At 67.5% G+C, this 55785-nt stretch carries 42 protein-coding genes and 2 tRNA genes; 27 read left to right on the top strand and 17 right to left on the bottom strand.

The window, feature by feature from the left end; all coding sequences use genetic code 11:
- Positions 1-154 precede the first annotated feature (154 nt).
- Entirely contained in the window at positions 155-2458 is a 2304-nt protein-coding gene (locus ABIB29_RS18965) for a prolyl oligopeptidase family serine peptidase (RefSeq protein WP_354174464.1), read from the bottom strand.
- A gap of 119 nt (positions 2459-2577) precedes the next feature.
- Here ABIB29_RS18965 and ABIB29_RS18960 point away from each other — a divergent pair, with 119 nt between their 5' ends.
- Complete coding sequence (locus tag ABIB29_RS18960) at positions 2578-4563, top strand: FAD/NAD(P)-binding protein (RefSeq protein ID WP_354174463.1); 1986 nt, start codon at positions 2578-2580, stop codon at positions 4561-4563.
- A gap of 176 nt (positions 4564-4739) precedes the next feature.
- On the opposite strand, the gene ABIB29_RS18955 is transcribed toward ABIB29_RS18960, so the two are convergent.
- The 3 genes from ABIB29_RS18955 to ABIB29_RS18945 all read right to left on the bottom strand — a co-directional run bounded on the left by ABIB29_RS18955 (position 4740) and on the right by ABIB29_RS18945 (position 10793).
- Positions 4740-9308 carry an ExeM/NucH family extracellular endonuclease gene (locus ABIB29_RS18955; RefSeq protein ID WP_354174462.1) on the bottom strand — a complete coding sequence of 1523 codons (4569 nt, stop codon included), beginning with the start codon at positions 9306-9308 and terminating at the stop codon, positions 4740-4742.
- Between the two features lie 397 nt (positions 9309-9705).
- Entirely contained in the window at positions 9706-10515 is an 810-nt protein-coding gene (locus ABIB29_RS18950; protein ID WP_354174460.1) for a VOC family protein, read from the bottom strand.
- A gap of 190 nt (positions 10516-10705) precedes the next feature.
- Positions 10706-10793: transfer RNA gene (locus ABIB29_RS18945), tRNA-Ser, on the bottom strand.
- A 171-nt stretch (positions 10794-10964) separates the two neighbouring features.
- Between ABIB29_RS18945 and ABIB29_RS18940 the strand changes: the two genes are divergently transcribed.
- The 7 genes from ABIB29_RS18940 to ABIB29_RS18910 all read left to right on the top strand — a co-directional run bounded on the left by ABIB29_RS18940 (position 10965) and on the right by ABIB29_RS18910 (position 17587).
- Positions 10965-11948 carry an NAD(P)H-quinone oxidoreductase gene (locus ABIB29_RS18940; protein WP_354174458.1) on the top strand — a complete coding sequence of 328 codons (984 nt, stop codon included), beginning with the start codon at positions 10965-10967 and terminating at the stop codon, positions 11946-11948.
- A 130-nt stretch (positions 11949-12078) separates the two neighbouring features.
- Complete coding sequence (locus ABIB29_RS18935) at positions 12079-12615, top strand: PadR family transcriptional regulator (RefSeq protein ID WP_354174456.1); 537 nt, start codon at positions 12079-12081, stop codon at positions 12613-12615.
- A gap of 199 nt (positions 12616-12814) precedes the next feature.
- Positions 12815-15115 (top strand): carbon starvation CstA family protein, encoded by a 2301-nt coding sequence (locus ABIB29_RS18930; RefSeq protein WP_502915655.1) that lies wholly within the window; start codon positions 12815-12817, stop codon positions 15113-15115.
- Positions 15116-15128: 13 nt separating this feature from the next.
- The gene (locus ABIB29_RS18925) at positions 15129-15320 is read left to right on the top strand and encodes a YbdD/YjiX family protein (RefSeq protein ID WP_354174454.1); all 192 of its coding nucleotides are present in this window, start codon (positions 15129-15131) and stop codon (positions 15318-15320) included.
- Between the two features lie 159 nt (positions 15321-15479).
- Positions 15480-16172 carry a bacterial proteasome activator family protein gene (locus ABIB29_RS18920; RefSeq protein ID WP_354174452.1) on the top strand — a complete coding sequence of 231 codons (693 nt, stop codon included), beginning with the start codon at positions 15480-15482 and terminating at the stop codon, positions 16170-16172.
- Positions 16173-16179: 7 nt separating this feature from the next.
- The gene (locus ABIB29_RS18915; RefSeq protein WP_354174450.1) at positions 16180-16635 is read left to right on the top strand and encodes a hypothetical protein; all 456 of its coding nucleotides are present in this window, start codon (positions 16180-16182) and stop codon (positions 16633-16635) included.
- Positions 16636-16741: 106 nt separating this feature from the next.
- On the top strand, positions 16742-17587 hold the full coding sequence (locus tag ABIB29_RS18910) for an aldo/keto reductase (protein WP_354174448.1): 846 nt from the start codon (positions 16742-16744) through the stop codon (positions 17585-17587).
- Between the two features lie 106 nt (positions 17588-17693).
- Here the strand turns inward: ABIB29_RS18910 and ABIB29_RS18905 are convergent, their stop codons facing one another.
- Both ABIB29_RS18905 and ABIB29_RS18900 read right to left on the bottom strand, forming a co-directional pair.
- A complete protein-coding gene (locus ABIB29_RS18905) occupies positions 17694-17873 on the bottom strand; it encodes a hypothetical protein (protein WP_354174447.1) in 180 nt (59 codons plus the stop codon).
- A 39-nt stretch (positions 17874-17912) separates the two neighbouring features.
- The gene (locus tag ABIB29_RS18900) at positions 17913-18896 is read right to left on the bottom strand and encodes a hypothetical protein (protein ID WP_354174445.1); all 984 of its coding nucleotides are present in this window, start codon (positions 18894-18896) and stop codon (positions 17913-17915) included.
- A 70-nt stretch (positions 18897-18966) separates the two neighbouring features.
- On the opposite strand from ABIB29_RS18900, the gene ABIB29_RS18895 reads away from it, so the two are divergent.
- Together ABIB29_RS18895 and ABIB29_RS18890 are read left to right on the top strand one after the other, a co-directional pair.
- Positions 18967-19440 carry a hypothetical protein gene (locus ABIB29_RS18895; RefSeq protein ID WP_354174443.1) on the top strand — a complete coding sequence of 158 codons (474 nt, stop codon included), beginning with the start codon at positions 18967-18969 and terminating at the stop codon, positions 19438-19440.
- Positions 19437-22331 carry a cation-translocating P-type ATPase gene (locus ABIB29_RS18890; RefSeq protein WP_354174441.1) on the top strand — a complete coding sequence of 965 codons (2895 nt, stop codon included), beginning with the start codon at positions 19437-19439 and terminating at the stop codon, positions 22329-22331. Before ABIB29_RS18895 ends, ABIB29_RS18890 begins: the two co-directional genes overlap by 4 nt.
- Before the next feature lie 34 nt (positions 22332-22365).
- Here ABIB29_RS18890 and ABIB29_RS18885 read toward each other — a convergent pair whose 3' ends face one another.
- The 6 genes from ABIB29_RS18885 to tmk form a co-directional block, all read right to left on the bottom strand.
- Complete coding sequence (locus ABIB29_RS18885) at positions 22366-23565, bottom strand: MFS transporter (RefSeq protein ID WP_354174439.1); 1200 nt, start codon at positions 23563-23565, stop codon at positions 22366-22368.
- A gap of 219 nt (positions 23566-23784) precedes the next feature.
- Entirely contained in the window at positions 23785-24795 is a 1011-nt protein-coding gene (locus ABIB29_RS18880; RefSeq protein WP_354174437.1) for a glycoside hydrolase family 16 protein, read from the bottom strand.
- A 249-nt stretch (positions 24796-25044) separates the two neighbouring features.
- A tRNA-Thr gene (locus ABIB29_RS18875) sits at positions 25045-25117 on the bottom strand.
- A 94-nt stretch (positions 25118-25211) separates the two neighbouring features.
- Positions 25212-26777, bottom strand: coding sequence for an alpha/beta hydrolase (locus ABIB29_RS18870; RefSeq protein WP_354174434.1), 1566 nt, complete (start codon positions 26775-26777; stop codon positions 25212-25214).
- A gap of 114 nt (positions 26778-26891) precedes the next feature.
- Positions 26892-28034: a DNA polymerase III subunit delta' gene (locus ABIB29_RS18865; protein WP_354174432.1), complete on the bottom strand. Its 1143-nt coding sequence runs from the start codon at positions 28032-28034 to the stop codon at positions 26892-26894.
- Entirely contained in the window at positions 28031-28687 is a 657-nt protein-coding gene (gene tmk / locus ABIB29_RS18860; RefSeq protein WP_354174431.1) for a dTMP kinase, read from the bottom strand. The genes ABIB29_RS18865 and tmk overlap by 4 nt, the downstream gene beginning before the upstream one ends.
- Positions 28688-28774: 87 nt before the next feature.
- On the opposite strand from tmk, the gene ABIB29_RS18855 reads away from it, so the two are divergent.
- Positions 28775-29971: a trans-sulfuration enzyme family protein gene (locus ABIB29_RS18855; RefSeq protein WP_354174429.1), complete on the top strand. Its 1197-nt coding sequence runs from the start codon at positions 28775-28777 to the stop codon at positions 29969-29971.
- 9 nt (positions 29972-29980) lie between these two features.
- Positions 29981-30337 carry a DUF2516 family protein gene (locus ABIB29_RS18850; protein ID WP_354174427.1) on the top strand — a complete coding sequence of 119 codons (357 nt, stop codon included), beginning with the start codon at positions 29981-29983 and terminating at the stop codon, positions 30335-30337.
- 32 nt (positions 30338-30369) lie between these two features.
- On the opposite strand, the gene ABIB29_RS18845 is transcribed toward ABIB29_RS18850, so the two are convergent.
- Complete coding sequence (locus ABIB29_RS18845; RefSeq protein ID WP_502915656.1) at positions 30370-31224, bottom strand: class I SAM-dependent methyltransferase; 855 nt, start codon at positions 31222-31224, stop codon at positions 30370-30372.
- 198 nt (positions 31225-31422) lie between these two features.
- Between ABIB29_RS18845 and ABIB29_RS18840 the strand changes: the two genes are divergently transcribed.
- Positions 31423-32169 carry a phosphoglyceromutase gene (locus ABIB29_RS18840; RefSeq protein ID WP_354174425.1) on the top strand — a complete coding sequence of 249 codons (747 nt, stop codon included), beginning with the start codon at positions 31423-31425 and terminating at the stop codon, positions 32167-32169.
- Between the two features lie 126 nt (positions 32170-32295).
- On the opposite strand, the gene phoU is transcribed toward ABIB29_RS18840, so the two are convergent.
- Positions 32296-32958, bottom strand: a complete 663-nt coding sequence (gene phoU, locus ABIB29_RS18835; protein WP_354174423.1) for a phosphate signaling complex protein PhoU — start codon at positions 32956-32958, stop codon at positions 32296-32298.
- A gap of 207 nt (positions 32959-33165) precedes the next feature.
- Between phoU and ABIB29_RS18830 the strand changes: the two genes are divergently transcribed.
- Together ABIB29_RS18830 and ABIB29_RS18825 are read left to right on the top strand one after the other, a co-directional pair.
- Entirely contained in the window at positions 33166-34422 is a 1257-nt protein-coding gene (locus ABIB29_RS18830; protein ID WP_354174468.1) for a sensor histidine kinase, read from the top strand.
- Entirely contained in the window at positions 34419-35099 is a 681-nt protein-coding gene (locus ABIB29_RS18825; protein WP_354174422.1) for a response regulator, read from the top strand. Before ABIB29_RS18830 ends, ABIB29_RS18825 begins: the two co-directional genes overlap by 4 nt.
- A 99-nt stretch (positions 35100-35198) precedes the next feature.
- Here ABIB29_RS18825 and ABIB29_RS18820 read toward each other — a convergent pair whose 3' ends face one another.
- Positions 35199-35735: a hypothetical protein gene (locus ABIB29_RS18820; protein WP_354174466.1), complete on the bottom strand. Its 537-nt coding sequence runs from the start codon at positions 35733-35735 to the stop codon at positions 35199-35201.
- A 316-nt stretch (positions 35736-36051) separates the two neighbouring features.
- Between ABIB29_RS18820 and ABIB29_RS18815 the strand changes: the two genes are divergently transcribed.
- The 6 genes from ABIB29_RS18815 (at position 36052) to rlmB (ending at position 41074) form a co-directional block, all read left to right on the top strand.
- The gene (locus tag ABIB29_RS18815) at positions 36052-36534 is read left to right on the top strand and encodes a CarD family transcriptional regulator (protein ID WP_024367191.1); all 483 of its coding nucleotides are present in this window, start codon (positions 36052-36054) and stop codon (positions 36532-36534) included.
- A 177-nt stretch (positions 36535-36711) separates the two neighbouring features.
- On the top strand, positions 36712-37542 hold the full coding sequence (ispD, locus tag ABIB29_RS18810; RefSeq protein WP_354174420.1) for a 2-C-methyl-D-erythritol 4-phosphate cytidylyltransferase: 831 nt from the start codon (positions 36712-36714) through the stop codon (positions 37540-37542).
- Between the two features lie 2 nt (positions 37543-37544).
- The gene (gene ispF / locus ABIB29_RS18805) at positions 37545-38081 is read left to right on the top strand and encodes a 2-C-methyl-D-erythritol 2,4-cyclodiphosphate synthase (RefSeq protein ID WP_354174418.1); all 537 of its coding nucleotides are present in this window, start codon (positions 37545-37547) and stop codon (positions 38079-38081) included.
- 41 nt (positions 38082-38122) lie between these two features.
- Positions 38123-38452: a hypothetical protein gene (locus ABIB29_RS18800; RefSeq protein WP_354174417.1), complete on the top strand. Its 330-nt coding sequence runs from the start codon at positions 38123-38125 to the stop codon at positions 38450-38452.
- Between the two features lie 55 nt (positions 38453-38507).
- Positions 38508-39965 (top strand): cysteine--tRNA ligase, encoded by a 1458-nt coding sequence (gene cysS / locus ABIB29_RS18795; RefSeq protein ID WP_354174416.1) that lies wholly within the window; start codon positions 38508-38510, stop codon positions 39963-39965.
- A gap of 122 nt (positions 39966-40087) precedes the next feature.
- Positions 40088-41074: a 23S rRNA (guanosine(2251)-2'-O)-methyltransferase RlmB gene (gene rlmB, locus ABIB29_RS18790; protein WP_354174414.1), complete on the top strand. Its 987-nt coding sequence runs from the start codon at positions 40088-40090 to the stop codon at positions 41072-41074.
- Between the two features lie 75 nt (positions 41075-41149).
- Here rlmB and ABIB29_RS18785 read toward each other — a convergent pair whose 3' ends face one another.
- Complete coding sequence (locus ABIB29_RS18785; protein ID WP_354174412.1) at positions 41150-41953, bottom strand: carbon-nitrogen hydrolase family protein; 804 nt, start codon at positions 41951-41953, stop codon at positions 41150-41152.
- 116 nt (positions 41954-42069) lie between these two features.
- Between ABIB29_RS18785 and glgX the strand changes: the two genes are divergently transcribed.
- From glgX to ABIB29_RS18770, 3 genes are read left to right on the top strand one after another with little or no spacing between them, the layout of a single operon-like run.
- Entirely contained in the window at positions 42070-44184 is a 2115-nt protein-coding gene (gene glgX / locus ABIB29_RS18780) for a glycogen debranching protein GlgX (RefSeq protein WP_354174410.1), read from the top strand.
- A gap of 34 nt (positions 44185-44218) precedes the next feature.
- Positions 44219-44665 carry a guanyl-specific ribonuclease gene (locus ABIB29_RS18775; RefSeq protein WP_354174408.1) on the top strand — a complete coding sequence of 149 codons (447 nt, stop codon included), beginning with the start codon at positions 44219-44221 and terminating at the stop codon, positions 44663-44665.
- Between the two features lie 7 nt (positions 44666-44672).
- A complete protein-coding gene (locus ABIB29_RS18770) occupies positions 44673-45029 on the top strand; it encodes a barstar family protein (RefSeq protein WP_354174406.1) in 357 nt (118 codons plus the stop codon).
- A gap of 79 nt (positions 45030-45108) precedes the next feature.
- Here the strand turns inward: ABIB29_RS18770 and glgP are convergent, their stop codons facing one another.
- Positions 45109-47727 (bottom strand): alpha-glucan family phosphorylase, encoded by a 2619-nt coding sequence (glgP, locus tag ABIB29_RS18765; RefSeq protein WP_354174404.1) that lies wholly within the window; start codon positions 47725-47727, stop codon positions 45109-45111.
- A 140-nt stretch (positions 47728-47867) separates the two neighbouring features.
- Here glgP and ABIB29_RS18760 point away from each other — a divergent pair, with 140 nt between their 5' ends.
- From ABIB29_RS18760 to ABIB29_RS18750, 3 genes are read left to right on the top strand one after another with little or no spacing between them, the layout of a single operon-like run.
- Positions 47868-49940 carry an alpha-1,4-glucan--maltose-1-phosphate maltosyltransferase gene (locus tag ABIB29_RS18760; protein ID WP_354174403.1) on the top strand — a complete coding sequence of 691 codons (2073 nt, stop codon included), beginning with the start codon at positions 47868-47870 and terminating at the stop codon, positions 49938-49940.
- A gap of 5 nt (positions 49941-49945) precedes the next feature.
- Positions 49946-51742, top strand: a complete 1797-nt coding sequence (treS, locus tag ABIB29_RS18755; protein WP_354174401.1) for a maltose alpha-D-glucosyltransferase — start codon at positions 49946-49948, stop codon at positions 51740-51742.
- Between the two features lies 1 nt (position 51743).
- On the top strand, positions 51744-55457 hold the full coding sequence (locus ABIB29_RS18750; protein ID WP_354174399.1) for a 1,4-alpha-glucan branching enzyme: 3714 nt from the start codon (positions 51744-51746) through the stop codon (positions 55455-55457).
- The last annotated feature ends 328 nt before the right edge of the window (positions 55458-55785 follow it).

The following is a 55785-nucleotide window of genomic DNA, read 5'->3' as shown; positions in this document are numbered from 1 at the left end:
ACCGACACCATTGTTTAAAACCCCCCCACCCAGGCACCCGCACCGGGGCCACGCCTGTCAAACCCGCCCCCGGGGGGCACATTTGCCCCCCCCCCGGGGCCGCGGTATGGGCGCAAAGTGACCCCGCGTGGCTATGCCGGGGGAGTGCCCGAGGTCAGGCGCTCCGGCCCGCCAGGGCCCGCCAGAGGAAGTGCTGGCTGCGGCTTTGCAGCGCCGCGGCCTGCCGGTTGTCCGAGGCGCCCGCGTGCCCGCCTTCCAGGGCCTCGTGGAACCAGACGTTGGGGATGCCCATCGCCTGCATGCGGGCGGCCATCTTGCGCGCCTGGACCGGTCCCACGCGGTCGTCCGAGGTGGCCGTCCAGATGAACGTCTCCGGGTAGTCCACCCCGTCCCGGAGCAGGTGGTATGGGGAGAACGTCCTGATGAAGTCCCACTGTTCGGGAACGTCCGGATCGCCGTACTCGGCAATCCAGGAGTACCCGGCGGACAGCTTGGTGTAGCGGCGCATGTCCAGCAGCGGCACCCCGCAGGAGACCGCCCCGAAGAGGTCCGGATACCGGGTGAGCATGTTCCCCACCAGCAGGCCGCCGTTGGATCCGCCGACGCAGCCGAGCCGCTCGCGGGAGGTCACGCCGCGGGAGATCAGGTCGGCCGCCACGGCAGCGAAATCCTCGTAGGCCCGGTGCCGCTTGTCCTGCAGCGCCGCGCGGTGCCACGAGGGGCCGTATTCGCCGCCGCCGCGGATGTTCGCCACGACGTAGACCCCGCCACGGGTGTGCGGGGCATCCCCCTCGTGCCCGGCGGATTCCTGGGTGCGGCGTTCCAGCCAGGCACGGCCGACCGCGCCGCTGTAGGCGGGGGTCCGGGAGATCTCGAAGCCGCCGTAGCCGGACAGCTGCGTGGGGTTCTGGCCGTCCAGCACGAGGCCCTTGGATGCCACCTGGAAATACGGCACCCGGGTGCCGTCCTGGGACACGGCAAAGTGCTGCTGGACCTCATAGGCGTCTTCGTTGAAGAACGACGGCGAGGACCGGATCACCTCGTGCGTGCTGTCCACGCCGCCCCGGGCGGTGCGCGTCAGGGTGCCGCGGGTCAGGGTGCTCGGGGTGGTGAAACCGGTGGCCACGAGCCAGAAGTCGTTCCCGGCGCCGGGGGCCTCTCCCTCGGCCGGCGGTGCGGCGCCGTCGGTACCGTCATCGTCCGAGTCGTCGTCCGAGCCGATGGCGGTGTCCTCGTCGTCGACGGCGTAGGCGTTGACATCGTGCAGCGGCGGGCAGGCGTCCAGCACCGTGGAAGCCCAGGCGGTGTCCGTCCCGGGTTGCCGCGGATCGAGGACCCGGATCTCCGAGGAGACGTCGCGGAGCAGGTTCAGCAGCAGGAAGTCCCGCGTCCAGCTCCAGGACTGCAGGGAGGTGTGCTCATCCGGGGTGAACAGCACGGACAGCTCCCGGCTGCCGGCCAGGAAATCCTCGAAGCCGGCAGCGAGCAGGGATCCTGCCGGGTGGGTCACCGCGCCGACGGTCCAGTCCTTTTGCGGCCGGAACAGCAGCCATTCGCGGTGCGCACTGAGGTTGACGTCCAGGGGGACATCGAGCTGCACCCACCGGCCGTCGCGCAGCACCGAGGTGGTTTTCTCGAAGAAACTGATCCAGTCCACGGCAAAGGTCCGCTCGTAACCCGGGGTGGAATCATGCGCCACGAGGGCCATCATGTGGTCCTCGGGGATGTCGAACAGCCGCTCCGCCGTGGACAGAGATCCGCCGCGGCGCAGCTTGACGCCGGTCCGGGCGTAGGAGGACGTGGTGGCGGGCAGTCCCTCGGCGGTGGAGGAGACCAGCAGGGTGTCCGGGTCGAGCCAGGAGGCGTTGCCTTTCGCGGTCGGCAGGTCGAAGCCGCCGGCGGCGGGGTCCACGAAGCTGCGGGACTCGACGTCGAACTCGCGGTAGCGGTTTGCGTCGCCGCCGTCGGGGGAGAGTGCCAGCAGCGCCCGCCGGTGCGGCTCGCCGGCGGCCGGGCGCAGGAAATTGGCGCCGTGGAAGACCCACTCCTCGCCTTCCTCCGCGGCCAGCGCGTCCACATCCAGCAGGACGTCCCACTCCGGGGCCCCGCCGCGGTAGCTGTCCCAGCTCGTCCGGCGCCACAGGCCCTTCGGGTTCTCCCGGTCCTTCCAGAAGTTGTAGTACCAGCCGCCGTGCTTGCCCACCATCGCGATCCGGTCGGTGGAGTCCAGCACCTCCAGGATGCTGCCCTCCAGCGCCGTGTACTCGGCATCCTCCAGCAGCTCCTCGGTGCGGGCGTTCTGCTCCCGGACCCAAGCCAGTTGTTCCTCGCCGTAGATCTCCTCGAGCCAGATGTTCTCGTCAACGGGGTCGGGCGCGGTTCCCATTGCGGTGTCCGCGGGGGCGCTCGCGGCGGGACGGTCGGACGCGGGCGGGGGAGCAGCTTCAGCGGTGGTCATTTTTCCATCCAAGCAACTTCGGTGCGCCAGTAGCAAGTCAAGCCGTAGCCCGGCGGAACCCGTCCAGGGTCCCTCACCCGGGTCCGGGCTGCGGGCCAGTAGCGGATACGCTGGATGCCGTGGGCATATCGCAGAGCATCCGGACGGCAGTGATTGGCGCCGGTCCCCGGGGCACCAGCGCACTGGAGCGGCTGCTGGCCAACTGGGTGCCTGCCGGACCGGACGACACCCTGCACATCGACGTTATCGACCCGTATCCGGCGGGGCCGGGACACGTCTGGCAGCCCGGCCAGTCCCGGCTCTACCTGATGAACACGCAGTCGTTCTACCCCACCGTCATTCCCGAGGATCCCGACCTCGCACGGCCGCTCGCCGGCCACACCTTCGACCGCTGGCGTGAACTGCAGCGGGAACAGCCCCACCCCTGCCTCTCGGCCGAGGAACGTGCCGAACTCTCAAGGCTGGGTGCGGCGGATTTCCCCAGCCGGGCCCTGTACGGGCGCTACCTGCGCTCCACCTTGGAAGAACTGCTGTCCCGCCTCCCCGCCGGCGCCACGGTGGAATTCCACGACACGACGGCGACCTCCGTCCGCCATGCTGCCGCGCCCCGAGCCGGGGAGGCCGCGGACAACCGGGTGGGGTTCGACGTCGGACTGGCCGACGGCGCGGTCCTCACCGTCGATTCCGTGGTCCTGGCCCTCGGCCACCTGGAATCGCGGCTCAACCCCGAACAACGCGAACTCCAGGCGGCGGCGCAGGACCTCGGGCTGCTGTACCTGCCTCCGGCGGCTCCGGCTGACGTCGACTGGGCGCAGGTGCCGGCGGTCAAACCGGTTCTGGTGCGCGGCATGGGCCTGAACTTCTTCGACGCCATGGGCCAGCTGACCGAAGGCCGCGGCGGGCGGTTCCTGCCCGGCGAAAACGGCGGACTCCGCTACCTTCCCTCGGGCCGCGAACCGCTCATCATCGCAGCGTCCCGCCGCGGCACCCCGTACCGGGCCAAGGCGACCCTGGCCGGCTACTATCCCGACGCCGTGACGTTGAGGTACTGCACCGAAAGAGCTCTGGCGAAATTCGCGGAAACGGGAATCCGGCCCGCCTTCGACCATGACCTCTGGCCGCTCCTGCACCGCGACGCCCTCTGGGCCTACTACTCGACGCTGGCGCGCTCGCAGCCGGGCGCCATCGTGACGGACCCGAAGGAGTTCCTGCAGGCGCTGGAGGAGGCCCTCCGTCCGCACGCGCACTCGGCCGCGAAATGGGACGATGTGGTGGACTCCGTGCTGGAGATCCACGTCCGCCCCGCCCACCGCCTCAACCTGCTGGGACTCGCGGCGCCGCTGGCCGGGAGGTCGTTCGGATCCCGGGCGGAACTCGACAACGCCGTCGTCGATTATCTCCTCGATGACGCCAGGCGTTCCGCGCTGGGCGAGGACGACCCGGTGAAGATGACCATCGGCGCCCTGCACCACGGCCGGGCGGTGCTGAAGACCGCCGTCGCGGACGGCGGCATCACCGATGAATCCTGGGTCGCGGGCCTCCGCGGCTGGTTCGAATCCTTCGTCGAAGGCCTGGCCAGCGGTCCGCCGGCGCTGCGGGCCGAACAGCTCGCGGCCCTGGTCAGTGCCGGCGTCGTCCGGTTCGTCGGCCCGGACCCGAAGTTCGGAGTGGACCGCAAGGCGGGGACGTTCACGGCGGTCTCGCCCTGGGTGGGGAACGGCGCGGAAGACGGTCGGGGGGAGGTGGTGCAGGCCGTGGCCATGATCGAGGCGCTGGCGCCGGCCAACATGGTCACGGTCAACGAATCGCCCCTGCTGGAGCAGCTGCTCGCCGAAGGCCTCGTCCGCCCGCGGCTCATGATGACGGTGGAAGGGGCGCCCGTGCCGACGTCCGGGCTGGACGTGGCGCCGCATCCCTACCGGCCGCTGGGCGCCAACGGCTCGGTGACCGAAGGCCTGTATGTCATGGGCCTGCAGCTGTCCGCGGTGCAGTGGGGCACTGCCATCGCGGCCGAGGCCCGGCAGCAGAGCGGACCCGTGTACCGCAGCGGCCAGCGCACCCTGCGGGACGCCGACGAGATTGCCCGGGCCATCCTCGGACGCTAGCCCCCCGAAAAATGAGCATGCCCTCCTGCCGGGCCCACGAAAAATGAGCATGCCCTCCTGCCGGGCCCACGAAAAATGAGCATGCCCTCCGTCCGGGCTGAGCAATGGACATATGGGCTATATGTCCATTGCTGCAGCCCGGGGGAGGGCATGCTCACTGGTGCGGGGCTACGAAGCTAGCCCTTGAGGCAGTGGCGGTAGGCGGCCATTGCCTTGCCGTAGTTCACCTGGCCCACGAGGTCCGCGGACTTCTTGGGCTTGACCGGCGCGGTGCACGTCGGCGGGGCCGGGACGCTGGCTGCGACCAGGACGGCCGTCTTCACCACGGTGCCGGATTCGACGGCGGTGAGCACCAGGGTGCCCGTGCCGGCTGCTGCTCCGGCGGGAACCTTCACATCCACCGTGGCGGCGCCGGCGGAGACCGGTACCGAGCCCAGGTCCGTGACGGTGCCGTTCGCATCCGTGAACTCGGCGCGCAGCGAGGTGTTCACCGGGCTGCCCAGCGAGGCGAGGTCCAGCTTGGAGACGGCCAGGGTGATGGCCTCCCCACCCTTGACCTCGGCGGCGGTGGTGTTCACCACGGCAACGGAGCGGCGTGCGAAGTCCGGCGAGACCGGGCTCTGTGCCTGCAGGTACTTGATCCACGCGTCGCGGTCCACGAGTCCGGAGTCCTTGGTGTTGGTGCCGGACTTGAAGATGCGGAAGTTGTCGCCGCCCGTTGCCAGGAAGCTGAACGTTCCGATCCGGTAGGACTGCGCCGGGTCGATCAGCGCGCCGTTGACCCGGATCGAGGTGATCCGGTCACCGGCGGCGCGGGCGGCGTCGTAGGTGTAGTTGACGTTCTTGGACAGGCCGAGCTGCTGGTAGGCGCGGCTGGGAACCGTGCCGTCCGGGTTGGTCTGCCACTGCTGCTCCAGGAGCGTCTTGAACTGCTCGCCGGTCAGCGAGGTGGTCCACAGGTTGTTCACGAACGGCAGGACCGCGTTGGCCTCGGCGTAGGTGACGGTCCCGTCCGGGGCGTAGTACAGCTCGTTGCGCAGGCCGCCCGGGTTGACGACGCCGATCTCGGCGCCGCCGAGTTCCGGGGTCTTGAGTGAATCCACCAGGGAGTCCGCGACCAGGTTGCCCAGGGTGGACTCGCTGCCACGGTCATCGCGCGTTGCCGGGGTGGTGGCGGTGGCAGGCGTGAACGCGGTGGTGATATCCGCGGTCACCGAGCCGACCGGCTGGTTGCCGACCACTGCTGCGTCGGCCAGCGCCTTGTCAACGAGGGTCTTGACGGCGGCGACCCGCGGGTAGGCGGCCACGAGGTCGGCTGCCGGCTGGTCAGCCGAGGTGGTGCGCTTGACGTTGCCGGCCGTGTAGCCGGTGACCGCCATGGTTGCCGTGTCGATGGTCAGCCGGATCTGGCCGATGAACTCGCCGTAGTTGCCGGTCTGGACGATCGGGCGGGTCTTGCCCCCAACACCGGGGACCGGGGCATCCCAGGAGTACTGCTTGTGGGTGTGGCCGTTGAAGATCGCGGCAACATCCGGGGTGACCTCGGTGACCATCCTGGCGAAGGGGCCGCCGGCGGCGACTTCCTGCTCCAGGGTGGAGCCTTCGGGCACACCGGAACCGGCGCCGTCGTGGTTTGCCACGATGATCACGTCGGCAAGGTTGTCCGCCTTGATCTTCGCGGCGGCGCGGTTGATGGCGTCGACGGGATCGCCGAACTCAAGGTAGGCGATGCCGGCAGGAGTGACCAGCGACGGCGTCTCCTGCGTGACCGTGCCGATCACGGCGACCTTGACGCCGTTCATGTCGAGCACGGTGTACTCCGGCAGGACCGGCTCGGTGGTGCCCTTCTTGTAGACGTTGGCGCCCAGGTAGGGGAACGTGGCGTTGCTGCCGCCCGCGATGACGCGGTCGCGCAGGTCCGCCCAGCCGCCGTCGAACTCGTGGTTGCCCACGGCCGAGGTCCGCAGCTCAAGGGCGTTCAGCACGTCAATGGTGGGCTGGTCCTGGGCAACGGCCGAGGCGAACAGTGACGCGCCGATGTTGTCGCCGGCGGAGAGGAATGCGGTGGCGCCGGGGGCAGCCGCGGCCCGCAGCTTCTCGATGGTGCCCGCAAAGAACACGGTGTTCGAATCGATACGGCCGTGGAAATCGTTGATGCCAAGGAAGTTCAACTCGACGCTGGCGGGAATGGCTGTGCCGGCTTTCAGGTCCAGCCCCACCACCACCGGATCGTGGTCGCTCGCCCGGAACTGGTCCGGAGCGTAGTAGTCGGTCACGTTGTTGTTGTAGCGGCTGTACTCCAGGGCCACGGACTCCACGGAGTTGATGTTCCAGATGTCAGCGCCGGTGACGATGGCGTTGGCGCCCGGTGAGGCGAGGATGTGGTCCAGTGAGCCCACCAGGCCACCGAAGAGGTAGGAGTGCTTGGCGGAGCCATCGGCGTTCCGGGCCTTTTCGTCCTGGTTGACGTAACCCGCGGCCGTGAAGACGTTGATCGGGTCTTCCTTGGCGTAGGCGTTGAAGTCGCCGATCAGGAAGACCTTGTCGGTGCCCTTGGCAGTCTGCAGCTCGTTGGAAAACGCGAGGAGGGACCGGGCCTGTGCGGTGCGGGCGAGGTTCGAGGCACCCTGGCCCTTGTCGGTGTCCTCCGGAGTGGCGGCTGAGCCCTTGGACTTGAAGTGGTTGGCGATCGCGATGAACTTCTTGTCATCGGCGGCGCCGACCGGCTTGAAGACCTGGGCCAGCGGCTTGCGGGCATTCGCGAACGCCACAGTGTCGTTGTGGATGATCGACTCGCCCACCGGCTCCGCTGCGGACTTCTTGAAGATGAAGGCGGTGCGGATCATGTCCTCGTCGGCCAGCGGGGGTGCGTTGGCGGGCGTGCGGACGTAGTCCCAGATCCCCGGTGTGGCGATGTTCAGGGCATCGACCAGCTTGGCCAGGGCGTCGTCACGGTTCTTGCCGAACTGCGCTGAGTTCTCGATCTCCATGAGGGACACGACGTCGGCGCCGGACTTGGTGATGGCGGCGACGATCTTGTCCTGCTGGCGCTGGAGGTTCTCGGCGTTGGCCGCGCCGCGGGCGTCGCAGCCGCCGCGGACGGTGATCGGGTTGCCGGCGCGGTCCGTGTAGTAGGTGCACCCGGTGAGTTGATCGCCCGTGGTGGGGAAGTAGTTGAGCACGTTGAACGAGGCAATCTTGAGGTTGCCTCCCACAGCCGCCGGAGCCTCCGTGCGGGTGGTCGCGCCGAAGCTGACGGGCTGGACGGCCTCCGCGTTGGCGGGGGTCAGGTGGGTCAGCGGCTGGAACTTCCAGGAGCCGTTCGCGTAGTTGAGCACAACGTTGGTCTTGAAGCTCACCGGTGCGCCCACGCGGACGGGGTCCGCCGTGGTCAGGTACGGCAGTTCCAGCGCCTTGGTTCCGGCGTCCTTGAGGAAGTTGGTGGTGGCGCCGTCGTCGAGCTTGATGCCGCGGGCGGCATTGGCGGCGACGGTGGCGGTGTATTCGGCCGAGCCGTACGGCGCGACGGCGGTGGGCTGCTCCAGCGCGGTGGTGCCTCCGGCCAGGCCGATTTCGCCGTACTGGTTCAGCGAGTAGTTGTCAGTGACCGTTACGGGCCCCTGCGGGGTGAGCAGCATGCCTTCGAGCGCTTCGCGGAGGGCTTCCTCGGCGGGGAGGGCAAAGCCAGTGGCCTTGACCTCGGGAGCCGCCTCGGTCAGCTTTTTCAAGTCCGCCGCAGCGGCAACCGTCATCTGGGTCATGCCGAAGTATTCGCTGACGGTGCCTGTCACCTCGACGTAATCGCCGATCTGCACGGAATCGGCCGTGGCGGCCGAGAAGACGAAGAGGGCGTCCGACGCCGTGTGGTTCGCCGGGCCCAGGTCGCCGCCGGTGCCGGGGGTCTGGATGTAGTAGCCGGCGAAGCCTCCGGTGGGGAACGTCGCGGTGACCTTGCCGCGGGTGATGACCGAGGTTCCGACGAGCGGGCTCGCGACGCCGTCGCCCTGGATTTCGGCGATGGTCCTGGCGGCGGGGGGAGTGACGGGGCCGGGATCGACAGGGGGATCGACCGGGGTGGCTGCACCGTTCGGGGCCTTGGGGGTGATCGTGGCGTTCAGGGTGAAGTCCGCGGAGTTGTTGTTGCTGTCAACGCCGTTGCTGCGGTTCAGGCTCTTGACGTCGCCGGTGCCCGACGGCGCTTTGGCCGCCAAAGTTTCGAAGGTCAGCGAGCTGCCGTAACCGAGGAGATCGGCCACGTTGGCCGGTTCCACGACGGACCCGGTGGCGAGGTCTGTGACAGCGGTTGCCTGCTTCGCCAGCACTATTGTTCCGCCGCCAATGGCAGGGTTGAATCCCGTGGCCGTGGAGTCAGCGGCCGGCAGGTCCAGTCCGGCCGTGCCATTGCTCCCACCCTTGAGCAAGTAGAGGCCGTTAGCCGCAATGGTGCCGGTGAGCGGTACGACGCTGCTCGGGACGCCGGTTCCCGACGCGGAGCGGTACTGGAGGGACCAGCCGTCCAGTGAAACCGGGGCGTCGGAGGTGTTGTGAAGCTCGACGAACTTGTTCTTGAAAGCGGCTCCGGCGCTGCCGCCGCTGAGGTACGCCTCGTTGATGATGACTGGCGAGCTGCCGGCCGCTGCCGGGGTGGCCTCCACGGCGAACGCCGGCACAGCGGCCAGCGGGGCTGCGATGAGCCCCACCGACAGCGCTGTGCCCAGCGCGGTCTTCCAAGGTATGTGTTTCATCCGCTCTAACTCTCATTAGGTGCCCGGGTAGGGCTGGGTGGAAGGTGCCCGCGCGATGCCGCGGACCGCCGGTCGTTGCTCCTGGTCAAGCAGTTCCCGGCACATCAAAACAGGGGTGAATGAACACGGTGTGTCCTGCATGTGCATTCGGCGAGACGTCCCCCAGCGGAACGCGTCACAGCCGTCACGGGACACGAACGGTGCGTCCCGGCAACGGAGGTGGTGAAGCTTCTGACCTGCGTCAGTTCAGTCTGCCCGACGCCCAGGCGGCGGGCATGGCAAAAGAATACCGGCCGGTAACCGCCACTGAAGCGGCTGGCCGGTATTCCCACGGCAGTTTTGCGCAAGGATTTTCCGAAGTTTTTCCGCAGCTTTTCCCGAGGTTCGCCCGGGATGCTCAGGTGCCCTGCGGCCCGGCGTCGGCGCCTGGCTGCGCGGTTTCTGCAACGATTTTGAACAGGGCGCCGGTGGGGTCAGCAAGCGTGGCCAGCCGCCCGAACGGGCTGTCGTCCGGCCCGTCGATCACCTGGGCGCCCATTGACATGGCCTTTTCGATCGCGGCGTCCGTGTCGGACACCGCGAAGTAGACCTGCCAGTTGGACGGGACCCCGGCAGGGAGATAGCCCGAGGCGTCCAGAATGCCGGCCTGGGCAGTGTCCCCGGCTCCCAGCGTGGTGTAGCGGAATTCGGGGGTGTCACTCATGACGTCGGTGTCCCACCCGAACACGTCCTGGTAGAACTTCACCGCGGTGCCATAGTCCGTGGTGTGGAGTTCGTGCCAGGCGGGCGTGCCCGGGTCGGCCGCGAGCCCGTAGCCCTTCATTTCGCCGGGCTGCCACACGCCGATGGATGCCCCGGTGGAATCAGCGATCATCGCCATGCGGCCCTGATCCGGAACGTCCATGGCCTCCAGATAGACCTGTCCGCCGTGGTGGGAAGCAGCCTGCACGGTGGCCGCCGCGTCATCCGAGCGCAGGTACGTGCTCCACATGTCCGGCATGCCCACCATGGCCTCGTCCTTTTGCATCATGCCGGCAACGGGCTTCCCGTTCTTCTCGGCCATGATGTACCCGCCGTACTTCTCCTGGTCGCCCGTCTCGAAGGTCCAGCCAAACAGCTCACCGTAGAACGCCTTGGCCTTGCCGGTATCGGAGGTCATCAGGTCGATCCAGCATGGCGCGCCGTTGGTGTGGTCCGGTGTAGGCATTGTGGGCTCCTTCTCTGCTCTGCGGCCCGGGTCGAGCCGGCAGGCCGACCGATTCATGCGGGTGGTGAAGACACACAGAGACTATTCCCGGGCACCGCCGGTTTCAATGGCTCCGGTTGATTGCCTCCCGCCGGCCCGGCACGCAAAAATGCCCCCGGTTCCGCCATAAGAGGGAACCGGGGGCTATTCGCGGAAGGTAAGAGATTCGAACTCTTGGTACGGGGTTACCGCACACTGGTTTTCAAGACCAGCTCCATCGGCCGCTCGGACAACCTTCCCTAACGAGTAGTGTTTCATAGGCAGTCGGCAGCAACAAAAAACGCGGTTGCGCTCGCGGACAGGGGTAACTCCTCCGCCTACTCTGGGAGAAGGCGCTTCGGATGTCGTGTGCCGCACGCGCGTCCCTGCGAGAAGCTGCAGCAAGATGAGTTAGGAATCGGGAGTTCTCCATGAAGGCTGTCTATATCTCCGAGCCGGGCGGACCCGAGGCCCTGGTGGTCCGCGAGGTCCCGCCCCCGGTGCCCGGCGCCGGAGAGGTGCTGATCGACGTCGTCGCCGCGGGACTCAACCGCGCCGACGTCCAGCAGCGCAAGGGCCACTACCCGCCCCCGCACGGGGCCTCGGAGATTCCCGGGCTGGAAGTCTCGGGCCGGATCGCCGGGTTTGGGCCCGGCGTCGCCAAGCCGTTCTCTGTGGGGGACAAGGTCGTCGCCCTGCTGGCTGGCGGCGGCTACGCCCAGCAGGTGGCCGTTCCGGCCGGGCAGGTCCTGAGGGTCCCTGACGGCATCGACCTCGTCACCGCCGCAGCCCTGCCGGAAGTGGCGGCGACGGTCTACTCCAACCTGATCATGACGGCGCAGCTGCAGCCGGGCGAGACCGTGCTCATCCACGGGGCAACCGGCGGCATCGGCACCATGGCCATCCAGCTCGCCAAAGCCTTCGGAGCCGTTGTCGCCACCACAGCGGGCACCGCGGAGAAAGTCAGCACCGCCAAGGCCTTCCTGGGTGCCGACATCGCGATCAACTACGCCGAGGAGGACTTCCCGGAGAGCCTGCGGGCTCAGAACGGCGGCAAGGGCGCGGACGTTATCCTCGACGTCGTCGGGGCCAAGTACCTTACACAGAACGTGGAGGCGCTGGCGGACTACGGGCGGCTTGTGGTGATTGGCCTGCAGGGCGGGGCCAAGGGTGAACTGGACCTGGGCAAGCTGCTGGGCAAGCGCGCTGCGATCATTGCGACCGCGTTGCGCCCGCGGCCCGTGGAGGAGAAGAGCGTGATCATGGATGCCGTCCGCGACGCTGTCTGGCCGCTGCTGACCGACGGCCGGATCCGGCCGCTGGTGGCAAAGACCTTTCCACTGGAGCAGGTCGTGGCCGCGCACCGGTATTTCGACTCCGGCGACCATGTGGGAAAGATCCTGCTGGTCCTGTAGCAGGTATTCCAGTTATGGCATATCTCGAATTGCTTCGGCATTACAAATGACTGTAATGTAATTCCATACGCGGTATACACGCGTCTTGGGGCGCGTGTATGCTGTCGTCCCGCTACCCTTCGGGAGCATCATGTCCATCCGTCACAGCCTCCTCGCCCTCCTGCGGGACCGGCCGCGCTATGGCTACCAGCTGCGGATCGAATTCGAGGAACGCACCGGATCGTCCTGGCCCCTCAATATCGGGCAGGTCTACACCACCCTTGATCGCCTGGAGCGCGACGGACTTGTCCGCAAGGACGGTGCCGACGGCGAGGGCCACGTCGTTTACACCATCACCCCCGAGGGCCGCACAGAAGTCGGCAACTGGTTCACCTCTCCGGTCCCGCGGACCAGCCCTCCCCGGAATGAACTGGCCATTAAGCTCGCCCTCGGGCTGACTCTTCCCGGCGTCGACGTCGGCGCAGCCATCCAAGCCCAGCGCGCCGTATCCATCCGGGCCCTGCAGGACTACACCAAGGCCCGGCGCGATACGGCATCCCAGTACCGGTCGGCTGACACCGCCCGGCTGCTGGTGCTGGACTCACTCATCTTCCAGACCGAGGCCGAGGTGCGGTGGCTCGACCTCTGCGAGGCCCGGCTCATGCAGCTGGCAGGTCCATCCGCCTGACGTCCGCCCGTGCGGCTACTACCAGCGAGTACCACCCGGCGGTAACGCCCCGCCGTTCGGCGCGCTGGCCCAACCGTTCAACGACTCCGCGGCACCGCCTACCGCAAACCCATACCCATGAATCGCCGTCGTTGGTAGGGTGCCTTGGGGCACATCTGTCGAGTGGATTTGCCCGGTTGGGGTTTCTCAAGGAGGAGACATGGGCACAATGCCGGATGGCACGCCAAAAAACTTACTCGTCGACGACGGCATCACGCCCGATCCGACGCTGCCGCCCACGGCCGTGGACGAGTCCTTGCGCGAAGCCGAAGAGCGCAAATGGACGCCGACCAAGATCGCAATCTGGGCGGCAATCTCCCTGCTGGGCGCCGTGGCATGGTTCATGCTCGCGATTGTCCGCGGTGAAACAGTCAACGCCATCTGGTTCGTGTTCGCCGCAGTGTGTACGTACCTGATCGGCTACCGCTTCTACTCCAAGGTCATCGAGCGCTACCTGCTCAAGCCGAACGACCGCCGGGCCACCCCCGCAGAGTACAAAGCCGACGGCAAGGACTATGTCCGAACGGACCGCAACGTCCTCTTCGGCCACCACTTCGCCGCTATCGCCGGCGCCGGCCCCCTCGTCGGCCCGATCCTCGCTGCCCAGATGGGCTACCTCCCCGGCACCATCTGGATCATCATCGGCGTGGTGTTCGCCGGAGCCGTCCAGGACTACGTTGTGATGTTCTTCTCCATGCGCCGCGGCGGGCGCTCACTGGGCCAGATGGCCCGCGAGGAACTCGGCGTCATCGGCGGCACCGCCGCGCTGATCGCCACCCTGCTGATCATGGTGATCATCGTCGCCATCCTGGCCCTCGTTGTCGTCAACGCCCTGGCCGAGAGCCCGTGGGGCGTCTTCTCCGTCGGCATGACCATCCCGATCGCGCTTTTCATGGGCGTGTACCTGCGCTTCATCCGCCCCGGCAAGATCATGGAAGTCTCGCTGATCGGCTTTGTGCTGCTCATGGCCGCCATCATCGGTGGCGGCGCCGTCGCCGCCACCGAATGGGGCGACGCCCTCTTCACGCTGGACAAGGTCACCATCGCCTGGGCCATCATCATCTACGGCTTCATCGCCGCCATCCTGCCGGTCTGGCTCCTCCTGGCTCCGCGAGACTACCTCTCCACCTTCATGAAGATCGGCGTAATCGTGATGCTGGCCCTGGCCGTCATCGTGGTCCGTCCGGAAATCTCGGTCCCGGCCTTCAGCGAATTCGCCAGCCGAGACAATGGCCCGGTCTTCCCGGGCGCGCTGTTCCCGTTCCTCTTTGTCACCATCGCCTGTGGTGCGCTCTCCGGATTCCACGCACTGATCGCTTCCGGCACCACGCCGAAGCTGATCGAAAAGGAACGCCAGACCCGCTACATCGGGTACGGCGGCATGCTGATGGAGTCCTTCGTGGCCATCATGGCCCTCGTTGCGGCGATCTCCATTGACCGCGGACTCTACTTCGCAATGAACGCACCGGCGGCCCTCACCGGCGGCACCGTGGAAACCGCTGCCGCCTGGGTCAACAGCCTCGGACTGTCCGGCGTCAACATCAGCCCCAACATGCTGGCCGAGACGGCCGCCAACGTCGGCGAAGCCAGCATCGTATCCCGCACCGGCGGCGCCCCGACCCTCGCCGTGGGCCTCGCCCACATCATGCAGCAGTTCATCGGCGGCACCGCCATGATGAGCTTCTGGTACCACTTCGCCATCATGTTTGAGGCGCTGTTCATCCTCACCGCTGTCGACGCCGGCACGCGCGTTGCCCGCTTTATGCTGCAGGACTCGATCGGCAACTTCATCCCGAAGTTCAAGGAGCACTCCTGGCGTCCCGGCGCCTGGCTCGCCACCGCCGTCATGGTCGGTGCCTGGGGCGCCGTGCTGCTGATGGGCGTCACGGACCCGCTGGGCGGCATCAACACGCTGTTCCCGTTGTTCGGCATCGCCAACCAGTTGCTGGCGGCCATCGCCTTGTCAGTCTGCCTCGCCATCGCTGCGAAGAAGGGCTCCTTCAAGTTCCTCTGGATTGTGGCGCTCCCGATGGCCTTCGCAGCCGTCGTGACCATCACGGCGAGCTACCAGAAGATCTTCTCTTCCACCCCGGCAGTCGGCTACTTCGCCAACAACGCCGCCTTCTCCAACGCACTCGAGGAGGGCAAAACCTCCTTCGGCACGGCCAAGACCGTCCAGGCCATGGAAGCCGTGGTCCGCAACACCGCGATCCAGGGCTGGCTCTCGGTCATCTTCGTGGTGCTCAGCATCATCGTCATCACAACGGCCCTGATCGCCACGTCCAGGGCGTTCCGCAACGCCAAGGCCGGCGTGGCGAACACCAGCAATGAGGATCCGGCGCTGCCGGCCCGGGTCTTCGCCCCGGCCGGCCCGGTTCCCACGGCATCCGAGCGGGAGCTTATGGCCAAGTGGAACCAGCTGCCGGCGGACAAACGGGCCGAGAAGGCCGCCCACCATTAATGCGGAGGCACAGATGAACGCTGTAGTTGCAGGCTTTCGGGGGTTCGCCCGGTACCTCGGCAGTGTCATGGGCGCAGATGCCTACACGAAGTACCTGGCACACCATGTCGAAGCCGGCCACGGCTCCCAGCCGATGACCGAGCGGGAGTTCTGGCGGGACCAGACGGACCGTCAGGAAGCCAACCCGCAGGGCCGGTGCTGCTGACCGGTTTCGGCTGGTCAGCGTTGCAGCTGCCGGAGGGCGCCGCCGGGCACACTAGTGTCCGGCGGCGCCCTCGCTGTTTGTTGCGCCGTTCCGTGGGTCCGGGCCGCGGCCCGGCGGCTGGACCGCGCCGCGGCTCCGGCCTCGTGAGAGTATGAAGCCATGAGCGATCCGAACGACACTCAGCCCGACGGCGGGGTCCCCTTCGAGGGCACCACCCTGGAGCCCCGGCCGGCCGGGGCAGACGGAAAAGTTGCCCGCGACCATCCGCTGGGGCCCGGCCAGTCCGGGGCACCGGAGGGACAGGGACGACCTGTCGAGCCCGCGGGGGCACGCCCCAAGTCCAGCCAGCTCCAGGACCTCGTTGACGAACCCGCGAAGGTGATGCGGATCGGCACCATGATGAAGCAGCTCCTGGACGAAGTGAGGTCCGCCCCTCTCGATGACGCGGCGCGGCTCCGGCTGGCAGAGATCCATGAACGCTCCATCAAGGAACTGGAAGACGGCCTCGCGCCGGAACTGGTCGAGGAGCTGGAACGGATCACTCTTCCGTTCCCCGGGGAGGGAACCCCCTCGGACGCGGAACTGCGGATCGCGCAGGCCCAGCTGGTCGGCTGGCTGGAGGGCCTCTTCCACGGCATCCAGACCGCCCTCGCGGCCCAGCATGCCGCCCGGGACCACGCCGTGGCGCAGGCACAGCTCCGCCAGTTGCCTCCCGGAACAGTGATTGCGCCCGGGGTGGTGATCGGCGAGAACGGGGAACCCCAGCGCGCCGCGGCACCCAAGCCCGGCGCGGTTCACCCGCAGCCTGCCGTCCCGGCAGATCCGGACCACGGTCCCGGCCAATACCTGTAAGGGACCCTTGGGATTCTTCAGCGCCGCCCGGCAGGGGCGGAAAGACGACGCCGAACTCGGCAAAGGGCTCTGGCGCCGCGCCCATGACCGGTTCACCCGGGGCCTGGACCGCTATCACCAGGTCCTCGCGGGGGTGGAGGATGACGCCCTCTATGCCGAACTCCTGGAGATCGCCGACGAACTCACGGCGCTCTCCTTGCGGGTCCGGCAGATCTGCGTGGAGGCCCAGCGGCGCGCACCCAGCGAAGGACTCGACATTCCCGGGAGACTGGGAGGAGTCCACCGCGCCCTGTCCACGGCCGGCAACTCCCTGGCGACCACGGCCGAAGCAGCCGCGATGCTCCGGCTCGCCGTCGGCCCTGCCGAGCCCGGCGCGGAGTCGGTCCGGCGCCGCGCCGAATCGGTGCTGGACCAGGTCACCGACGCCGAACGCCGCCTGGCGGAGACGGCCGCACCCGACTGACAGTCCCCGGTTGCCTTGGCGCTGGCCCGAAATTCCCGGTTAAGCGCCTAGCTTAGCTGCGCCCTAAACGCTGGCGGTATGGCGGGTACGTTGGCAGGATAGTTAGATGACTTTTTCACCGGTACTGACTTTCAATGACGGCAACACCATTCCCCAGCTTGGCTATGGAGTGTGGCAGGTTGAAGACGACGTCGCCGAGAAGGTGGTTGTCCAGGCTTTCGAGGCCGGCTTCCGCCACATCGACACCGCCAAGATCTACGGCAATGAAGCGGGGGTGGGACGGGCTATCGAGCGCTCCGGCCTCAAGCCCGAGGAAATCTTCATCACCACCAAGCTGTGGAACGCGGACCAAGGCTACGAGTCCACGCTGAAGGCCTTCGAGGAATCCATGGAACGCCTGGGCCTGGAGACCCTGGACATGTACCTGATCCACTGGATGCAGCCCAAGCAGGACAAGTACGTGGACACCTGGAAGGCTCTGATCGAGCTGCAGAAGCAGGGCCGCGTCAAGACCATTGGTGTCTCCAACTTTACGAAGGAAGGCCTGGAGCGCCTGATCGACGAGACCGGCGTCGTGCCGGCCATCAACCAGATCGAACTGCATCCCTTCTTCAACCAGGCCGAGCTGCGCGAGTTCAACGCCTCCAAGGGCATCCTCACCCAGGCATGGTCGCCGCTGGGCCAGGGCGGGGAGCTGCTGGAGAGTGCCATCATCGGCCAGATCGCGGCCAAGCATAACGCCACTCCGGCGCAGGTCGTCATCGCCTGGCACCTGGCTATCGGCAACGTTGTTATCCCCAAGTCCGTGACCGAATCCCGCATCCGCGAGAACTACGCCGCGCTGGATGTCAGCCTGGACGAGACGGATGTGCAGGCCATCAACGGCATGGACAACTCGGCCGAGGGCGCCGGCCGCATCGGCGCCGACCCGGCAGTCGCCGACTTCGCCTAAGCCAACCCGGCCTCACAGCCGTACGACGCCGCGAGGACCGCAACTGGGCCTTCACCCGATCCGGGTGGGGGCCCATTTTGCGGCCCGGTGCCCCTGCGGAACCCGGCTAAGCGGCCCTCCGCCCTTCCTTCACCGGCACCGCGTCAACGATGGCCCAGCCGTGCTCGTCGGCCACCCGGCGGCTGGCGAAGCGTTCGGCGTCGGAAACGTCGTCGAAGGTCTCGGTGCGGATGCGGCCGCAGTCCGTGTCCAGGTACGTGACTTCAAAGTACTGGTTGGTTTCCATGCATTAAGTGTGGCGCCGGCCTCCGACACTATCCGGTCATCAGTGCGGTGTGTTGCCAAGCCGCAGCACCCGTTCCCGGGCAAGGTCCTCGGTACGGCGCGCCTTGGCCGCTGCCCGTGCTGCCTGCTGCGCCCGGGCTGCGGCCAGTTCGCGCCGCTTCCTGACGGCTTTGAGCTCCTGCTCGCGCGCTGCGAGCTGTTCCCGGAGCGTTCGCACCGCGTCGGCGAGGTCGGTGGCCAGGGCCGTGGCCTCGGACAGCTCCTCTTCCTGCTGCCGGCCTTCCCGGGCGGCCGCTCCAGCGGCATCTTCCGCATCCTTGAGCAGAGCCCGGGCCCGTACCAGCGCGGAGGGAGTGGACCTCCGCGGTTCCTGCCGGACAGCGCGCAACCGGGGCTGCTCCGCCGCTGCACCGGCTGCAGTCCCGGTCCCGGCCGCGGTTCCGGTCCGTACCTCTTCCCGGGGTGCGCCGGGCGTGGGAACCGGTCCGGCCGTGGCGGTAAGCGCCAGGGCGGGCAGCGCCACGGCACCTGAAACGTCCACCACGTCCACACCGTCGGCGGACAACCCCCGGAGCAGGCGGCCGGACTGCACGGCGGCCGCGGCCCCCTGATCTGCTGTCGCCGCGCGTAACGTCGATTCCACCTCCGCCGCGATCGCGCCGCTGATCTTCCGGCCCTGCTGTTCGGCGATCTCCCTTGCTGCCTTGACGGCGGTGGCCAGGAGCCGGCGCCGTTCGTGTCCCAGCCGCCGGAGTTCCGCTGCGTCGAGGGAGGATTGCGCGGCACGCATCGACGTCCCCAGCCCGGCGAGTTCCCGCAGGGTCTCAGGCTGCCGGGCGGCAAGCATGTTCACCGTCCACGCCGCCACGGACGGTTTGGGCAGGGACCGCACCTCTGCGGCGAGGGACCGCTGCTCTTTCGCGGCAGCCGCGTCCTTGGCAGCAGCTGTCCGTGCGGCGACAAAATCGTCGAACGGAAGGGCATAGAGCCGCGCCACGACGTCCGCCAGCCCCTGCTCTCCCATGCAAGAATCATAGAAGCCCGGCCCCGGCGATGCCGCCACCACCGGGCGGTTCGGACGGATAGGGACATACATGACCGACATAGCGGGGCTCCCGGCCCACATCCTGCTCATCCACGCCGTCGTTGTGCTGGCCCCGGTCGCCGGTCTCGCCGCCATCGCTTACGCCGCGGCGCCCCGCTGGCGCGGTTACCTGGCCTGGCCGCTGGGTGTGCTGTCCCTGGGCCTGGTTCCCTTGTCCCTCATCACCGCGGAGGCCGGGGAACAGCTGGAGGAGGCCCGCCCCTCCTCGGCTTTGATCCGGGAGCATGCGGAACAGGGGGACGTGCTGAAGGCCGTTTCTGTGGTGTTCTTTGTCATTGTTGCGGCGACGCTGGTCGCGAGCTACGAGCCCATCGGGCGGCGTTTCGCCTTCCTGGGGAGCCTGCGGACCAACCGCGTTGTCCGGCTGTCGCTGCTGGTCGTCGCGGCGGCAGCCGGTGCCTTCTTCATTTACCAGAGCGTCATTACCGGCCATTCCGGCGCTGCCTCCGTCTGGTCCCCTTGAGCGGACCATCACGAGGCCCCGGCAGTACGCCGCACAGTCTTTCCGATCAGGCCTCCAGCGCCGCGGCGGGCGCCGCCGCCGGCACCTTCCCATGGCACCTCCGCCGCGCCTCCGAGGCCCTGCAGGCCCTCGACGTCAGCCCGGAGACCGGTCTGGACTCGGACGAGGCGGACCGGCGCCTGGGCCTCTACGGCGCCAACGAACTCCGTTCCGCGCCCCCGGTGCCGCTATGGCGAAAGATTGTCCGGCAGTTCCAGGACCCGCTGATCTACCTGCTGCTCGCGGCCATCGCCATCTCGGTCTTTGCCTGGGCGGTGGAAGGCGCCTCCGGCGTGCCGATTGACGCGTTGGTGATCGGGGCCGTGGTCCTCTTCAACGGCGTCCTCGGCTTCGTGCAGGAAAACAAAGCCGAGAGCGCCGTCGCGGCGCTGAGGCTGATGACGGCAGCGAACTCCACGGTGCTGCGGGACGGCCAACTGACAACGGTGCCGTCCTCGGGGTTGGTGCGCGGTGACATCCTGGTCCTCAACGAGGGGGATTCTGTCGGCGCCGACGCCCGGCTGATGACGGCAAGTTCCCTGGGTGTCGCCGAGTCCTCGCTCACCGGAGAAAGCTCGCCCGTCTTCAAGAACCCCCGGGTCCTCAGCGGCGAGGTCCCCCTCGGCGACCGGCTGAACATGGTCTACAAGGGGACCGCCGTGGCGCAGGGCTTGGGTCGCGCGGTGGTGACCGCAACCGCGATGGACACCGAGGTCGGCGCGATTGCCGGCATGCTGGCGGCCGCTGAGGACGCCCCCACCCCGCTGCAGCGCGAAATCGCGGGCGTCAGCAAGTTGCTCGGCATCACCGTGATCGCGATCGCCGTCGTCGTGATGGCCACGATCATCATCGTCAACGGCGTGTCCACGCTGAGCGGGCTTGTCACCGTCCTGCTGCTGGGCGTCTCGCTCGCGGTGGCGGCCGTACCCGAAGGGCTGCCCGCCATCCTGTCCGTGGTGCTCGCCATCGGTGTCCAGAACATGGCCAAACGCAACGCGGTGGTCAAGGAGCTGCACTCGGTGGAAACCCTTGGCTCCGCTTCGGTCATCGCCTCGGACAAGACAGGAACGCTCACCCGCAACGAGATGACCATTTGCAGGATCACCACCGCCTCCGGCCAGGTCGAGCTCACCGGCGTCGGGTACCGGCCGGAGGGCGGTGTGCTCCACAACGGCCACGAAGTTCGTGATCCGGCCCTGCTCCGGGAAGCACACATGGTGCTGGCCGGGGGCTCCTTCGCCAACAACGCGCAGCTCCGGGAGCGCAACGGCGAATGGCAGATCCAGGGCGACCCGACGGAAGCGGCGTTCCTCGTCGCTGCCCGGAAGCTTGCCGGGGTCACAGACAGAATCGGGGAGTTCGACCGGCAAGGCGAGATTCCCTTCACCTCGGAGCGGAAGCTGATGTCCGCGCTGGCACATCACCGGGAGGGCGGCACCCTGTCCCTCGTCACCAAGGGCGCCCCGGATGTCCTGCTGGAACACTGCACCGGACTGCAGCTCGGCGGGGTGGTCGTTCCGATGGACGCGGACCGCCGAGCCCGGGCGCTGGGCGATGTCGAGGAGCTCTCCTCGCAGGCCTTCCGCACGCTCGGCGTGGCCTACCGCCAGTACACCGAGGCGGACCGTCACGAAACGGACGTACTCGACGAGGAAGACGAGAGCACGCTCGTCTACGTCGGCGTCGTCGGAATCCTGGACCCGCCCCGGGCAGAAGCGGCCTCCGCGGTGGCCGAAGCGCGGCGGGCGGGGATCCGCGTCGTGATGATCACCGGCGACCACCCGCTCAGCGCGGCACGGATCGCCGGCGACCTTGGGATCGCCAAGCCGGGGGAGCGGGCGGTCACCGGCGCGGAGCTGGACGAACTGGACGAGGACGGGCTGCGGGCGCTCACCCGGAACAGCTCGGTGTATGCGCGGGTGGCACCGCAGAACAAACTGCAGATCATCACCTCCCTGCAGGCCCAAGGCAATGTGGTCGCGATGACCGGCGACGGCGTCAATGACGCACCGGCGCTGAAAACCGCTGACATCGGCATCGCCATGGGCGTCACGGGCACCGAGGTGACCAAAGAGGCCTCGAACATGATCCTCGGCGACGACAACTTCGCCACGATCGTCTCCGCGGTGCGCCAGGGCCGGGTCATCTTCGAGAACATAGAAAAATTCCTGCGCTACCTGCTGTCCTCGAACATGGGCGAGGTGTTCACGGTCTTCCTTGGCGTCGTGTTTGCCGGCGCCATGGGCCTGGCCGGCGCGAGCCCCGGCGAAGTCGCGGTGCCGTTGCTGGCCACGCAGATCCTGTGGATCAATCTCGTGACCGACTCCGGCCCCGCTCTGGCGATGGGCGTTGACCCGGAAATCGACGACGTCATGGCGCGCCGGCCCCGACAAAGCGGCGACCGGATCCTCGGCACGCGCATGTGGCTGGGTATCCTGAGCATCGGCCTGGTCATGGGCGTTACATCCCTGCTGACCATCGATATCTTCCTGCCCGGCGGGCTGGTCCCCGGCGGCACTGACTCGCTCGATGTCGCACGGACCGCCGGCTTCACCACCCTCGTGTTCGCCCAGCTGTTCAACGCCTTCAACTCCCGTTCGGAGACGACATCGGCCTTCCGCCGGCTCTTCGTGAACAAGTGGCTCTGGGGGTCGGTGCTGCTGGCGGCGGTGCTTCAGGTGGCGGTCGTCGAGTTGCCGTTCCTGCAGCGGGCCTTCGGGACGGCGTCCCTGGACCCCGGCCACTGGGCCGTTTGCGTCGCGATGGCGTCGACCGTGCTGTGGTTCGATGAACTCCGCAAGATCGTCCTTCGGGCGGGCGGGCGACGCCGGGAGGCGCCGTCCCGCGGCTGAGGAACGAGGCCGGTTCCCGGCCCGAGAGCTGGCGCTAGGGCTTGCCGGACCGTCGGAGCGCCATAATCAGCACGGCGAACGCGACCGCCTGCAGGACCGCGACGGCGGTGATCAGCAGCGCACGGGTGTCATAAAGCGCGCCGTACAGCGCCCCTCCAGCCAACGCCCCGGCCCCTTCGAAAGCGGCGAAGACGCCGTATGCCGTGCCCTGGCGCAGTTCCGGGACGAGATCCGCGACCAGCGCCTTGACGGTCGAGTCCTGGATGCCCATGGCGATGCCCCAGGCGAGCACACCACAAAGCGCCAGCCCGATCCCCGGCGCCAGGGCAAGCACCGGCACCGCAACGGTCAGCAGGGGAATGGCCAAAAGAACCCTGCCGCCGGAGCGGTCGTAGATGACGCCGCTGGCGAGGGCGCCCAGGGCCGCCGCCGCCATCGCGCCGGCGTACAGCAGCGCGACCGCCGCCACCGGAACCGCCGCCGCCGTCGTGAGGTGGAACGAAATAACGCCAAAGGCGACCAGCCCCGCGCTCCAGAAGAAAGCGGCGACGGCAAACAGGGCAAAGCTCCCGGTGAACAACGGCACGGGCCGGCCTGCGGCGCCGGGGGACCTCGGGTCGACGGCCTCCTGTACGCCCCAACCGGCTTCGAGCGACGGCGGCTGCCGTGTGCCGGGGCCCGGTACACGGCGGCGCATCCTGAACAGCAGGAACATGGCTGCCGCTGCCGGAACTGACAGCATCGCGAAGGCGGCCGTCAGGTCGCCGCTGGCCGCCAACGCAAAGGCGACCAGGACCGGCCCGAGCAAGGCTCCGACAAGGTCCAGGGACTTGTGCACGGCGAAACCGCGGCCGCGGCCGACGGGCTTGGCGACTCCGGCCAGCAGCACGGTCTTCGCCGGGCTGCGGACGGCTTTCCCGACCCTGTCCCCGATAATCAGCGCAGCGGCTAGAACCAGCCCGGATTCTCCGGCCCAGGACGCGACGGCGAGCAGGGGCACACAGACTGCCGTCAGCGCATATCCGGCCAGCGTAAAGGTCCAGTAGCGGCGGGTCCGGTCCGCCCAGGGCCCGAAAATCAGCCGGAGCCCCTGCGCGGCAGCTTCGGCTCCGCCCGTGACGAGGCCGACGAGCAGCGCGGAGGCGCCCAGCTGGGCGAGCAGGGGACCGGCCAACGGCCGGGCGCCGTCCGAGACGACGTCGGCGGCCAGGCTGACGAGGCCAAAGCCAATCACCGGGCCCCAGACAGTCCGGCGGGTGGCACCGGGCAGGCCGGACCGACCTACCCGCTCCCGGGCTGGCAAGCTTCGGTGGCGACCGCCCATTTCCCAAGAATTGCGGACGCTCGGGGGAAGGACAAGTGGTGCGGAAATCCGCTGCCCGCTAAGGGGTCTTCCAGTTATCCCGGAAAGTCCCAGCGCATGCAGCAGAGCCTTCGGCTTCGGGGACGCCCGTTACTGCCAGGCCCTGACGTAGTCGACCTTCATCTCGGAGGCGGGCCCGTACGCGGTGCTGGCACTGGCCTTGCCAACGTTCAGCACGAGGTACTGGGGGGCGTTGCCGTCGTCGGTGGGGAAGGACTTGACCTTCACCCCGTCGACGTAAACCTCGGAGAGGTTTCCCTTCCGCCACAGGCCGTACGTGTGGTACTCGTTCCCCCAGTTGCCGGCAATGGTGCCCTGGTTGTGGGTTCCGGAGCCCGAGTGGTAGTTCGACGTCAGCTTTCCCTTGAGTACTTCGGCGATGTCGTTCTCGCCGGTGGCCGGCCAGGACTGTCCGGTGGTCCACCATGCAGGCCAGTTGTGCAGCACCGTCCCGTTACCGGGGAAGGAGATGCGGGCCTCGGTGTAGCCGGTCCGGAACTCGTAGCCGGCGGTGGCGGCGTCTTTCGGGTTTGACGACACCAGGCTGCCGGTGCCGGCGTCCGAAAGTTTCAGCGAGAGGTTTCCGCCGCCGACAGAGACGTTGGCCGGGTCGGTCTTGACCTTGTTCATGGTGCCGCCGCCGAACCAGGAACTCGACCATTTGCTGGTATCCAGGGTGGTTCCGTTGAAGTCATCGTTGAAGGTCTGCGACCATGCGCCGGGGACGCCCAGGGGCATCAGCGCGGAGCCGGTCGACGCCGGCACCACCGCCGCGGGTGCGGCAGCCGCTGCGGGAACCACTGCAGCGGCCGGGGCGGGCACAGCAGCCGCTGCGGGCGCCGGCGCTGCCGGGGCAGGCTCGGCTGCCGCTGCGGGAGCCACGGCAGCGGCCGGGGCGGGTGCTTCGGCGGGCGCAGGTGCTGCTTGGAGCGTGCAGGGCGGAACGCCGTCGCTGATCTTGAGCGTGCACTTGTAGGTGCCCGTGGCGGCAGTGGGGGCAGCCGGGGCTGCCCCCGGGGCCGCGACGGCGCCGAGGGACGCCGTGAGGGACAGCACGGCCGCGACGGCCGCACCGGAAAACAAAGTTGTGCGTTTCTTCATGTACTACTCCTGGAGCTCACGCTCTGTTGGTGGCGTCGTCCCGCACAGCGCTGAAGGCGCGTGGCAGGACGGAATACGCCGTTTTTCATGGCCGCACCGAGGATATTCACCGGCGCGCCGGGCTTTCGGCCGTGCACGTCATCCAGGCAGCGAAGTGCCTCCTTGGGCGCCCTGAGGGCAGGCGCCACCCGGGTGGGGGCAAAAAAGATCGGCCCCGGCGACACGCCGGGGCCGATAGATGAAGACCAGAGCTTCCTGCCAGAATCGAACTGGCGACCTTCTCATTACGAGTGAGACGCTCTACCAACTGAGCTAAGGAAGCAACCGCCTGAAATGTCCGGGTGGCCCGGGCGCTTCATGCCAGAGACAACTGTAGTAGAGTCCTCCGGCCCCGGTCAAAATGAGTGTCGAACGCCTCAGCAGACGGTATTGTCCGCCGGGGTCTTCCCGTCGACGAGGTAGCCGTCCACGGCATTGCCGACGCAGTCGTTGGAGCGGCCATACGCTGTGTGGCCCTCGCCCTGCCACGTCAGCAGCGAGGCGTTACCCAGCTGCTTGCGCAGCTCGCTCGCCCATTCCACCGGGGTGGCCGGGTCGCCGGTGGTGCCGATCACCAGGATGTCGGTCGAACCCTTGTAGTCCACCGGTGCCGGGGTCCGGACATTTTGGTACGGCCACTCCTTGCAGTTCGTGCCGCCGTAGGCAAAGTACTTTCCGAAGGTGGGCGAATCCAGCCGGAGCTGCTGGTCGTCGGCACGCATGCCCGCGGTGTCCGTGACCATCGGGTAGTCCAGGCAGTTGATGGCGCTGAAGGCAAAGGTGCTGTTCGACGAATAGCTGCCGTCGGGTTCACGTTCGGCATTGAAGTCGGCCAGCCTCAGGAACGGCGAAGCGTCATTCTTCAGGGCCGCACCGAGGGCCTGCGTGAGCAACGGCCAGTTGTCGTCGTTGTACAGCGGGACGATCATGCCGGTGACCAGGGTGGACGCCGAGACCGTCCTGCCGTCCTTGGCGCGCATGGGGTTCGCCTCCACGGCGGCGATCAGGTCCCGGATCTGCTGGATCCCGTTGTCGACCCCGCCGCTGAGCGGGCAGCCGTCGGACTGGAGGCAGTTTTCCACGTAGGCGCGGAGGGCTTTTTCGAAGGCTTTGGCCTGCCCGCTGGTGAGTTCCTCATAGCTGAGGGACGGGTCCATCGCGCCGTCCAGGACCATCGCGCCGACGTTGTCAGGGAACAGCGAGGCGTAGGTCGACCCGAGGAACGTCCCGTAGGAGAACCCCATGTAGTTCAGCTTCGTGTCGTTCAGGGCAGCCCGCAGGATGTCGAGGTCCTTGGCGGAGCTCTCGGTGTCGACCTTGCCGAGGACGGGCCCGGTCTTCTCCTCGCACTTGGCGGCGATCACCTGGTTGTCCGCCAGGGTTTCGGCCAGGCCGGCCTCGGTGTCCAGATCGTAGATCTTCGCGCGGGAGGCGTCGCGTTCCTCGTCCGTCAGGCAGGCGACCGGGGCGGAGCGATTCACGCCGCGCGGATCGAAGCCCACGATGTCAAAGTTGGCGCGGAGCTTGTCCGAGAAGTGCGTGGATCCGGCATCCTTGACGAAGTCATAGCCGGAGCCGCCGGGCCCGCCCGGGTTGATGAGCAGGCTCCCCTTGCTGCCGCCCTCCGTGGCCAGCTTGAGCGCCGCGATCTCGATGCTCTCGCCGTCAGGCTTGCTGTAGTCCAGCGGAACCTTGATCTTGGCGCACTGGAAATCCGACTCGCAGGCGGACCAATTGACCTTCTGCGTGTAATAGCTGCGAAGTTCGGCGGGCGCGGAGGACGCGATCTCCGGATTCGGTGTGCTGGCGTTTTTGGCCCCGCTGTCGCCGGCACCGAACAGGGTGCACGAGGAGAGCACCGCGGCCAGGGCCATGGCGCCGGCTGCCCGCATGCCGATACCAAGGGATCGGGATCTGGCGGGCACTGCTCGTGCAGACTTCATACGGTTCTCCTTGGAGGATCGGAACGGAGCGGAGGGGCTGCCACGTCACACCGGACCGGTGCTGGGGGCTGGGCTGAAAGTCGGTTCATCCGGGACGGGTCTCTCTATGATCCCTCAGATGAGGCTCGCGGCCATGGACTCGATGGCCAGCAGCGGAGCCACGTTGGAAGTCGTGATCCGTTTGCGGGCCTTGTTGATGGCGTCCATGCGGGCAAGCGTCGTTTCGGCGGATGACTGGCGGGCGAACTCCACGAGTTCGCTCCTGAGTTCAACGTTGACCAGTTCCACGGCGTTCCCCATCTGGATGATCAGCACATCCCGGTAGAAGGACAGCAGATCGGTCAGCGTGCGGTCGAGGGAGTCCGTCACCGAACGCTTGGCGCGGCGTTTCTGGTCGTCCTCGAGCTGCTTCACCTGCCCCCGCATGGCCGGCGGCAGGGTGCCGCTCTCGGGCGCTCCCAGGGTGGCGAGCAGGGCGGCCTTTTCGGCCGCGTCGCGCTCATCGTTGGAGCTGTTGGCTTCCTCGGTGGCGATCTTGACGAGCTTTTCCGCCATCAGCACTGCGGCGGTAACGCCCCGAAGGCCCAAGGGGAACCGCACTGTTTCGAGCCGCCGCTCGCGCGCTTCGGGATCCCGTGCCAGCCGGCGGGCGATCCCCACATGGCTTTGCGCCGCCCGGGCCGCACGTTCGGCGACGGCCGGGTCGACGCCGTCGCGTTTGACCAGCAGGGCCGCGACGTCGGCTGCGGGCGGAAGCCGCAACGCCACCGCCCGGCATCGGGAGCGGATGGTGACAAGGACGTCGGCCGGGGAGGGCGCGCACAGCATCCAGATGGTGCGGGGAGTAGGTTCCTCGATCGCCTTGAGCAGCACGTTGGTGGTGCGTTCCGCCATCCGGTCCGCGTCCTCCACGACGATGATGCGCCAGCGCGCCGAGGACGGCCGGTTCCCGGCGGTGGAGACCAGCTCGCGGGCCTCGTCGATGGTGATGGTGACCTTTTCGGTGCGCACGAACGCGACGTCGGAGTGGGTTTCACCCAGGATGGTCAGGCAGGCCGCGCATTCACCGCAGCCGCGCAGGGTGACATCGTCCTGGTCGCAGTTCAACGCGGCGGCGAACGCCTTTGCCGCGTTGGACCGGCCGGAACCCGGCGGACCGGTGAAAAGCCACGCATGGGTGAGGCCGTCGCCCTCGGCAGCCTGGCGCAGTTGGGCCACAACAGCCGGCTGGCCCTGGAGGTCGTCCCAGACGCTCATGCGCTCACGCCCCGGGGGAGGCCCAGCAGCGAGTCGACCCGTTCGAGGATCCGCACCGCCAGCTGGTCGACGGGGAGATGGGCGGGGAGGACGAGGTACTGCTCGGGCCGGGCCGCGGCGAGGGCCAGGAACGCAGTCCGGATCCTGGCGTGGAACTCGTCCGCCTCGGACTCCAGCCGGTCCTCGGCCGCATCGCCTGCGGTGCGCCGCCGGCGGCCGACCGCGGGGTCAACGTCGAGCAGCACCGTGAGGTCCGGCTGCAGGCCCGAGGTGGCCCATTCGTTGAGATCCCGGACGGCGTCGGTACCAAGGTCCCGGCCGGCGCCCTGGTAGGCGACCGACGAGTCGATGTAACGGTCGGTGAGAACGATCTCGCCGCGGTCCAGGGCAGGGCGGATGACCTGGCTGGCGTGGGCGGCGCGGGAGGCGGCAAAGATCAGGGCTTCGGTGTGCGCATCGATGTGGCCGTGGCCGTGGTCCAGGACCAGGGAACGCAGCTTTTCGCCGATCGGAGTGCCGCCCGGCTCCCTGGTCCGCAGCACCTTGAGGCCGCGCGATTCAAGCGCCGCGGCCAGCTCAGCTGCCTGCGTGGACTTGCCGGCGCCGTCGCCGCCCTCGAAGGCGATAAACAGTCCGGGGTTATGGGTAGTCACCGCTCTAGCCTACCGACAATCCCTGACAGTCACGCCCCGGACGTAACGCCTTGGCCGCCCTGCGGGGCGCCGAAGTACCCTGTGACCATGAGTCTTTCCGAAGCGCAGGCAGCCTCCCTCTCCGCGGAAACGGTGGTCGTGGCCGCGGGCCGCCCGCCGCGTGAACGCGATGAACCGGTCAACCCCCCGCTGGTGCTCTCCTCGACCTATTTCGGCACGGGCCCGCTGGGCGACGGCGACCGCGGCTACGGGCGGTACTCCAACCCCACCTGGGACCCCTTCGAGGAGGCCCTCGGCCAGCTGGAGGGAGCCGGGCTGCCCGGTCTGCTCTACGCGTCCGGCCTCGCCGCCGTCAGTTCAGCACTGTCCCTGGTTCCTGCCGGAGGAGTGCTGGTTATGCCGTCCCACAGCTACGCCGGATCCCTGGTGATGGCCACGGAACTTGCCGGGAAGGGCTTCCTGGAACTGCGCACGGTGGACATCGCGGACACCGACGCGGTCCTGGCGCAGCTCGCGCCGGCGGACGGGCGCCCCGCCAGCATGCTCTGGCTGGAGAGCCCCACCAACCCGATGCTGGGCGTCGCGGACATCCGTGCGCTGACAACAGCCGCTCACGCGGCGGGCGCCGTCGTCGTCACGGACAACACCTTCTCCACCCCGCTGGTGCAGCAGCCGCTGGCCCTGGGATCCGACGTCGTCCTGCACTCGGTGACGAAATACCTCTCCGGCCATTCCGACGTCGTGCTGGGCGCCCTGGTGACGTCCGACGTCGGGCTCCGCGCCACGCTGCTGCACCACCGCACCATCCACGGCGGGATCGCCGGGCCGTTCGAGGCCTGGCTGGCGCTGCGCGGGCTGCGCACCCTGGCCCTGCGCGTCGAGCGCTCGCAGGCCTCGGCGGCCGTGCTGGCCGAGCGGCTGAGCGCGCACCCCAGGGTCGGCAGCATCCGTTTCCCGGGCCTGCCCTCGGATCCCGGCCACATACGGGCGAAGAGCCAGATGAAGGGATTCGGCTCGGTGCTGTGCATCGAAATGGCCCCTGTGGCCGGCCGCGGTGGCAGCCTCAGCGGTGCCGATGCCGCGGACCGGATGATCCGGGCCCTGAAGCTTTGGCTGCCGGCCACCTCCCTCGGAGGAGTGGAGTCGCTCATAGAACGGCGGCGCCGGCACACGGCCGAACCGGCCAGTGTGCCGGACAACCTGGTCCGGATGAGCGTGGGAATCGAAAACGTCGAGGACCTTTGGGCCGATTTGGAGCAGGCCTTGGCCAGTTTGGACGGCTAGGCTGGGGGCATGGACGGAAGAGCGCTTATTTACTATGTCGAGACAGGGGTCTACTTTCTCCTGGCCCTCGTAGCCCTGGCCCTTGAGGTGTGGGCTTTCTTCGACTGCCTGCGGCACAAGGCGAACGCTTTTGAAGCCGTCTCCAAGCGCACCAAAACTTTCTGGCTGGCCGTCACCGGCGGCGCCATGGCCGTGGGCCTGCTCTCCCTCCTGGGCGGCGGTGGCGGAGGCCTCCTGGGCCCGCTGGGACTCTTCGGACTCGTCGCCGTGACGGCGGCCTCCGTGTACCTCGCCGATGTCCGCCCCGCCGTCAAGGACGCGGGCCGCGGCGGAAGCCGCAACATGGGTCCCTACGGCCCCTGGTAGTCCCCACCGGCCCCCTAAGCTCGCAAGCTCGCTCAGGGAATCCTGCCGGCGTGGGCCCAGCCCGGCGCGACGGCGTCCCAGCCGACCGTCAGCTCACCCAGCCGCCACCGGGCCGGACCGTCCTGGACCGGCCACCCGGCGTCGAGCAGTGCCCGGCACATGGCCGTCCAGCGCTGCCGGTTCCCGAAGGACGCCAGCGGCGCAGCCTCCAGCCAGGCCTTGTCCATGGCCTGCAGGAAGGCATGGATCCTTTCGCGCGGCACGTTGCGGTGGATAAGGGCCTTCGGCAGCCGCTCGGCCACCTCCGAGGGCAGGTCAAAACTGCCGAAGCGCATGGACAGGCTCAGGCTCAGCGGCCGCTCGGCGTCCAGTGCCACCCACGTGACCCGGCGGCCGATCTCGTCGCAGGTGCCGTCGATGAACAGCCCGTCCGGGGCCAGCCTTCCCTGCACCAGGCGCCAGATGGCCGCGACGTCGGCTTCCTCGTACTGCCGCAGCACGTTGAACGCCCGCACCAGGACGGGCCGGCCGGCCACCGGCAGTTCGAAGCCGCCCAGCTGGAAGCTCAGCCCGGGCCGTGCCAGTTCCTGGGCCAGCCGGACCCGGTCTGGCTCGATTTCGATGCCGACCACCCGCACGTCGGGCCGGACCGCGGAGAGCCGTTCAAAGAGTTCGACGGCGGTGGCCGGGGACGCACCGTAGCCCAGATCGACGACGAGGGGATCAGCCGCCGCGCGCAGCCGCCAGGCCTGCGGGCCGGTCAGCCAGCGGTCCAGCCGCCGCATCCGGTTGGGGTTGGTGGTGCCGCGGGTAATGTTGCCCACCGGCCTGCCCGCGCGGGGTCCGTTTTTGGCCACGCCGCGTTTTTCCATGCCGCGTTTTTCCATCACATGGGTTTGCGGGGACGCGACCCGCTCAGCCTTCTGCACCACCAGCCCACCCTATCCTCCGACATCCTCCGACGCGGGGTCAGTTCCGGCCCATGCGGCGCCGCATGATGGGCGCGGAGTGACCCCGCGTCGTGGTGTGGCGGCGGTGATGTAACGCGCGGCACTGTCCGTGGCTGCTCAGCTAGGATAAAAACCATGACTTATAAGCTGATTTTGCTGCGCCACGGCCACAGCGAATGGAACGCCAAGAACCTGTTCACCGGCTGGGTGGACGTTGACCTCAACGACCAGGGCCGGGCCGAGGCGATCCGCGGCGGCGAGCTTCTCGTGGAGCACAACATCCTCCCGGACGTCCTGTACACCTCGCTGCTGAAGCGGGCCATCAACACCGCCAACATGACCCTCGACAAGGCCGACCGCGGCTGGATCCCGGTCAAGCGGGACTGGCGGCTCAACGAGCGCCATTACGGCGCCCTGCAGGGCAAGGACAAGGCCCAGACCCTCGCCGAATACGGCGAGGAGCAGTTCATGACGTGGCGCCGGTCCTACGACACCCCGCCGCCGCCCCTCTCCGACGACTCCGAGTTCTCCCAGGCGCATGATCCGCGCTACGCGGACCTCGGCGATGAGCTGCCCCGCACCGAGTGCCTCAAGGACGTCCTGGTCCGCCTGCTGCCGTACTGGGAATCGGATATCAAGGAAGACCTCAAGGCCGGCAAAACAGTGCTGGTCACGGCCCACGGCAACTCGCTGCGCGCCCTCGTCAAGCACCTGGACGGCATCAGCGACGAAGCCATTTCCGGTCTGAACATCCCCACGGGCATCCCGCTGGTCTACGAACTGGACGAGAACTTCGAGCCGTTGAACCCGGGCGGCACCTACCTTGATCCCGAGGCCGCTGCCGAGGCGATCCAGGCAGTCGCCAACCAGGGCAAGAAGTAGCGCTTCGACGCATCACCGACGGAACGTACGACGCCGGCCGGTCACCTCGCAAGGTGACCGGCCGGCGTCGTACGTTCTGCTGTCAGGCTCCGCTCTCCGGACGCTGTTGTCCCGTCCCGGGAAGAGCTAGCTGTGCTCGATGCCGTTCGGCTGCCAGGCGCCGGTGACGAGGTAGGTGACCTTCTGCGCCACGGAGACGCCGTGGTCCGCGAAACGCTCGAAGTAGCGGCTGGCGAGGGCGACGTCGACGGTCGTGGCGGGGGACTCGTGCCAGTCCGTGCGGGCGATGGCCTGGAAGACGCTCAGGTGTAGGTCGTTCACCGCGCTGTTGGCCTTCAGGATGTCCCGGGCCACTTCAAGGTCCCGGGTTTCCAGCAGCACCGTGAGCTTCCGCGCGATCAGCAGGTCATGCTCGGCGAAGCTTCGGAAGGTCTCACGCAGCTGGGCGGGAACCACGGTGGCGGGGTAGCGGAGACGGGCAAGCTGGGCGAGGTGCCGGGCGAGGTCGCCCATCCGCTCCAGGGAGGCGCTCATCCGGAGGGACCCCACGATCATCCGCAGGTCGCTGGCCACGGGGCCCTGCAGGGCGAGGATGTCGATGGCGCGCTCGTCCAGGCTGTTCTGCAGGAAGTCGATCCGCGCATCGGCCGCGATGACGTCCTCGGCCAGGTCGATATCGGCGCCCTCGAAGGCAGTCGTGGCTTTCTCAATGGCCTCGCTGACCAGCGTTGAGATTTCGACGAGCTGTTCCCCCACTTGGGCGAGCTCTTCCTGAAAAACCTTGCGCACGTGTGCGTCCTTTCCTTGGAAACAATGCCAGCCACCACAGTGGCGGGCCCATCTCGGTTCACCTCTCGGCGCTTCAACTGTCCAGTCTTCCAGCGTCCGGTGAACTGTTACGCCCCAATAGATGAACGTTAGCTGAACCGGAGTGGGAATAGCGGGAGATTACAGTTTCCGACGCGGGGCAGAGCATAAGCTGGAGCCGTGGACCCAATGCTTATCGGTGTGATCGCCGGCCTCATCGGCCTGTCGCTTGGCGTCTTCGGCGTGCTTGCCTTCCGGGTCAGCGAGCAGCAGCGCAAACTCGTGGACGTCGAGTTCGAGGATCCCTCCCTTCCCGAAGGCGCCGCCGAGGTGCTGGCCGCCGTCGGCCGGGCGTTTGTGGTGGTGGACGCGATCGACGGCGTCGTCCGCGCCAGCCCCGCCGCGTACGCCTACGGCCTGGTGCGGGGCCACACGCTGGTCCATGAGCAGCTGCTGGAGATGACGGCGAAAGTGCGGCGCGACGGCGTCATCCTCGAACGAATGCTTGAACTGCCGCGGGGCCCGCTGGGGCAGGGAACCATCGTGGTCCAGGTGCGTGCGGCCGTGATCGCGGAGGAATACATCCTTCTGCTCGCCGACGACCGGACCGAGGTCACCCGCACGGAGGAAGTCCGCAACGACTTCGTCGCCAACGTGTCCCACGAACTGAAGACACCGGTCGGCGCTATCTCGCTGCTGGCCGAGGCTCTCGAATCCTCCGCCGATGACCCGGAAGCCGTGCGCCGCTTCGCCAAACGCACCCACAAGGAATCCGCCCGCCTGGCGGCCCTGGTGCAGGACATCATCGAACTCTCCCGGCTGCAGGGCTCCAACGTCGCAAAGCAGGGCCGGGCGGTGGACATCAACACCGTCGTCGCCGAGGCGGTGGACCGGTCGCAGCTGCCAGCGGAAAGCAAGAACATCGACCTCGTGGTGGGCGGGCACTCGGACGCGATGGTCTACGGGGACCAGGACCAGCTGGTGACGGCGCTGCGGAACCTGATCGACAACGCCATCCGCTACTCCCCGGAAAACACCAGGGTCGGCATCGGCATCCGAGCCAAGGGCGGCCTCGTCGCCGTCTCCGTCACGGACCAGGGCGAGGGGCTCAGCCCCGAGGACCAGGAACGCGTCTTCGAACGCTTCTACCGCGTGGACGCCGCCCGCTCACGCCATACCGGCGGCACCGGCCTTGGCCTGAGCATCGTCAAGCACGTGGTCGCCAACCACGGCGGCGAGGTGACCCTGTGGTCCCAGCCCGGGCACGGCTCCACCTTCACCATCCGGCTTCCGGAGCTGGAAGGGCAGGACCTCGACGGCGTCTCCGACGCGGGCGAGCCGGCGGACCGGGCGGCCACCCAGGCCGCGGCCCACGGCCCGTCCCAGCACCCCAGACCAACACGACGGGACGCCGCCGGCGCCCATGAGCAAGGAGCTACCGCTTGAGCAGGATTCTGATTGTCGAGGACGAAGAGTCGTTCAGCGACCCGCTGTCCTACCTGTTGGGCAAGGAAGGGTTCGAGGTGGAGGTAGTGGACAACGGACTGGACGCCATTACCGAGTTCGACCGCAACGGCGCCGATCTGGTGCTGCTGGACCTGCAGCTGCCCGGCCAGTCGGGCACCGAGGTCTGCCGGCAGCTGAGGCAGCGCTCGTCCGTCCCGGTCATCATGTTGACGGCGAAGGACGCGGAGATCGACAAGGTCGTCGGGCTGGAACTCGGCGCCGACGACTACGTCACCAAGCCGTACTCGTCACGGGAGCTGGTGGCCCGCGTGAGGGCCGTGCTGCGCCGCCAGGGCGAGCCCGAGGAACTGGTCTCCAGTACCGTGCAGGCCGGTCCGGTCCGGATGGATATCGAACGGCATGTCGTCACGGTCAATAGCGAACAGGTTTCCCTGCCGCTGAAGGAATTTGAGCTGCTGGAAATGCTGCTGCGGAACTCCGGCCGGGTCCTGACCCGCGGGCAGCTGATCGACCGGGTCTGGGGTTCGGACTATGTGGGGGACACCAAGACCCTCGATGTCCACGTCAAGCGGCTCCGCAGCAAGATTGAACCGGATCCCTCGGCGCCGCGGCACCTGATCACGGTCCGCGGCCTGGGCTACAAGTTCGAGCCCTGAGCCCGGCAGCTCAATAGCCCGGACAAGGCCGAGCGCGCACAGAACATACAGAAAAGGAGGGGCGCCCGAAGACCGGGTGCCCCTCCTTCTGAGTGGAAGCTAGTGGTTTGCGTTGCTCGTTGCCGACGGGGTCGGCGTGGCCGAGCCCGTCGGCTCGCTGCCTGCAGGCAGGTACTGCTTGTAGTCGGAGATCGTCGCGTCGAGCACCGGAACCTTAAACGTGGTCTTCTGGTTGGTGCCGTCCTCGCTAACGTTGACCTCGACGAGGGAACCGGGGATACCGCCGGTGGTGCTCAGGATGGCCTCGTCGGTGGAGTCGTTGAGCAGCGTGAAGGAGTTCGGCTTGACCGGCACCTCGGTCTGGGATCCGCCGGCTCCGGCGATGGTCAGCGTCACGTCTTCGGAGGACGTGTTGTACACGGCGCCGATCACACGGCCGGGCTTGTCCTCACCGGCGGAGATGATCATCATGTTGCGCAGCTGCAACGCGCCCACGTTGGCCTGCGTTCCGTCAGAGGCCGCGTACTGCGCGGCGGTCGCCTGGGGGTTGATGTAGCCACAGCCTGTTACGGACAGCAGGCCGATGCCCAGAGCAGCCGTTGCCATTGCCAGCTTGCCGCGCTGGCCCCGGTTCATCGCAGTGAAACCCACGTCTCGCACTCCTTGAGAGTCTTGGAACAGTATTCAGCCATAGCCTATCGGCAATCCTCGCCAAACCATGATTCGGGCGGTACACAATCCGGTCGGCTCCGTGGCCGGCAGGGCGCCTGCGCGGGAAGACGCGCACTCTTGGCAGGGGCGGGGCTATGCACTAATATCCGCTTTCGTCAAGGGGTCTGACGGTGCCGTTTAAGGCCGTTTTCCCTGTATTTACGCGGTTCTTGGGTGCGTTCCATGGCAGTCGTATGCCTTAAACGTGATAAACTGGTCTGCGGGAAAGGGGAATGTCCACATGGTTTTTGAGGTCGGCGAGACAGTAGTTTACCCTCACCACGGTGCAGCCAAAATTGAAGAAATCAAGATGCGCACTGTCAAGGGCGAAGAGAAGATGTATCTCAAGCTCAAGGTGGCTCAGGGTGATCTGACCATTGAAGTTCCAGCAGAAAACGTTGACCTTGTTGGGGTCCGGGACGTAGTGGGCAAAGAAGGTCTGGAGCACGTGTTTGAAGTGCTGCGGGCCGAGTTCACTGAAGAACCCACCAACTGGTCGCGTCGATACAAGGCAAACCTGGAGAAGCTTGCTTCCGGTGACGTCATCAAGGTGGCAGAGGTCGTTCGCGATCTGTGGCGCCGCGATCACGATCGGGGTCTCTCCGCAGGGGAGAAGCGCATGCTGGCCAAGGCACGCCAGATTCTGATTTCAGAACTGGCGCTGGCTGAAAAGACTGATGAAGAGAAGGCCGCAAGCGTTCTCGACGAGGTCCTGGCTTCCTAAGCAAGTCGAACAGACAAGAATCGAACCCCGGTAGCGTAGCGGCTGCCGGGGTTTCTTTTGCCCTTTTCAGCCACCGCCCGGGTTGATCTTCCAGCTTGGGGGTTAAGAACGCCCCATAAGCACCAGAACTGACAGCCCACTGGGATGCACGCGGCGCCGGGACGTAGTCTTGTGCGCATGGACTCTGCACCGACCAACACGTCTCCGGCCGGCCCCGCCACCGCGGTCATCGTCGTCGCTGCCGGCTCAGGCCAACGCCTGGGCTACGGCATGCCGAAAGCCAAGGTTCCGCTGGGCGGGGACAGCATCCTCACCCACGCCCTAAGGGGTGTCGCCGCTGCCGGCATCGCGCGGCAGATCTGCGTCGCCATCCCTCCCGGCGATTCGGAACTCCACGCACTCTGTGAAGCCTTCATGCAGGAGCTCAAGACGGAGCGCCCGCGCACGCCCTCAGGCGAGGGCGTGCAGCTCCCGGTCGTGACAGTTGTCGACGGCGGCGCAACCCGCGCCGAGTCGGTCCGCGCCGCGCTGGCCGCGCTCCTGCCGGGCACGGAAGCCGTCCTGGTCCACGACGCCGCCCGCGCCCTGGCTCCGGAGGCTGTCTTCCACCGGGTGTCGCACGCCCTTGCGGCCGGCGCGGTGGCCGTCATCCCGGTCATGCCCGTGGTGGACACGGTCAAGACCGTGGAACCGACCACGGGCGACGGCGCCGCCATCGCCCCGGAGCTCGTCACCGGCACCGCGGCCCGGGAGACCCTCCGGGCGGTGCAGACCCCGCAGGGCTTCGAACTCGCCACCCTCCAGCGCGCCCACGAAGCGGCGGCCTCCTTCGACGCCGGCCAGGCGGCCGCCGTCACCGACGACGCCATGCTGGTGGAACTCCTCGGCGTCCCGGTCCACGCGGTCCGCGGCGCCAGCCAATCGCTGAAGATCACCACGCCGCTGGACCTGATCATCGCCGAGGGTCTCCTCGAGGGCCCGCTGGGCGCCCGCTGGGTGGAAGGCTGAGCATGTCCGGAAACCAGAACGCCCCGCAGCCCGTCATCCCGCGGACTGGAATCGGGATCGACGTCCACGCCTACGCCCCCGACGACGCGCCCCAGCCGCTCTGGCTCGGTGGGCTCTTCTGGGACGGGGAGCGCGGACTGTCCGGCCACTCAGACGGCGACCCGGTCGCGCATGCAGCCGCCGACGCCCTGTTTTCCGCCTGCGGCGTCGGGGACCTCGGCACGCACTTCGGCACCGACCGCCCGGAATATGCCGGGGCCTCCGGCGTGACTCTGCTGGCCGAGGCCGCACGGATCGTCCGCGCCGCGGGCTTCGAGATCGGGAACATCGCCGTGCAGTTCGTGGCCAACAGGCCCAAGTTCGGGCCCCGCCGGGAGGAATCCCAGCGGGTCCTCACCGAGGCCGCGGGTGCCCCGGTCAGTGTCTCGGCCACCACGAGCGACGGCCTGGGCTTCACCGGCCGCGGCGAAGGAATTTCAGCCACGGCGACGGCCCTCGTCTACCCCGTCCGCTCGGCGTCCCCCGAGTCCGTCGCCTAGGGTTAACCGAAGACCCTTCCCGCAACACCAGGAGACTCCCCGTGAAAAAGCTGCTGCCCGCCGTCGTCCTGCTGGCCGGACTCCTGCTGACCGGGTGCGCCGCGACGCCGAAGATGAGCATCCCGGAAAGCTGCGCGTTCCTCAACCAGGACACCTTCGTCCCCACCGGCAACCAGCAGCAGCAGGCGGAGCAGATCTCCAAGCATTACCAGGAGGTCGCGGACAAGGTGGCGCCCGAGGTGGGCGATCCGATCCAGAAAATGGCGGACATCATGAAGCAGGTGGCCGGCACCTCACTCGGAGCCAGGAGCGAGGAGCAGACCAGACAGCTCACCGAACAGAACAACAGGATCGGCGAGTACTGCAAGTAGGCCGGGGTAAGCGCTCCCACTCCGGGGCCGGATCACCATCGGCTAATCTGGAGCGGTGACCATGCGCTTCTATGACACTGCATCCGCCGAAGTCCGCGACTTCGTCCCCCTGGTTCCGGGCAAAGTGAGCCTCTACTATTGCGGCGCCACGGTGCAGGGCATGCCGCACGTCGGGCACATCCGCTCCGCCATTGCCTTTGACCAGCTGACCCGCTGGCTGCAGTACCGGGGCTTCCGGGTCACCGTGGTGCGCAACGTCACCGACATCGACGACAAGATCCTCGCCAAGTCCGCGGCCTCCTTCGGTCCCGACTTCGAGGACGAACCCGGCGCCGTCCGGGATGAGGAATGGTGGGCGCTGGCCTACCGCTACGAGCAGGAATTCCTCAAGGCCTACGACACCCTGGGCGTCTCCCGCCCCACTTACGAACCGCGCGCCACCGGCCACATTCCTGAAATGCACGCCCTGATCCATCAGCTCATCGACCGCGGCCACGCCTACCCGGCCCCGGACGGCTCGGGCGACGTCTACTTCGACGTGCGCTCCTGGGCCAAGTACGGCTCGCTGACCCGGCAGAACGTCGATGACATGCAAGGGGCTCCTGACTCGGACCCGCGGGGGAAGAAGGATTCCCGCGACTTCGCGCTCTGGAAGGGCCACAAGGAGGGCGAGCCGACGACGGCGAGCTGGGACTCGCCGTGGGGCGCCGGCCGCCCGGGCTGGCACCTCGAATGCTCCGCGATGGTCACCAAGTACCTCGGGACCGAGTTCGACATCCACGGCGGCGGACTGGACCTCCGCTTCCCGCACCACGAAAACGAGATGGCTCAGTCCCAGGCTGCCGGCCACGGTTTCGCCAACTTCTGGATGCACAACGGCATGGTGACCTACGCCGGCGAGAAGATGTCCAAGTCCATCGGCAACACCGTCAGCCCCGCCGAGATGCTGGAGCTGGCCCCGCCGCGGGTGGTCCGCTACTACCTCGGCCAGGCACAGTACCGCTCGGTGCTGGACTACCAGCCGGGCTCGCTGCAGGAGGCCGCCGCCGCGGTGGAACGGATTGACGGTTTCGTCAGCCGCGCTGCCCGGATCCTCGCTTCGGCGGACGGGGACTTTGTCTTCGGCAGCCACGGGTCCGTTCCCGACGCTTTCGCTGCCGCGATGGACGATGACCTCAACGTCCCGCAGGCCCTGGCAGTGCTCCACGAAACCGTCCGCGCCGGCAATACCGCCCTCACCGCCGGGGAGCTCGACGCCGCCCGGCAGGCACTGCTCAGCGCCACCGACATGTTGCGTGTCCTTGGTCTCAACGACACAGCGGGACCCGCAGCCGACGAACAGGGCACCTCTGCTCTTGGCGTCCTCGTTGAAGCGCAGCTCGCGGCCCGGGCCCAGGCCCGCGCCGGCAAGGACTGGGCCGCCTCGGATGCCATCCGCGACACCCTCGCCGCCGCCGGCGTCGTCGTCGAGGACGGTCCGGACGGCGCAAACTGGAGCCTCAAGCGCGGCTGATCCGGCCCGGTTCCGGGCGCGGGGCCGGGCCCCGCCCTACCTTGCGGTCGAGGATTTAACTCGAGTCAGTAGACTGGAGTTCAGACTTATCAACGAATCGCGTATTTAAAAGGGTGGAACTCATGGCCAACAACGGTCGCCGGTCGGTCAAACTGAAGAAGGGCCCCTCCGTCGGAACCGGCGGTCACGGCCGCAAGGCTCTTGAGGGCAAGGGGCCGACGCCCAAGGCGGAGGACCGCCCGTACCACAAGGCCCACAAAAACAAGCAGCTCGCGGAACGCTCCGCGGCCAAGCGACCGGGAGCTCCGCGCAATCCCGGCGCCCGTTCCGGCCCCAAGGGCCGCGCCACCGAGGAAGTCGTCACCGGGCGCAACTCCGTGGTCGAGGCGCTGCGTGCCGGCATCCCGGCCAAGGCCCTGCACGTGGCCATCCGCATCGAGATGGATGACCGCGTCAAGGAGTCCCTCAAGCTGGCGGCCGAGCGCGGCATCCCGCTGCTCGAAACCGGCAAGCCCGAGCTGGACCGGATGACCGACGACGCCATCCACCAGGGCCTCGTGCTGCAGATCCCGCCGTACGAATACCAGGACGCCTACGAGCTCGCCGAGGAGACCCTCGAGAGCTGGAAGAAGGGCCACGTCGCCAACGCGCCCCTCTTCGTCGCGCTGGACGGCATCACCGATCCGCGGAACCTTGGCGCGATCATCCGCTCGGTCTCGGCTTTCAGTGGCCACGGCGTGATCGTTCCGGAGCGCCGCTCCGTCGGCGTCACCGCCTCGGCCTGGAAGACCAGCGCCGGCGCCGCCGTCCGGGTCCCCGTGGCACGTGCGGCCAACCTGAACAACACGCTCAAGGCATTCAAGAACATGGGAATCTACGTTCTGGGCCTCGACGGCGACGGCGACGTGTCGCTGCCCGACCTCGCCCTGGCCACCGAGCCGGTCTGCATCGTCGTGGGTTCCGAGGGCAAGGGCCTCAGCCGCCTGGTCCGTGAAAACTGCGACCAGATCGTCTCCATCCCGATCGATTCCGCGATGGAGTCGCTCAACGCTTCCATGGCCGTCGGCATCTCCCTCTACGAGATCTCCCGCCAGCGCGCCGCAAAGTAGTCCTCCGCTGAGCAACGCGGGGTCACTTCGAGCCCATCCGGGGGCCCAAGATGGGCGCGAAGTGACCCCGCGTTGTTAGAACTTGTGGCGGTTGGCGAGGACCGGGAGTTTGGTCCGGGCGTCCTTGACGGTGGCGGGGTCCAGGTCTGCGAAGAGGAGGCCGGGGGCGCCGTCGAGCTCTTCGAGGACTTCACCCAAGGGGGAGACGACGACGGAGTGCCCGACGCCGGTGGGCGCTGCACCCTTGGGTTCGACGCCCTGGCTGGCCGGGTCGCCCTGGCCGCAGGCGAGGACCAGGGTGGTGGAATCCAGGGCGCGGGCGCGGGCCAGGAGTTTCCATTGTTCGGCCTTGCCGGGGCCCGATCCCCAGGATGCGCAGACAATGTTCACGTCGGCTCCGCGGTCCGCATTCTCGGTGAACAGGTCCGGGAACCGGATGTCGTAGCAGGTGGCCAGCCCGAACGTCACGCCGTCGAACTCGAAGGTGACCGGCTCGGTGCCGGCGTCGACGGTATCCGACTCCGCGAAGCCAAAGGCGTCGAAGAGGTGGATCTTGTCGTAGCTGGCCTCGACGCCGCGGCCGGTGACCAGGAGGGTGTTGCGCACCTTGCCGCCGTCGTCCGCTGTCCCCGGGGTGAACATCCCCGCGACGATCACGATGCCGTGGTCCGCCGCGATGCTGCGCACCTGCGATGCCCACGGGCCGTCCAGCGGCTCGGCGATGTCCAGCAATGAGTTCCCGAAGGCGCGCATCGTGGCCTCGGGGAAAACCACGAGCTCTGCTCCGCCGGCTTTGGCGCGGGCCGCGTGGTCCTCCACCAGGGCCAGGTTTTCGGCAAGATCGCGTCCGGTAATGACTTGAGCGAGTGCAATCCGCACTATTACCTCCAATTTCGGCGCTTGTTCCAGTATGCCGCGCCGCTATTCCGTAAACTGCACTTCGTCAGGAAATCGGAAACCGGGTCTATTTGTTCGGCCCCGCTAAACTTTAAGCAATGGTCATGCCCTACGTAGACACAGCTTCCACCGTAGACGCCTCACGGGCGTTTCCGCTGGGAATCAGCGTTCCAAGCACCGGTTCGCCGGTAACGGACGATCCTCGGAGTGCCTTCGCGAATGTGGCTGTCTACGCGCCCGGCGTGGCGACCCTGGAGATCGCCTACCAGGCGCCCGGTGGCACCTGGCAACTGAAGACACTGCCGAACGTGACCGACGGCGTGCACCACGGCATCGTCGAAGGCATCCCGGCCGGTTCGCGCTACGGTTTGCGGGCCACCCCCGATCACGAGGCGCTCCCGTTGTCCATGCCCTCGACGGATTTCGACAGCAGCGGCGAGCAGCCGCTGCTGCTGGACCCCTATGGCCGGGCCGTTGACGAGCGCGAGGATTTCATCACGAGCGTCCGGATGGATAGCGACTTCGACTGGGGCAACGACCGCGGTCCCAGGACGCCGTGGCGCAACACCATCATCTACGAGGCGCACGTCCGCGGCCAGACCAAACTCCACCCCGACGTCCCCGAAGACCTCCAGGGCACCTACGCAGGGCTGGCGCACCCGGCCATGATCGAGCACCTGATCGCGCTGGGGATCACCGCCGTCCAGCTCCTTCCCGTGCACTTCCACGTGGACGAACCTCACCTGCAGAATCTCGGCATGACGAACTACTGGGGCTACAACACGGCCGCGTTCTTCGCCCCGCACCCCGGCTACGCCACCCAGGCGGCGCAGGCCGCGGGAGCGCAGGCCGTCCAGGACGAATTCAAGGGCATGGTCAAGCTGCTGCACGCCGCCGGCCTTGAGGTCCTCCTCGACGTCGTCTACAACCACACGGCCGAGGGCGGCAAGGACGGCCGGACCCTCAGCTTCCGCGGCCTGGGCGAGATGACCTACTACCGCAACGACGGCCACGGCAGGTACGTGGACACCACCGGCTGCGGGAACTCCCTGAACTTCGGCGAGCCCCGTGTGGTGCAGCTGGTGCTGGATTCGCTGCGTTACTGGGTGACCGAGTTCCACATCGACGGCTTCCGCTTTGACCTCGCCGTGACGCTGGCGCGCAACGCCGCCAACGAGTTCGATCCCCGGCACCCGTTCCTGGTGGCAATCGGGGCCGACCCGGTGCTGTCCGCCACCAAGCTCATCGCCGAGCCTTGGGACATTGGCTACGGCGGCTGGCAGACCGGCCGATTCCCGCCCGGCTGGGTGGACTGGAACGACCACTTCCGCGACGCAGTCCGCAGCTTCTGGCTCGCCGACCGCGCCGCGATCGATGCCGGCGGCCACGGTGGCTCGGTGGCCCGGCTCGCGGACGCGCTCTCGGGCTCCGCGAGCCTTTTCGAGCCGTCCGGCCGGTCCCGGCTCGCCTCGGTCAACCTCGTCACCGCCCATGATGGCTTCACCCTGGCCGACCTCGTGGCCTACGACCGCAAGCACAACGAGGCCAACGGCGAACAGAACCGCGACGGCCACGGGGACAACCGCAGCTACAACCACGGCTTTGAAGGTCCCACGGAGGACGAGGACATCCTCGCCCGGCGTGCGCAGTCCAGCCGCAACCTGATGGCTTCCCTCATGATTTCCCAGGGCGTTCCGATGATCACTGCCGGCGACGAGATCGCCCGCACCCAGCAGGGCAACAACAACGCCTACTGCCAGGACAACCCCATCACCTGGATCGACTGGACCAGCACTCCCGAGTCCCACTCGATGCTGCGCACCACCAAGCGGGTGATCCGGCTTCGCAAGGAATTCCTGGCCGGGCAGCCGCACGATTACCCGACCCGCGAAAAACAGTCGTACTTCCACTGGTTCGACGAGCGCGGCGAGCCGATGGCCGGGGAGCGCTGGCAGGATCCGGGGCACCGGGTCGTGCAGCTGCTGCTCGGGTCCGACGACGGCCACGTGGACGGACTCGTGGTGGTCAACGGCGGCGCCAAGGACGTCAAGGTCATGCTGCCGCTGCTCAGCAACGAGGACGGCACCGGCAACCGGCTCTTCGAGCTGCGCCTGACCACATCCGGGCTCCACGACCGGCGCCAGGGTGTCCGGGTCGCTTCGGGGGAGCGGGACGTCGTGCAGGCCAATTCCATCAACATCTACCGCACCTAGCCCGGCCCGCGATCCCGGCATAAGGAAACAACGAATGAAGGTCCAGCGGCTGACTGCCCTGCTTGCCCTGCTGGTCGGACTCGCGGTGCTGGTGTTCGTCCTGGCAGGGGTTCCGGAGACCGGAACTGCCCCGTCCGGGGCCGGCACCACGAGCGCCAGCGTACCGGCCGCGTCGCCGGCCCCCGCCAACCCGTCCGGGCTGCCGGAAGTGAAGGCCTCGGAGCTTCCCGCCGAAGCGCGCCAGACATTGGCGCTGATCGCCAGGGCAGGCCCGTACCCCTTCACCCGCGACGGCGCCACGTTTGGCAATTTCGAGCGCATTCTTCCGCGGAAATCCTCCGGCTACTACAAGGAATACACCGTCAGGACCCCGGGTGAGTCCGACCGCGGAGCCCGCCGGATTGTGGCCGGACAATCCGGCGAAAAGTACTACACGCCGGACCATTACAACTCGTTTACATTCATCATCGAAGGCAAGTAAGGAACCCATGAAGATTTACTCCGCAGACACCTGGACCATCGAGGAACTGCAGGCGCTGGTAGCTGACGCCGGCCGGCGCGCCGTGTTGATTCCCGCCGCCGACACCAAAAGGACCGTCCTCGAGACGTTTGCGGAGACCCTGGACTTCCCGGCGGATTATGGCGTGAACCTGGATGCGCTCAATGACTCCCTGCACGACTTCGCCGATGCCGTCTCCGACGACGGGCAGGCCCCGATCACTTTCATCTGGGAGGTCCCGGCGGCCTTCCGCTCGGACCGTTCGTTTGGTGTCATCTGCGAAATCCTGCAGGACGCCGAACGCTACGCCGGCAGGAACCTGGCCATCATCGCCGTCTGCCTGTAGGCACGCACACAACAGCGCCGCTCCCGGCGGGTCCGGGGTGCGGCGCTGTTGTTCACCGTTCAGGCAGCTGGCCAGCGGTTCAGGCGTTGACGATCAGGCCAAGTTCCGCCTTGGACGCCAGGGCCTCGTGCTTCGGGAGCACCCGGACCGTGTAGCCGAAGGAACCGGACCGGTCGATTACCAGGGTTCCGCTGAAAAGGTGCCGGCCCTTGCCGAGGTCTTCAACCGCCTTCAGCTCCGCCACCGTGACGTCGGCCAGCTCGTCGCTGTCCTCGGCCTTGCCGTAGGCGACCTCGACGGACACATCATCCGGGGTGAGATCGTGCAGGGCCACATAGGCGTTGACCTGGAGGATGTCGCCGATCTGCGGGTCCTCCGAGACGCCCACCGAGTCCACGTGCTCCACCTGGATCTGCGGCCAGGCAGCCCGGACCTGGGAAATCCAGGTCGCGAGAGCCTTGGCCTCGGCAAAATTGTCCGCTCCGGCCCGGCGTCCGGCGACGGCAGCCGGCTGGTACAGGACGTTCACGTAGTCCTTGAGCATGCGCTCAGCGGAGACGGCCGGGCCCAGGTGGGACATGGTGTGCTTGATCATCGATACCCAGTGTGTGGGGACCGACTGCGGTCCGGGCTGCGAAGGCCCGGCCGCGCCGGCGCCGTCGGACACCGTGAGCCCGTAGAAGCGGGGGGCCACCTGCGTCTCGAGCAGTTCGTACAGCGCCGCCGCCTCGATGTCGTCGCGTTCCTCGGGGGACGCGTCGTTGTTGGCGGTCGGAATCGCCCAGCCGTTCTCGCCGTCGTACATCTCGTCCCACCAGCCGTCCAGGACCGAAAGGTTCAGCGAGCCGTTCAGGGCGGCCTTCATGCCGGAGGTGCCGCACGCCTCGAGCGGGCGCAGCGGGTTGTTCAGCCACACGTCGCACCCCGGGAACAGGGTCCGGGCCATCGCGATGTCGTAGTTGGGCAGGAAGACGATCCGGTGCCGCACCGCCGGGTCGTCGGTGAACCGGACGAGGTCCTGGATCATCTTCTTGCCCGCGTCATCGGCCGGGTGCGACTTGCCCGCAATGACCAGCTGGATCGGGTGCGTCTTGTGCAGCAGCAGGGCCTTGAGCCGCTCGGGCTCGCGCAGCATCAGCGTGAGCCGCTTGTAGGTCGGCACACGCCGGGCGAAACCGATGGTCAGGACGTCCGGGTCCAGCACGGAATCCGTCCACGCCAGCTCGGCGTCGGCCGCCCCACGCTTCTTCCAGGCGGCCCGGAGGCGGCGCCGGACGTCCTCCACGAGCGACACCCGCATCTCGCGGCGGAGGGCCCAAACGTCCTCGTCGCTGACGTTGTAGGCGAGGTCCCAGCGGCCCTGCGCCTCCGCCTCGGCGCCGAACTGGTCACGCGCCAGTGCGGACACCCGCGGGTCCACCCAGGTGGGCACGTGCACACCATTGGTGACCGAAGTGATGGGCACCTCGGAGTGGTCGAATCCCGGCCACAGTGCGGAGAACATGCCGCGGGACACGACGCCGTGCAGCTTGGCCACGCCGTTGGCACGCTGGGCCAGGCGCAGGCCCATGACGGCCATGTTGAACACGAACGGGTTGCCGTCCGTGTAGTCCTCGCGGCCCAGGTCCAGGATCTTTGCCACCGGCACATCGGGAGCCAGCCCGGCGTCGAAGAAGTGCTGGATCTGCGAGACCTCGAAGCGGTCAATGCCTGCGGGCACCGGGGTGTGGGTGGTGAAGACGGTGGAGGCGCGTCCGGCAGCCAGCGCCTCGTCCCAGCTCAGCGGTTCCGCGGCGGACATCATTTCCTGGATCCGCTCCACGCCCAGGAAGCCGGCATGGCCCTCGTTGGTGTGGAACACTTCCGGTGCGGGACTGCCGGTGAGCTTCTGGTAGGCGCGCAGGGCCTTGACCCCGCCCATGCCGAGCAGGAGCTCCTGCTGGAGCCGGTGGTCACCGCCACCGCCGTAGAGGCGGTCGGTGATGCCGCGGGCGGCTTCGTCGTTGCCCGGAACGTTGGAATCCAGCAGCAGGAGCGGGACACGCCCGACGTCGGCGCGCCAGACGTGCGCCAGCAGCCGGCGGCCGTGGGGGAGCGGCAGGGAGATCTGGATGGGCTTGCCATTGCCGTCAGCGGAGGCCTCGCGCAGCAGGGTCAGCGGCAGCCCGTCGGGATCCAGGACCGGATAGGTTTCCTGCTGCCACGCGTCGCGGGACAACGACTGCTTGAAATAGCCGGCCTGGTAGAGCAGTCCGACGCCGATCAGCGGCACGCCCAGGTCCGAGGCCGCCTTCAGGTGGTCGCCGGCGAGGATGCCGAGGCCGCCGGAGTACTGAGGCAGCACTTCGGTGATGCCGAATTCGGGGGAGAAGTAGGCAATGCACGCCGGCGCGCCCTCGCCGAGGCTCTGGTACCACCGGGGCTGCTCCAGGTACCGGTCAAGATCCTCGGCAGCCGCGTGGACCCGGTGCACCACGTCCAGGTCCGCGGCGAGGCGCTGCAGCTCCTCCCGGCTGACCAGGCCGAGGAAGGACACGGGGTCGTGGTCGCTCTCAGCCCAGATCTTCGGGTTCAGGCCCTCGAAAAGCTCCCGCGTAGGCCGGTGCCAGGACCACCGCAGGTTGGTGGCCAGCCGGGCCAGCGGCCGGATCGACTCGGGAAGAACGGTTCGGACGGTAAATCTGCGGATTGCCTTCACCTGCGAAACACTAACCGACAAGTTGGAGGCTCGGAACTGCTTTAAGTTTCTTTTGCATAAATGACGGTCCGCCTCCCGGAAAACCCCGGAAAAGTGAGCAGGCTTAGCAATCTGGCCGATTTGTCGATAACGTCGAGGCTGTGACGACTAACTCGCGAACCAGTGCCGTGTCCAAGCAAAAGCCGAAGGCCCTGATCACGGAGGGCCTCAGCTTTGGCCGTTTTCCGATCACCGCCGTGCAGCCTGCGGTCGAAGGCGGTAAATTCCCTGCCAAGGCCGTGGTGGGGGAAACCCTGGTGGTGGGTGCGACTGCCTTCCGGGAGGGCCACGACCGGCTCGGCGTCAGCGCCGTCCTGCTCGACCCCCGGGGGAAGGAACGCCAGCGCGTCCGCCTCTCCACGCCCCGGGGCCCGCGCGGTATGGGCACCGATCGCTGGGAAGGACTCCTGACCCCGTCCGGCACCGGCAACTGGTCCTTTGTGATCGAGGCCTGGCATGACAGCTATGGCACGTGGCACCACAACGCCGAGGTCAAAGTGGAAGCCGGAATCGACGTCGAACTGATGCTCGCCGAGGGCGCCGCGCTGCTCTCCGTCGCATCCGAGGATTCCTCCCGCCCGTCCGCCGACCGGCGGACCCTGCGGATGGCCGTCGTCGGGCTCAACGACGCCACCAAGACCGCCGAGGAACGGCTCGCCGCCGGATTCAGCGACGAAGTGGCTGACGTCATCGAACGCCAGCCGATCCGCGAACAGGTCACCGTCTCCGAGAAGTACCCCCTGCTGGTGGAGCGCGAGCTCGCCGGCCGGGGCGCCTGGTACGAGTTCTTCCCCCGGTCCGAGGGCGCCGTCCGCAACCACGAAACCGGGGAGTGGACCTCCGGAACCTTCCGCACCGCGGCCCGGCGCCTCGACGCCGTTGCGGCCATGGGCTTCGACATCATCTACATGCCGCCGATCCACCCGATCGGCATCCAGCACCGCAAGGGCCCGAACAACACCCTGCTCGCCGGACCGCACGATCCCGGCTCCCCCTGGGCCATCGGCGCCAAGGAGGGAGGCCACGACGCCATCCACCCGGATCTGGGCACCTTTGAGGACTTCGACGCCTTCGTGGCGCGGGCGGGGGAGCTGGGGCTGGAAGTTGCCCTGGACCTTGCCCTGCAGGCCGCCCCGGACCACCCCTGGGTCGAGAGCCACCCCGAATGGTTCACCACCCGCGTTGACGGCAGCATTGCCTACGCAGAGAACCCGCCGAAGAAATACCAGGACATCTTCCCGCTCAACTTCGACAACGATCCCGAGGGTCTGTCCAATGAGATCCTGCGCATTGTCTTCCTCTGGGTGAGCCACGGCGTCAAGGTCTTCCGCGTCGACAACCCGCACACCAAGCCGGTGTGGTTCTGGGAGTGGCTGATCGCCAAGGTCAACAAGAAGCACCCCGATGTCATTTTCCTCGCCGAGGCTTTCACCCGCCCGGCCATGATGCACGCACTGGGCCGTGCCGGCTTCCAGCAGTCCTACACGTACTTCACCTGGCGGAACACCAAGGAGGAGCTGGAGGAATACTTCCAGGAAGTCAGCCATGAGTCCCCGGCCTACTTCCGGCCGAACTTCTTCGTCAACACCCCGGACATCCTGACCGAATACCTGCAGTACGGCGGCCCGCCCGCGTTCAAGATCCGGGCCGCGCTGGCTGCCACGGCGAGCCCCATCTGGGGCGTCTACGCCGGCTTCGAACTCTACGAGCACGTGGCCCGGCCCGGCGCCGAGGAGTACATCGACAACGAGAAGTTCGAGTACAAGGCCCGTGACTGGGACGCGGTGGCCGAATCCGGCCGCACGCTGGCCCCGTACCTGAGCCGGCTCAACGCGATCCGGCGTGCCCATCCCGCCCTGGGCGACCTGCAGAACCTCACGGTGCACGAGAGCACGGACAACGCCACGGTGGTCTATTCCAAGCACAAGACCCTCCCCGACGGCACCAAGGACACCCTGATCATCATCGTCAACGTGGACCCGCACGGCATCCGGGAGAGCACGGTGACGCTGGACCTGGCGGCGCTGGAGCTGGACGCGGGCGACCTGACGCACAATGGCCGGTTCATGGTGGATGATCTGTTGACCGGCGAGAGCTGGGAATGGGGGGAGTACAACTACGTTCGCTTGGACGCCCACGTCGAACCCGCACACATTCTTAGCATCCGGAGGTAGCACGAGTGAGTTTCAGCACGACAAACCCCAACCAGCACTTCAGCCCGAAGGGGACTTTCGAACTGAACGCGCCCGGCCTCCAGCATGACCCGCACTGGTACCGCAAAGCGGTCTTCTACGAAGTGCTGGTCCGGGGTTTTGCCGACGGCAACGGCGACGGCTCGGGCGACTTCCACGGCCTGATCGAGAAGCTGGACTACCTCCAGTGGCTCGGCGTGGACTGCCTGTGGCTCCCGCCGTTCTTCCAGTCCCCGCTCCGTGACGGCGGCTACGACATCTCGGACTACAACTCCGTGCTCGACGAATTCGGCACCATCAGCGATTTCAAGCGCCTTGTCGCGGAGGCCCACGCCCGCGGCGTCCGCGTGATCATTGACCTCCCGCTGAACCACACCTCCGACCAGCACCCCTGGTTCCAGGAATCCCGCAAGGATCCGGACGGGCCGTTCGGCGACTTCTACGTCTGGAGCGACACGGACGAGAAGTACGAAGACGCCCGCATCATCTTCGTGGACACCGAGGAATCCAACTGGACCTTCGACCCGATCCGGCGCCAGTTCTTCTGGCACCGCTTCTTCAGCCACCAGCCGGACCTCAACTTTGAGAACCCCAAGGTCATCGATGCGCTCTTCGACGTCGTGCGGTTCTGGCTGGACCAGGGCATCGATGGCTTCCGCGCGGACGCCATCCCGTACCTCTTCGAGGAAGAGGGCACCAACTGCGAGAACCTTCCGCAGACCCACGACTTCCTGCGCAAGCTGCGCAAAATGGTCGACGAAAGCTACCCGGGCCGCGTGATCATTGCCGAGGCCAACCAGCCGCCGGCTGAAGTGGTGGAGTACTTCGGCAGCGAAGCGGAACCGGAATGCCACATGGCCTTCCACTTCCCGATCATGCCGCGTCTCTACTACGCGCTGCGGGACCAGAAGGCTGCGCCCATCATCGAGACGATGAAGGACACCCCGAACATCCCCGAAGGCGCCCAGTGGGGAACCTTCCTGCGGAACCACGACGAACTGACGCTGGAAATGGTCACCGCCGACGAGCGCGCGGCCATGCTCGGCTGGTACGCGCCGGACCCGCGCATGCGCGCCAACATCGGCATCCGTCGCCGCCTGGCGCCGCTGCTGGACAATTCCCGCTCGGAGATCGAGCTCATCAACGCCCTGCTGCTGTCCCTGCCCGGCAGCCCGTTCCTGTACTACGGGGACGAGATCGGCATGGGGGACAACATCTGGCTCGAGGACCGCGACGCCGTCCGCACCCCGATGCAATGGAACCCGGACCGCAACGCAGGGTTCTCCAACGCGGACCCCGGCAAGTTGTACCTTCCAGTGATCCAGTCGCTCGTCTACAACTACAGCATGGCCAATGTCGAGGCCGAGGCGGCCCACTCGGGTTCGCTGCTGCGCTGGACCCGCCAGATCCTCAGCGTCCGGAAGAACCACCCCGCCTTCGGGCTGGGCGGCTTCGAGCACGTCGAGGCGGACCACGACGTTGTCCTCGCCTACCTCCGCGAACTGCCGGAAGGCAACGCGGCCGGCGAGGACGGCGAAACCATCCTGTGCGCGTTCAACCTGTCCCAGCATCCGGTGGCTACCACGCTGCGGGTGCCAAGGTTCGCGGGCCGCGGCCTCCGGGACGTGTTCGGCGGCCAGGCGTTCCCGGGGATCTCCGACGACGGAACCCTGACGCTGACCCTGGGCAGCCACGATTTCTTCTGGCTCCGGATCCGCTCGGCTGCCTCCAACCCGGCATCGCCCTACACCCAGGCCATGCCGATCCTTTCCATCGAAGGCTGACATGACCCGACCCACCCTTACCCCGGCCCTGAGCGGACTGCTCGGCGGCTGGCTTCCGCGCCAGCGCTGGTTCCCCGTCAAGAGCGCCGCGTTCAGCTTCGAGCCCGCCGGGGGACTGCGCCTTGCCAGTGGCCCGGGCGGCGCTTCAGCCAGCGCCGAACTCGAGGTGCTGCTGCTGGCCGTGAGCTACCCGACGCCGGACGGCTCGCGCACCGACGTCGTGCAGGTCCCGCTCAGCATCCGCCGCGCGCCCCTGCCCGGGGCGGACTCGGCCCTGATCGGGGAGATTTCCGACGCCGTCCCCGCCGAGGCTGCGGCCGGCGCCGCCGGGGCGCCTGGCGCCCTGTGGATTTACGACGGCGTCCACGACCCGGCGTTCGTCGCGGCATGGCTGGAACTCATGCGCCACGGCGGCACCACCCCGGCCGGGAACGCTACCGGCCACCTCGTGGAGTCCGGTTACCTGCTGCCCCAGGCCACCGGCGTCGTCAAGGTCCTCTCCGGCGAACAGTCCAACAGCTCCGTGATCGTCGACGACGGCGAGTCGGCCGCGATCCTGAAGTTCTTCCGGGTGCTCTCCGAGGGCCAAAACCCGGAGGTCGAAATCGGCGCCGCCCTGACCGCAGGGCGCACCGTTGAAGTACCGGCCACCCTCGGCTGGGTGACCGGGGAGTGGGCCGAGGCGCCCGCCGGGGCGCAGGACCCCCGCCCCGCCTGCGGCGAACTGGCCGTGGCCCACGAATTCCTCGCCGGTGGCCTGGATGCCTGGCGGCTGGCCGTCAACGCGGCGAGCGAGGGCCGGGACTTCACCGCGGAGGCCCACGCCCTGGGTGCCGCGACTGCGACGGTGCACCGCCGGCTGGCGCAGGCACTTGGCGTCGCCTCCGAATCCGCCCCGGGAGGCGACATTGCGCCCGGCGTAGCCCAGCGGGTGCGGCAGTCCTGGGCGCAGGCCGGGACCGCCGTCGGTCCGCACGGTGAGGAGCTGGACAGGCTCCTGGCGCGCCTCGAAGGCAGCGGTGCCGGACCGCTGCAGCGGATCCACGGTGACCTCCACCTGGGCCAGATCCTGCAGGTTCCCGGTGGCGCCGGGAAAGCGCCGCGCTGGGCCATCCTCGACTTCGAGGGGGAACCGCTCCGGCCGATCTCGGAACGCAATTTCCCCGACGTCCCGCTGCGCGACGTCGTCGGAATGCTGCGGTCCTTTGACTATGCCGCCGGAGCGGCCGTCCGCGAGCACCCGGAGGCGGACGTCCCGGAGACCTGGGTGGACGACTGCGCCGAGGCCTTCCTGGCCGGCTACGCCGAAGTCATCCCCGGCAGCATCGACCGTGATGCGCCGCTCTTCGTCGCGTTGTGGCTCGACAAAGCCCTTTACGAAGTCATCTACGAACTACGGAACAGGCCCGACTGGCTCTCCATTCCGGTCCACGCATCACGTCGTCTCCTCGGTAGTACAGGCTCCGGCGTTCCCGCCGAAGCCGCAGCGGAAGGTATCAAAATGACAGGTTCAGCACGTATCGATCGTCCCGGAAGTCCACTGCCGGTGGACGCGGACACCCTGGCGAGGGTCGCCGCCGGCGAACACCACGCGCCGCACTCGGTCCTGGGCGCGCACCTCGATGACCACGGCCACGTCACGATCCGCACGGTCAAGCACCTCGCCGAAGCCGTCTCCGTTGTGACCGCAACCGGCACCTTCCCGATGACGCACGAGTCCGGCGGAGTGTGGGTTGCCGTGCTGGAGCCGCTGGAGACGGACCATGTCCCGGACTACCGGCTGGAAGTGAGCTACGAGGGCCAGGCGCCGGAGCCGGCCGACGATCCGTACCGATACCTGCCCACCATCGGCGAACTCGACCTGCACCTGATCGGTGAAGGCCGCCACGAGCGCCTCTGGGATGTTCTCGGCGCGCACGTCCAGCACTACAAGTCCGCCCTGGGCGACGTCGACGGCGTGTCCTTCGCCGTGTGGGCGCCGAACGCTCAGGCGGTCCGCGTCAAGGGCGATTTCAACGGCTGGGACGGCCGCCAGCACTCGATGCGGTCGCTCGGCTCCTCCGGGGTCTGGGAAGTCTTTATCCCCGGCGTTTTGGCAGGGGCGTGCTACAAATTCGAGATCCGGACCAAACAGGGTTATTGGGTGGAGAAAGCGGATCCGCTGGCCTTCGGCACCGAGGTTCCGCCGCTGACGGCATCGCGTGTTGTGGAGCCCTCCTACGCCTTCAAGGATGCGGAGTGGATGGAAGCCCGCGCCGCACGGGATCCGCACAACTCGCCGATGAGTGTCTATGAAGTGCACCTCGGCTCCTGGCGGGTCGGGCTCAGCTACCGGGAACTGGCGAAGGAACTGGTCGAATACGTCAAGTGGCTTGGCTTCACCCATGTGGAGTTCATGCCCGTGGCGGAGCACCCCTTCGGCGGGTCCTGGGGCTACCAGGTCACGTCCTACTTCGCTCCGACGTCACGCTTCGGCCATCCCGACGAGTTCCGGTATCTCGTGGATGAACTCCACCAGGCCGGCATCGGTGTGCTGCTGGACTGGGTGCCGGCGCACTTCCCCAAGGATGAGTGGGCGCTGGCCCGGTTCGACGGCGAAGCGCTGTACGAGCACTCCGACCCCAACCTGGGCGAGCACCCGGACTGGGGAACGCTCATCTTTGACTTCGGGCGCAGCGAAGTCCGCAACTTCCTGGTCGCGAACGCGCTCTACTGGCTCGACGAATACCACATCGACGGCCTGCGGGTGGATGCCGTGGCCTCCATGCTCTACCTCGACTACTCCCGCGAGGAGGGACAATGGCAGCCGAACCGCTTCGGCGGACGGGAGAACCTTGAAGCCATCTCCTTCCTGCAGGAGGTCAACGCCACGGTCTATAAGACGCACCCCGGGGCGGTCATGATCGCCGAGGAATCCACCGCGTTCCCGGGTGTCACGGCGCCGACCAGCCAGGGCGGCCTGGGCTTCGGGATCAAGTGGAACATGGGCTGGATGCACGACTCGCTCAAATACATGGCCGAGGATCCGTTTAACCGCCGGTGGCACCACGGCACCATCACCTTCTCCATGGTCTACGCCTACACGGAGAACTTCCTGCTGCCGATCAGCCACGACGAGGTTGTGCACGGCAAGGGTTCGATGCTGCGGAAGATGCCGGGGGACCGCTGGCAGCAACTGGCGAACCTGCGCGCCTTCCTGGGCTACCAGTGGGCCCACCCGGGCAAGCAGCTGATCTTCATGGGCACCGAATTTGGCCAGGAGGCGGAGTGGTCCGAACAGTACGGCCTGGACTGGTGGCTGGCGGAAATTCCGGCGCACCGCGGGATGCAGCTCCTGACCAAGGACCTCAATGAGCTGTACAGCTCCACCCCGGCGCTCTACGAACAGGACAACGACCCCGCCGGCTTCCAGTGGATCAACGGCGGGGACTCCAACCGCAACGTCCTGACCTTCATCCGACGCGACGCCGCGGGTAACCCGCTGGTGTGTGCCTTCAACTTCTCGGGGGCCCCGCACGCGGACTTCCAGCTGGGCGTCCCCTCGGCAGGGAAGTGGCAGGAAGTGCTGAACACCGACGCCGACGCGTACGGAGGCTCCGGTGTCCTGAACGGGGGCACCCTCACGGCCCCGGACGTCGCCATCGACGGCCAGCCGGCCACCCTCACCGTCACGTTGCCCCCGCTGGGTGCCGCGTACTTCAAGCCGGTGGGCTGACGCCGGCCAGCCGCCCCAGTTCATTGAAAAGCCCGGAATCCCCGTGATTGCGGGCTTTTTGGTGTCCTGCTGGACCCAGTCTCGCGGTCCCTTTGTCAGCAGGGCAAAGTGGTGGTAGAGTTTATTTCCGCGCTGCTCCCCGGAGTTGAACGGCCACCAAGACCAAGAAGCCTCACGGCAAGACTGAGTCAGGGCGCCGATTCGACAAGGGTGAAGCGGCCCGGTAAGGTAGAGAAGTTGCTCCGGAGCGATCCACGGCTGAGGTTGTGGTGGTGCCGGGTGTGTCTGTTGTTTGAGAACTCAATAGTGTGCCAAGTTTGTTGATACC

This window comes from Arthrobacter sp. UYEF36, assembly GCF_040547025.1.
Classification (GTDB): Bacteria; Actinomycetota; Actinomycetes; order Actinomycetales; family Micrococcaceae; genus Arthrobacter.
This window is presented reverse-complemented; position numbering and strand designations above follow the sequence as displayed.

Excerpts from the sequence above, each read along its gene's own strand:
- ABIB29_RS18965 (WP_354174464.1), bottom strand. The coding sequence starts at position 2,458 with ATGACCACCGCTGAAGCTGCTCCCCCGCCCGCGTCCGACCGTCCCGCC.
- ABIB29_RS18955 (WP_354174462.1), bottom strand. The coding sequence starts at position 9,308 with ATGAAACACATACCTTGGAAGACCGCGCTGGGCACAGCGCTGTCGGTG.
- ABIB29_RS18950 (WP_354174460.1), bottom strand. The coding sequence starts at position 10,515 with ATGCCTACACCGGACCACACCAACGGCGCGCCATGCTGGATCGACCTG.
- ABIB29_RS18940 (WP_354174458.1), top strand. The coding sequence starts at position 10,965 with ATGAAGGCTGTCTATATCTCCGAGCCGGGCGGACCCGAGGCCCTGGTG.
- ABIB29_RS18935 (WP_354174456.1), top strand. The coding sequence starts at position 12,079 with ATGTCCATCCGTCACAGCCTCCTCGCCCTCCTGCGGGACCGGCCGCGC.
- ABIB29_RS18930 (WP_502915655.1), top strand. The coding sequence starts at position 12,815 with ATGGGCACAATGCCGGATGGCACGCCAAAAAACTTACTCGTCGACGAC.
- ABIB29_RS18925 (WP_354174454.1), top strand. The coding sequence starts at position 15,129 with ATGAACGCTGTAGTTGCAGGCTTTCGGGGGTTCGCCCGGTACCTCGGC.
- ABIB29_RS18920 (WP_354174452.1), top strand. The coding sequence starts at position 15,480 with ATGAGCGATCCGAACGACACTCAGCCCGACGGCGGGGTCCCCTTCGAG.
- ABIB29_RS18910 (WP_354174448.1), top strand. The coding sequence starts at position 16,742 with ATGACTTTTTCACCGGTACTGACTTTCAATGACGGCAACACCATTCCC.
- ABIB29_RS18905 (WP_354174447.1), bottom strand. The coding sequence starts at position 17,873 with ATGGAAACCAACCAGTACTTTGAAGTCACGTACCTGGACACGGACTGC.
- ABIB29_RS18900 (WP_354174445.1), bottom strand. The coding sequence starts at position 18,896 with ATGGGAGAGCAGGGGCTGGCGGACGTCGTGGCGCGGCTCTATGCCCTT.
- ABIB29_RS18895 (WP_354174443.1), top strand. The coding sequence starts at position 18,967 with ATGACCGACATAGCGGGGCTCCCGGCCCACATCCTGCTCATCCACGCC.
- ABIB29_RS18880 (WP_354174437.1), bottom strand. The coding sequence starts at position 24,795 with ATGAAGAAACGCACAACTTTGTTTTCCGGTGCGGCCGTCGCGGCCGTG.
- ABIB29_RS18870 (WP_354174434.1), bottom strand. The coding sequence starts at position 26,777 with ATGAAGTCTGCACGAGCAGTGCCCGCCAGATCCCGATCCCTTGGTATC.
- ABIB29_RS18865 (WP_354174432.1), bottom strand. The coding sequence starts at position 28,034 with ATGAGCGTCTGGGACGACCTCCAGGGCCAGCCGGCTGTTGTGGCCCAA.
- ABIB29_RS18855 (WP_354174429.1), top strand. The coding sequence starts at position 28,775 with ATGAGTCTTTCCGAAGCGCAGGCAGCCTCCCTCTCCGCGGAAACGGTG.
- ABIB29_RS18850 (WP_354174427.1), top strand. The coding sequence starts at position 29,981 with ATGGACGGAAGAGCGCTTATTTACTATGTCGAGACAGGGGTCTACTTT.
- ABIB29_RS18845 (WP_502915656.1), bottom strand. The coding sequence starts at position 31,224 with ATGGAAAAACGCGGCATGGAAAAACGCGGCGTGGCCAAAAACGGACCC.
- ABIB29_RS18840 (WP_354174425.1), top strand. The coding sequence starts at position 31,423 with ATGACTTATAAGCTGATTTTGCTGCGCCACGGCCACAGCGAATGGAAC.
- ABIB29_RS18830 (WP_354174468.1), top strand. The coding sequence starts at position 33,166 with ATGCTTATCGGTGTGATCGCCGGCCTCATCGGCCTGTCGCTTGGCGTC.
- ABIB29_RS18820 (WP_354174466.1), bottom strand. The coding sequence starts at position 35,735 with ATGAACCGGGGCCAGCGCGGCAAGCTGGCAATGGCAACGGCTGCTCTG.
- ABIB29_RS18815 (WP_024367191.1), top strand. The coding sequence starts at position 36,052 with ATGGTTTTTGAGGTCGGCGAGACAGTAGTTTACCCTCACCACGGTGCA.
- ispD (WP_354174420.1), top strand. The coding sequence starts at position 36,712 with ATGGACTCTGCACCGACCAACACGTCTCCGGCCGGCCCCGCCACCGCG.
- ispF (WP_354174418.1), top strand. The coding sequence starts at position 37,545 with ATGTCCGGAAACCAGAACGCCCCGCAGCCCGTCATCCCGCGGACTGGA.
- rlmB (WP_354174414.1), top strand. The coding sequence starts at position 40,088 with ATGGCCAACAACGGTCGCCGGTCGGTCAAACTGAAGAAGGGCCCCTCC.
- glgX (WP_354174410.1), top strand. The coding sequence starts at position 42,070 with ATGGTCATGCCCTACGTAGACACAGCTTCCACCGTAGACGCCTCACGG.
- ABIB29_RS18775 (WP_354174408.1), top strand. The coding sequence starts at position 44,219 with ATGAAGGTCCAGCGGCTGACTGCCCTGCTTGCCCTGCTGGTCGGACTC.
- ABIB29_RS18770 (WP_354174406.1), top strand. The coding sequence starts at position 44,673 with ATGAAGATTTACTCCGCAGACACCTGGACCATCGAGGAACTGCAGGCG.
- ABIB29_RS18750 (WP_354174399.1), top strand. The coding sequence starts at position 51,744 with ATGACCCGACCCACCCTTACCCCGGCCCTGAGCGGACTGCTCGGCGGC.